This is a genomic window from Frigoribacterium sp. VKM Ac-1396, from assembly GCF_015350895.1.
Taxonomy (GTDB): Bacteria; Actinomycetota; Actinomycetes; order Actinomycetales; family Microbacteriaceae; genus Frigoribacterium.
In genome coordinates this window covers 1,129,770-1,186,718 of record NZ_JADKSD010000001.1, presented here as the reverse complement: position 1 = coordinate 1,186,718, position 56,949 = coordinate 1,129,770, and the positions used below count along the sequence as shown (strand labels likewise).

54 protein-coding genes, 4 tRNA genes and 1 pseudogene (2 of these 59 running past the window's edge) are annotated in these 56,949 nt (G+C 72.0%); 39 read left to right on the top strand and 20 right to left on the bottom strand.

The features are described from left to right. On the top strand, positions 1-65 hold the 3' end of the coding sequence (locus tag ITJ55_RS05465) for a PPK2 family polyphosphate kinase (protein ID WP_194594400.1). 787 nt of this gene lie to the left of the window's left edge; 65 of the gene's 852 nt are visible here — the last part of the coding sequence; its start codon lies off the left edge, out of view; its stop codon occupies positions 63-65. A 14-nt stretch (positions 66-79) separates the two neighbouring features. Here ITJ55_RS05465 and ITJ55_RS05460 read toward each other — a convergent pair whose 3' ends face one another. Continuing rightward, positions 80-1,483, bottom strand: a complete 1,404-nt coding sequence (locus tag ITJ55_RS05460) for an MFS transporter (RefSeq protein ID WP_194594399.1) — start codon at positions 1,481-1,483, stop codon at positions 80-82. Continuing rightward, positions 1,480-2,712 (bottom strand): chorismate-binding protein, encoded by a 1,233-nt coding sequence (locus tag ITJ55_RS05455; protein ID WP_194594398.1) that lies wholly within the window; start codon positions 2,710-2,712, stop codon positions 1,480-1,482. Before ITJ55_RS05455 ends, ITJ55_RS05460 begins: the two co-directional genes overlap by 4 nt. A 52-nt stretch (positions 2,713-2,764) precedes the next feature. Between ITJ55_RS05455 and ubiE the strand changes: the two genes are divergently transcribed. The 8 genes from ubiE to ITJ55_RS16455 all read left to right on the top strand — a co-directional run bounded on the left by ubiE (position 2,765) and on the right by ITJ55_RS16455 (position 10,714). Next, a complete protein-coding gene (gene ubiE / locus ITJ55_RS05450) occupies positions 2,765-3,505 on the top strand; it encodes a bifunctional demethylmenaquinone methyltransferase/2-methoxy-6-polyprenyl-1,4-benzoquinol methylase UbiE (protein WP_194594397.1) in 741 nt (246 codons plus the stop codon). Further along, positions 3,502-4,641, top strand: coding sequence for a polyprenyl synthetase family protein (locus tag ITJ55_RS05445; RefSeq protein ID WP_194594396.1), 1,140 nt, complete (start codon positions 3,502-3,504; stop codon positions 4,639-4,641). Before ubiE ends, ITJ55_RS05445 begins: the two co-directional genes overlap by 4 nt. A 91-nt stretch (positions 4,642-4,732) precedes the next feature. Further along, a complete protein-coding gene (locus ITJ55_RS05440) occupies positions 4,733-6,115 on the top strand; it encodes an FAD-dependent oxidoreductase (RefSeq protein WP_194594395.1) in 1,383 nt (460 codons plus the stop codon). Between the two features lie 114 nt (positions 6,116-6,229). Next, the gene (locus ITJ55_RS05435; RefSeq protein WP_194594394.1) at positions 6,230-6,718 is read left to right on the top strand and encodes a YajQ family cyclic di-GMP-binding protein; all 489 of its coding nucleotides are present in this window, start codon (positions 6,230-6,232) and stop codon (positions 6,716-6,718) included. 33 nt (positions 6,719-6,751) lie between these two features. Continuing rightward, positions 6,752-8,218 (top strand): cardiolipin synthase, encoded by a 1,467-nt coding sequence (gene cls / locus ITJ55_RS05430; protein ID WP_194594393.1) that lies wholly within the window; start codon positions 6,752-6,754, stop codon positions 8,216-8,218. 138 nt (positions 8,219-8,356) lie between these two features. After that, positions 8,357-8,438: transfer RNA gene (locus ITJ55_RS05425), tRNA-Tyr, on the top strand. 77 nt (positions 8,439-8,515) lie between these two features. Continuing rightward, positions 8,516-9,328, top strand: a complete 813-nt coding sequence (locus ITJ55_RS05420; RefSeq protein WP_194594392.1) for an inositol monophosphatase family protein — start codon at positions 8,516-8,518, stop codon at positions 9,326-9,328. Between the two features lie 279 nt (positions 9,329-9,607). Continuing rightward, a complete protein-coding gene (locus ITJ55_RS16455) occupies positions 9,608-10,714 on the top strand; it encodes a M23 family metallopeptidase (protein ID WP_194594391.1) in 1,107 nt (368 codons plus the stop codon). A gap of 107 nt (positions 10,715-10,821) precedes the next feature. On the opposite strand, the gene ITJ55_RS05410 is transcribed toward ITJ55_RS16455, so the two are convergent. Continuing rightward, entirely contained in the window at positions 10,822-12,546 is a 1,725-nt protein-coding gene (locus ITJ55_RS05410; RefSeq protein ID WP_194594390.1) for a glycoside hydrolase family 13 protein, read from the bottom strand. Positions 12,547-12,677: 131 nt separating this feature from the next. On the opposite strand from ITJ55_RS05410, the gene ITJ55_RS05405 reads away from it, so the two are divergent. Then, positions 12,678-13,622 (top strand): aldo/keto reductase, encoded by a 945-nt coding sequence (locus tag ITJ55_RS05405; protein WP_194594389.1) that lies wholly within the window; start codon positions 12,678-12,680, stop codon positions 13,620-13,622. 36 nt (positions 13,623-13,658) lie between these two features. Here ITJ55_RS05405 and ITJ55_RS05400 read toward each other — a convergent pair whose 3' ends face one another. Continuing rightward, positions 13,659-14,195, bottom strand: coding sequence for a 2'-5' RNA ligase family protein (locus ITJ55_RS05400; RefSeq protein WP_194594388.1), 537 nt, complete (start codon positions 14,193-14,195; stop codon positions 13,659-13,661). 126 nt (positions 14,196-14,321) lie between these two features. On the opposite strand from ITJ55_RS05400, the gene ITJ55_RS05395 reads away from it, so the two are divergent. From ITJ55_RS05395 to ITJ55_RS05375, 5 genes are all read left to right on the top strand, one after another. Next, positions 14,322-14,393: transfer RNA gene (locus tag ITJ55_RS05395), tRNA-Thr, on the top strand. Positions 14,394-14,445: 52 nt separating this feature from the next. Further along, positions 14,446-14,519, top strand: a tRNA-Met gene (locus ITJ55_RS05390). Between the two features lie 164 nt (positions 14,520-14,683). Further along, positions 14,684-15,898, top strand: coding sequence for a type III polyketide synthase (locus ITJ55_RS05385; RefSeq protein ID WP_194594387.1), 1,215 nt, complete (start codon positions 14,684-14,686; stop codon positions 15,896-15,898). Then, positions 15,895-16,737: a methyltransferase domain-containing protein gene (locus ITJ55_RS05380; protein WP_370544029.1), complete on the top strand. Its 843-nt coding sequence runs from the start codon at positions 15,895-15,897 to the stop codon at positions 16,735-16,737. The genes ITJ55_RS05385 and ITJ55_RS05380 overlap by 4 nt, the downstream gene beginning before the upstream one ends. Further along, the gene (locus ITJ55_RS05375) at positions 16,724-17,938 is read left to right on the top strand and encodes an NAD(P)/FAD-dependent oxidoreductase (protein ID WP_194594386.1); all 1,215 of its coding nucleotides are present in this window, start codon (positions 16,724-16,726) and stop codon (positions 17,936-17,938) included. The genes ITJ55_RS05380 and ITJ55_RS05375 overlap by 14 nt, the downstream gene beginning before the upstream one ends. Positions 17,939-17,994: 56 nt before the next feature. On the opposite strand, the gene ITJ55_RS05370 is transcribed toward ITJ55_RS05375, so the two are convergent. Beyond that, positions 17,995-18,897, bottom strand: a complete 903-nt coding sequence (locus ITJ55_RS05370; protein ID WP_194594385.1) for a UbiA family prenyltransferase — start codon at positions 18,895-18,897, stop codon at positions 17,995-17,997. 308 nt (positions 18,898-19,205) lie between these two features. Then, positions 19,206-19,421, bottom strand: a pseudogene (locus ITJ55_RS15910) (DUF3072 domain-containing protein); the annotation flags it as partial. Positions 19,422-19,636: 215 nt separating this feature from the next. Between ITJ55_RS15910 and ITJ55_RS05360 the strand changes: the two are divergent. From ITJ55_RS05360 to ITJ55_RS05350, 3 genes are read left to right on the top strand one after another with little or no spacing between them, the layout of a single operon-like run. Then, positions 19,637-20,095, top strand: coding sequence for a MaoC family dehydratase N-terminal domain-containing protein (locus tag ITJ55_RS05360; RefSeq protein WP_194594383.1), 459 nt, complete (start codon positions 19,637-19,639; stop codon positions 20,093-20,095). After that, complete coding sequence (locus ITJ55_RS05355) at positions 20,092-20,523, top strand: MaoC/PaaZ C-terminal domain-containing protein (protein ID WP_194594382.1); 432 nt, start codon at positions 20,092-20,094, stop codon at positions 20,521-20,523. The genes ITJ55_RS05360 and ITJ55_RS05355 overlap by 4 nt, the downstream gene beginning before the upstream one ends. Further along, a complete protein-coding gene (locus tag ITJ55_RS05350; RefSeq protein WP_370544028.1) occupies positions 20,520-21,611 on the top strand; it encodes a UDP-N-acetylmuramate dehydrogenase in 1,092 nt (363 codons plus the stop codon). Before ITJ55_RS05355 ends, ITJ55_RS05350 begins: the two co-directional genes overlap by 4 nt. 74 nt (positions 21,612-21,685) lie before the next feature. Here ITJ55_RS05350 and ITJ55_RS05345 read toward each other — a convergent pair whose 3' ends face one another. The 5 genes from ITJ55_RS05345 to ITJ55_RS05325 form a co-directional block, all read right to left on the bottom strand. Beyond that, positions 21,686-22,351 carry a response regulator transcription factor gene (locus ITJ55_RS05345; RefSeq protein WP_194594756.1) on the bottom strand — a complete coding sequence of 222 codons (666 nt, stop codon included), beginning with the start codon at positions 22,349-22,351 and terminating at the stop codon, positions 21,686-21,688. Between the two features lie 65 nt (positions 22,352-22,416). After that, entirely contained in the window at positions 22,417-23,661 is a 1,245-nt protein-coding gene (locus ITJ55_RS05340; RefSeq protein WP_194594381.1) for a sensor histidine kinase, read from the bottom strand. 41 nt (positions 23,662-23,702) lie between these two features. Next, the gene (locus ITJ55_RS05335) at positions 23,703-24,512 is read right to left on the bottom strand and encodes an ABC transporter permease (RefSeq protein ID WP_056257797.1); all 810 of its coding nucleotides are present in this window, start codon (positions 24,510-24,512) and stop codon (positions 23,703-23,705) included. After that, complete coding sequence (locus ITJ55_RS05330; RefSeq protein WP_194594380.1) at positions 24,509-25,429, bottom strand: ABC transporter ATP-binding protein; 921 nt, start codon at positions 25,427-25,429, stop codon at positions 24,509-24,511. Before ITJ55_RS05330 ends, ITJ55_RS05335 begins: the two co-directional genes overlap by 4 nt. A gap of 119 nt (positions 25,430-25,548) precedes the next feature. Next, a complete protein-coding gene (locus tag ITJ55_RS05325; RefSeq protein WP_370544027.1) occupies positions 25,549-26,751 on the bottom strand; it encodes a pyridoxal phosphate-dependent aminotransferase in 1,203 nt (400 codons plus the stop codon). 232 nt (positions 26,752-26,983) lie between these two features. On the opposite strand from ITJ55_RS05325, the gene ITJ55_RS05320 reads away from it, so the two are divergent. The 6 genes from ITJ55_RS05320 (at position 26,984) to ITJ55_RS05295 (ending at position 30,696) form a co-directional block, all read left to right on the top strand. Then, positions 26,984-27,056 (top strand) — tRNA-Trp (locus ITJ55_RS05320). An 84-nt stretch (positions 27,057-27,140) separates the two neighbouring features. Beyond that, complete coding sequence (gene secE, locus ITJ55_RS05315; RefSeq protein ID WP_194594379.1) at positions 27,141-27,422, top strand: preprotein translocase subunit SecE; 282 nt, start codon at positions 27,141-27,143, stop codon at positions 27,420-27,422. Positions 27,423-27,519: 97 nt separating this feature from the next. Next, positions 27,520-28,686, top strand: coding sequence for a transcription termination/antitermination protein NusG (gene nusG / locus ITJ55_RS05310; protein ID WP_194594378.1), 1,167 nt, complete (start codon positions 27,520-27,522; stop codon positions 28,684-28,686). A gap of 112 nt (positions 28,687-28,798) precedes the next feature. Then, the gene (gene rplK / locus ITJ55_RS05305; protein ID WP_123546698.1) at positions 28,799-29,230 is read left to right on the top strand and encodes a 50S ribosomal protein L11; all 432 of its coding nucleotides are present in this window, start codon (positions 28,799-28,801) and stop codon (positions 29,228-29,230) included. Between the two features lie 100 nt (positions 29,231-29,330). Further along, complete coding sequence (rplA, locus tag ITJ55_RS05300) at positions 29,331-30,020, top strand: 50S ribosomal protein L1 (RefSeq protein WP_194594377.1); 690 nt, start codon at positions 29,331-29,333, stop codon at positions 30,018-30,020. Between the two features lie 136 nt (positions 30,021-30,156). Continuing rightward, on the top strand, positions 30,157-30,696 hold the full coding sequence (locus ITJ55_RS05295) for a GNAT family N-acetyltransferase (RefSeq protein WP_194594376.1): 540 nt from the start codon (positions 30,157-30,159) through the stop codon (positions 30,694-30,696). A 66-nt stretch (positions 30,697-30,762) separates the two neighbouring features. Here ITJ55_RS05295 and ITJ55_RS05290 read toward each other — a convergent pair whose 3' ends face one another. Next, entirely contained in the window at positions 30,763-31,716 is a 954-nt protein-coding gene (locus tag ITJ55_RS05290) for an NADP-dependent oxidoreductase (protein WP_370544025.1), read from the bottom strand. A 158-nt stretch (positions 31,717-31,874) separates the two neighbouring features. Between ITJ55_RS05290 and ITJ55_RS05285 the strand changes: the two genes are divergently transcribed. Beyond that, positions 31,875-32,513, top strand: coding sequence for a Pr6Pr family membrane protein (locus ITJ55_RS05285; protein WP_194594375.1), 639 nt, complete (start codon positions 31,875-31,877; stop codon positions 32,511-32,513). A gap of 59 nt (positions 32,514-32,572) precedes the next feature. Here ITJ55_RS05285 and ITJ55_RS05280 read toward each other — a convergent pair whose 3' ends face one another. Next, on the bottom strand, positions 32,573-33,313 hold the full coding sequence (locus tag ITJ55_RS05280) for a YqaJ viral recombinase family protein (protein ID WP_370544024.1): 741 nt from the start codon (positions 33,311-33,313) through the stop codon (positions 32,573-32,575). A gap of 86 nt (positions 33,314-33,399) precedes the next feature. After that, positions 33,400-34,590 carry an ROK family transcriptional regulator gene (locus tag ITJ55_RS05275; protein WP_194594374.1) on the bottom strand — a complete coding sequence of 397 codons (1,191 nt, stop codon included), beginning with the start codon at positions 34,588-34,590 and terminating at the stop codon, positions 33,400-33,402. A gap of 217 nt (positions 34,591-34,807) precedes the next feature. Between ITJ55_RS05275 and ITJ55_RS05270 the strand changes: the two genes are divergently transcribed. The 8 genes from ITJ55_RS05270 (at position 34,808) to ITJ55_RS05235 (ending at position 43,366) form a co-directional block, all read left to right on the top strand. Next, positions 34,808-35,551 (top strand): sugar phosphate isomerase/epimerase, encoded by a 744-nt coding sequence (locus ITJ55_RS05270; protein ID WP_194594373.1) that lies wholly within the window; start codon positions 34,808-34,810, stop codon positions 35,549-35,551. Next, a complete protein-coding gene (locus tag ITJ55_RS05265) occupies positions 35,548-36,696 on the top strand; it encodes a Gfo/Idh/MocA family protein (RefSeq protein ID WP_194594372.1) in 1,149 nt (382 codons plus the stop codon). Before ITJ55_RS05270 ends, ITJ55_RS05265 begins: the two co-directional genes overlap by 4 nt. A gap of 173 nt (positions 36,697-36,869) precedes the next feature. Then, the gene (locus ITJ55_RS05260) at positions 36,870-38,195 is read left to right on the top strand and encodes an ABC transporter substrate-binding protein (RefSeq protein WP_194594371.1); all 1,326 of its coding nucleotides are present in this window, start codon (positions 36,870-36,872) and stop codon (positions 38,193-38,195) included. Between the two features lie 76 nt (positions 38,196-38,271). After that, entirely contained in the window at positions 38,272-39,267 is a 996-nt protein-coding gene (locus ITJ55_RS05255) for a carbohydrate ABC transporter permease (protein ID WP_194594370.1), read from the top strand. Further along, positions 39,260-40,099 (top strand): carbohydrate ABC transporter permease, encoded by an 840-nt coding sequence (locus ITJ55_RS05250; protein WP_056257769.1) that lies wholly within the window; start codon positions 39,260-39,262, stop codon positions 40,097-40,099. The genes ITJ55_RS05255 and ITJ55_RS05250 overlap by 8 nt, the downstream gene beginning before the upstream one ends. Then, positions 40,096-41,268 carry a Gfo/Idh/MocA family protein gene (locus tag ITJ55_RS05245; RefSeq protein ID WP_370544023.1) on the top strand — a complete coding sequence of 391 codons (1,173 nt, stop codon included), beginning with the start codon at positions 40,096-40,098 and terminating at the stop codon, positions 41,266-41,268. Before ITJ55_RS05250 ends, ITJ55_RS05245 begins: the two co-directional genes overlap by 4 nt. 104 nt (positions 41,269-41,372) lie before the next feature. Beyond that, entirely contained in the window at positions 41,373-42,386 is a 1,014-nt protein-coding gene (locus ITJ55_RS05240) for a sugar phosphate isomerase/epimerase (protein ID WP_194594369.1), read from the top strand. A 14-nt stretch (positions 42,387-42,400) separates the two neighbouring features. Then, positions 42,401-43,366: a PD40 domain-containing protein gene (locus ITJ55_RS05235; protein ID WP_194594368.1), complete on the top strand. Its 966-nt coding sequence runs from the start codon at positions 42,401-42,403 to the stop codon at positions 43,364-43,366. A 114-nt stretch (positions 43,367-43,480) separates the two neighbouring features. On the opposite strand, the gene ITJ55_RS05230 is transcribed toward ITJ55_RS05235, so the two are convergent. Both ITJ55_RS05230 and ITJ55_RS05225 read right to left on the bottom strand, forming a co-directional pair. Continuing rightward, on the bottom strand, positions 43,481-44,149 hold the full coding sequence (locus ITJ55_RS05230) for an ABC transporter ATP-binding protein (protein WP_194594751.1): 669 nt from the start codon (positions 44,147-44,149) through the stop codon (positions 43,481-43,483). Positions 44,150-44,304: 155 nt separating this feature from the next. Then, positions 44,305-45,870 (bottom strand): ABC transporter permease, encoded by a 1,566-nt coding sequence (locus ITJ55_RS05225; protein ID WP_194594367.1) that lies wholly within the window; start codon positions 45,868-45,870, stop codon positions 44,305-44,307. Positions 45,871-46,036: 166 nt separating this feature from the next. Here ITJ55_RS05225 and ITJ55_RS05220 point away from each other — a divergent pair, with 166 nt between their 5' ends. From ITJ55_RS05220 to rplL, 4 genes are all read left to right on the top strand, one after another. After that, a complete protein-coding gene (locus tag ITJ55_RS05220; RefSeq protein ID WP_056258464.1) occupies positions 46,037-46,795 on the top strand; it encodes a response regulator transcription factor in 759 nt (252 codons plus the stop codon). Continuing rightward, on the top strand, positions 46,792-48,396 hold the full coding sequence (locus ITJ55_RS05215) for a HAMP domain-containing sensor histidine kinase (protein WP_194594366.1): 1,605 nt from the start codon (positions 46,792-46,794) through the stop codon (positions 48,394-48,396). The genes ITJ55_RS05220 and ITJ55_RS05215 overlap by 4 nt, the downstream gene beginning before the upstream one ends. A gap of 246 nt (positions 48,397-48,642) precedes the next feature. Beyond that, the gene (rplJ, locus tag ITJ55_RS05210; protein WP_194594365.1) at positions 48,643-49,158 is read left to right on the top strand and encodes a 50S ribosomal protein L10; all 516 of its coding nucleotides are present in this window, start codon (positions 48,643-48,645) and stop codon (positions 49,156-49,158) included. Positions 49,159-49,206: 48 nt separating this feature from the next. Beyond that, complete coding sequence (gene rplL, locus ITJ55_RS05205; protein ID WP_123518753.1) at positions 49,207-49,590, top strand: 50S ribosomal protein L7/L12; 384 nt, start codon at positions 49,207-49,209, stop codon at positions 49,588-49,590. Positions 49,591-49,759: 169 nt separating this feature from the next. Here rplL and ITJ55_RS05200 read toward each other — a convergent pair whose 3' ends face one another. Together ITJ55_RS05200 and ITJ55_RS16450 are read right to left on the bottom strand one after the other, a co-directional pair. Beyond that, a complete protein-coding gene (locus ITJ55_RS05200; RefSeq protein ID WP_194594364.1) occupies positions 49,760-51,199 on the bottom strand; it encodes an amino acid permease in 1,440 nt (479 codons plus the stop codon). 42 nt (positions 51,200-51,241) lie between these two features. After that, positions 51,242-52,837 carry a LuxR C-terminal-related transcriptional regulator gene (locus tag ITJ55_RS16450; protein WP_194594363.1) on the bottom strand — a complete coding sequence of 532 codons (1,596 nt, stop codon included), beginning with the start codon at positions 52,835-52,837 and terminating at the stop codon, positions 51,242-51,244. Between the two features lie 267 nt (positions 52,838-53,104). Here ITJ55_RS16450 and ITJ55_RS05190 point away from each other — a divergent pair, with 267 nt between their 5' ends. Continuing rightward, complete coding sequence (locus ITJ55_RS05190; protein WP_370544022.1) at positions 53,105-54,976, top strand: ABC transporter ATP-binding protein; 1,872 nt, start codon at positions 53,105-53,107, stop codon at positions 54,974-54,976. Positions 54,977-55,052: 76 nt separating this feature from the next. Beyond that, a complete protein-coding gene (locus ITJ55_RS05185; protein ID WP_194594362.1) occupies positions 55,053-56,060 on the top strand; it encodes a mechanosensitive ion channel domain-containing protein in 1,008 nt (335 codons plus the stop codon). A 34-nt stretch (positions 56,061-56,094) separates the two neighbouring features. Here the strand turns inward: ITJ55_RS05185 and ITJ55_RS05180 are convergent, their stop codons facing one another. Continuing rightward, the gene (locus ITJ55_RS05180) at positions 56,095-56,802 is read right to left on the bottom strand and encodes a DUF305 domain-containing protein (RefSeq protein ID WP_194594749.1); all 708 of its coding nucleotides are present in this window, start codon (positions 56,800-56,802) and stop codon (positions 56,095-56,097) included. Positions 56,803-56,828: 26 nt separating this feature from the next. Further along, positions 56,829-56,949, bottom strand: the end of a protein-coding gene (locus ITJ55_RS05175) for a DUF3105 domain-containing protein (RefSeq protein ID WP_370544021.1). It continues 554 nt past the right edge of the window; 121 of the gene's 675 nt are visible here — the last part of the coding sequence; the start codon falls outside the window, past its right edge; the stop codon is at positions 56,829-56,831.

Here is a 56,949-nt window from a genome sequence, read left to right as displayed (position 1 = left end):
GCCTCGACTGGCCCGCGGCGCAGTTCGACGTCGACCTCGAGAAGACCAAGCTCGCGACCTCGTAGGGCCGCTGGCGAGCCTAGGAGGCGCGGGTCCGCAACGCGTCGCCCGTCCCCTTCGGCAGCCGGAGCCCCTCGACGACGCTGAGCAGGGCCAGCACGGCCAGCACGATCAGCGCGGCCCGGTACCCGGTCGCCGCGGCCGCCTGCCCGTCGGCCGACGCGACGACGTCGGCCACGCGGACGGCGAGGGCGGTGGCGGCCACGCCCAGCCCGACGGCCAGCTGGCTCGTGATCGACGCGATGGCGTTGGCCGGGCCGATCATCGGTGCCGGCACGTCGGCGAACTGCAACGTGTTGTAGGCCGTGAAGCCCACCGACCGGAAGACGCCGCTCAGCAACAGCACGATCGCGACGACCACCGGGGACGTGTCGGGCCGGACGAGGGCGGCCGCCACGAAGGTCGCCGCGAGGGCGACCGTCGCGACGACGATGATCGGGACGATGCGGAAGCGGTGCAGCAGGGGCGTCGTGAACGGCTTGACCGCGAGGTTGCCGACGAACACCCACATGAGCATCAGGCCGGCCTCGACGGGCGACCAGCCGAAGCCGTCCTGCAGCAGCAGCGGCACGACGAACGGGATGCCGTTGACCACGGCGCGGTAGAGCGAGCCGCTCAGGTTCGTCACGCGGAACGACCCGATGCGGAACGCCGCCAGGTCGAGCAGGGGGTGCGCCGCTCGGCGGAACCACCGCACGGCGACGAGACCGAGCACGACCGCGGCGACGGCCAGCAGCGCCCCGGGCACGAACGTCGTGGGTTCGCCGAGCAGCTCGAACGCGAGCACGAGCGACACGATCGACCCGGCCACGAGCGTCAGGCCGACCAGGTCGAGCGGCTGCCGGTCGCCGACCTCGGGCGAGGGCACGACCCGCCAGGCCGCGACGAGCAGCGCGACGCCGACCGGCACGTTCACGAGGAACACCCACTGCCACCCGAGGTGCTCGGTGAGCAGCCCGCCGAGCAGCGGGGCCACGACGGGGGCGACGAGAGCGGGCCAGGTGAGGTAGGCGATGGCCCGGATCAGCTCGGACTTCTCGGTGCTGCGCAGCACGATCAACCGACCGATCGGCACCATCATGCTGCCCGCGAACCCCTGCACGACGCGCGACGACGTCAACGTGACGAGGTCGGTGCTCGCCGCGCAGGCCACCGAGGCCAGGGTGAAGAGCACGACCGCGGCCAGGAACACCCGACGGGCACCCCACCGCTCGGCCAGCCACGCGCCCAGGGGGATGAACGCCGCGACGGCGACGAGGTACCCGGTGACGGCGAGGCCGAGCTGCGCGGGCTGCACCCCGAAGTCGTCCGCGATCGTCGCGGTGGCCGTCGACAGGATGGTCGCGTCGAGGTTCTCCATGAAGAACGCGGCCGCCACGACGAGGGCGACCGGGCGCGACCACGACGTCGCCGGGGCGGTCATCGGCTGAAGGCGTCGACCACGGGGCGGAACTTCATCGCCGTCTCGGCCACCTCGCGCTCGGGCACCGACTCGGCCACGACGCCCGCGCCGGCGAACGCCCGCACCGAGCCGTCCGGGTCGACCTGCGCGCAGCGGAGCGCGATCGCCCACTCGCCGTCGCCGTCGGCACCGACCCAGCCGACCGGACCGGCGTAACGACCACGGTCGAACGGTTCGAGTTCTCGGATCAGGGCCAGCGCCTCCGTCGTCGGGGTGCCGGCCACGGCCGCCGTCGGGTGCAGCGACGCGATGAGGTCGAGCGAACTCGAGCCGTCGGTGAGGCGCCCGCGCACGTCGCTGGCGAGGTGCCAGAGGTTGGGCAGGCGCAGGGTGAAGGGCTGTTCGCCGGTCACGACGTCGCGGGCGTGCGGCCCGAGCGACAACAACAGGCTGCGCAGGGCGAACGCGTGCTCGTCCAGGTCTTTGGGCGACGTCGCGAGGGCGAGCGCGGCCTGCTCGTCGGTCACGGCGTCGACGCCCCGGGCGGCGCTGCCGGCGAGCACGCGCGCCGTCACCACGCCGCGTTCGGACTTGACGAGCGTCTCGGGGCTGGCCCCGATCAACCCGTCGACCGCGAAGGCGTAGCAGTCGGGGTAGGCGGTCAGCAGGGTGGCCGCGACTAGGCGGAGGTCGGCCTCGGCCGGAAGCGTGCCGACGAGGTCGCGCGCGAGGACGACCTTGCTGACGCGACCGGCGCCGATGGCGCGCACCGCACCGGCCACGGCCTCCGCGTAGCCGTCGGCGCCGAGGGCCCCGTCGACCAGCGAGAGACGGACGGAGGCGCCCACCGGCTTGCCGGCGGGCAGCTCGGCCCCGTCGACCCGCGTGATCCAGGCGACGCCGTCGCGGCGCCCGATCACGATGCTCGGGACGATCAGGACGCTCTTCTCGGCCGACTCGTCGTCGAAGGCGAACGAGCCGAAGGCGACCAGCCCGGAGCCCGGGACGCCGACCTCGTCGTCGACGGTGGCCGCCGCCGCGACGGCACGCCAGGCGTCGGCTGCCTCGGTCATCCGGTCGGGGCCCGAGAACTCGAGTCGCAAGGCTTCGCCGACGCCCGCCATGCCCGCCCCGCCACGGACGAAGACCAACGGACGGGCCCGGTCGACGACGTCGAGCAGCGGGCTGATGTGGTCGATGCGGGTGGTGCGGACGGCGAGGGACGGAGCGCTGAACGCGGGGGAGTTCACCCGTCGACCCTACTCGGGACACCCCCAGTGCTTGACGGTAGGATCGACCATCGTGACCAAGGCCGACATGAACAAGCAACCCGACGAGGTCGCCTCGATGTTCGACGGCGTCGCGCGCCGTTACGACCGCACGAACGACGTGCTCTCGGCGGGCAACGCCGTGCTGTGGCGCATCGCCACCGTCAAGGCCGTCGGCGCGGGCCCGGCCGACAAGGTGCTCGACATCGCGGCGGGCACCGGCACGAGCTCGGCGGCCATCGCCCAGCGGGGTGCCGAGGTGATCGCCCTCGACTTCTCGAAGGGCATGGTCGAGGTCGGTCGCGAACGCCACCCCGAGCTCGAGTTCGTCGAGGGCAACGCCGAGTCGCTGCCGTTCGACGACGACACGTTCGACGCCGTCACGATCTCGTTCGGCCTGCGCAACGTCAACCGGCCGAAGGTCGCCCTGGCCGAGATGAACCGCGTGCTCAAGCCCGGCGGCCGGCTCGTGGTCTGCGAGTTCTCGACGCCTCCGTTCGGCCTGCTGCGGGCCGCCTACCGGGCCTACCTCCGGTACGGCATGCCCCTCATCGCCAAGCTCACCAGCAGCAACGGCCCGGCGTACTCCTACCTCGCCGAGTCGATCGAGCAGTGGCCCGAGCAGCAGGTCCTCAGCCAGTGGCTCCGCGGCGCCGGGTTCACCCGGGTCGCCCACCGCAACCTGAGCCTCGGCATCGTCGCGCTGCACCGCGGGCGCAAGCCGGCGCAGGGGGCCGCACGCGCCTCCTCGCGGTCGAAGCGGACGACCTCGTGAACGCCGGGGCGCCTCCCGCGCAGCGCAACTCGCTGGGCCGGTCGCTCGGTCTGGGTGAGAAGCTCTTCGCCACGCCGACCGAGCGTCGGTTCGTGGCGGCCGTCGACGACGGGCTCGAACTCGTCGAGGCGGGGCTCCTGCGCGAGATCGCCTTCGCCGACGACATCGCCGACGCCACGACGCGGTACCTGCTCGCCGCGGGCGGCAAGCGAGTCCGACCCACGCTGACGTTGCTCATCGCCCAGCTGGGCGAGGGTGCGACGCCGGGCATCGTGGCCTCGGCCCAGGCTACCGAGATCACCCATCTCGCCTCGCTCTACCACGACGACGTCATGGACGAGGCGCAGATGCGCCGCGGCGTCCCGAGCGCCCAGACCGTGTGGGGCAACAACGTCGCCATCCTGGCGGGCGACCTGCTGTTCGCCCGGGCCAGCACGATCGTGTCGGGCCTCGGCCAAGAGGCGATCCTGCTGCAGGCCGAGACCTTCGAACGGCTCTGCCTCGGTCAGCTGCACGAGACCGTCGGCCCCCGCGAGGGCGACGACCCGATCGCGCACTACCTCGACGTCCTCGCCGACAAGACCGGGTCGCTCATCTCGACCGCGGCCCGAGCCGGCGTGATGTTCAGCGGTGCGCCGCGCGAGTACCTCGCCCCCGTCGCCGAGTTCGGCGAGAAGATCGGCATCGCGTTCCAGTTGATCGACGACGTCATCGACCTGTCGGACCAGCCCGCCGAGACCGGCAAGAAGGCCGGCACCGACCTGCGGGCGGGCGTCGTCACGCTGCCGGTGCTCTACCTGCGCCAGCTGGCCCGGACCGACCTCGAGGCGTCGTCGCTGCTGAACGAGATCGACCGCATCGTCGACGCCACGCGGGCGGCGGCCCAGCGCTCCGACTGCGAGCCGACGGCCGACGACGCCCCGGCGGCGGACCTCGCCCACGAGACGTCCCACCTCGACGCGGACTTCGCCGACCTCGTGCGTCGCGTCCGCGAGCACGACGTCACCGAACGCACCCGCGTCGAGGCGCACCGGTGGGCCCGTGAGGCGCTCGACGCGTTGTCGCCCCTGCCCGACGGCCCGGTCAAGAAGGCGCTCACCCGCTTCGCCGACCGCGTGGTCGAGCGGTCCGCCTGACCGGCGCCGCGCCTCCTCGTCCCTCTCGACCTCGAGCACCATCGTCCAACCGGCCGGCCTCGCCGAGCCACCCCAGATCTAGGGAGCATCCGTGACCACCTTGCGACTGGCCATCGTCGGCGCCGGCCCGGCCGGCATCTACGCCGCCGACATCCTCGCGAAGGCCGAGAAGGCCTTCGACGTCTCGATCGACCTCTTCGAGCAGCTGCCTGCCCCCTACGGTCTCGTGCGGTACGGCGTGGCCCCCGACCACCCGCGCATCAAGGGCATCGTCAACGCGCTGCGCGACGTGCTCGACAGCGGCGACATCCGCGTCTTCGGCAACGTCCGCTACGGGGTCGACATCGGCCTCGACGACCTGCGCGAGCACTACAACGCGGTGATCTTCTCGACCGGCGCCATCAAGGACGCCGACCTCGACATCCCGGGCATCGAGCTCGAGGGCAGCTACGGCGCCGCCGACTTCGTCAGCTGGTTCGACGGCCACCCCGACTTCCCGCGGACCTGGCCGCTCGACGCCACCTCGGTCGCGGTCGTCGGCGTCGGCAACGTGGCCCTCGACGTCTCGCGCATCCTGGCCAAGCACGCCGACGACCTGCTGCCCACCGAGATCCCCGACAACGTCTACGAGGGGCTCAAGCAGTCCTCGATCACCGACGTCCACGTCTTCGGTCGCCGCGGTCCGGCCCAGGTGAAGTTCACCCCGCTCGAACTGCGCGAGCTCGGCGAGGTGCGCGACGTCGACATGATCGTCTACGACGAGGACTTCGACCAGGACGAGGCCTCGAAGACGGCCATCGCGACCAACAAGCAGGTCTTCGTCATCGACAAGGTGCTGAACCAGTGGCGTCAGCGCGAGGTCGGCACGGCCTCGCGCCGCCTGCACCTGCACTTCTACGCCAAGCCCGTCGAGGTCGTGGGCGACGCCGAGGGCCGTGTGGCGGCCTTCCGGTACGAGCGCACCCGTCCCGACGGTCAGGGCGGCGTCGAGGGCACGGACGAGCTGCGCGACGTGCCGATCCAGGCGATCTACCGGGCGGTCGGCTACTTCGGCTCGCCCCTCGACGGCATCCCCTTCGACGAGCGTCGCGGCGTGATCCCGAACCACGAGGGCCAGGTGATGGACGACGACAACCAGATCGTCCCCGGCGTCTACGCCACCGGGTGGATCAAGCGAGGTCCGGTCGGGCTCATCGGTCACACGAAGAGCGACGCGATGGAGACCGTGAAGCACCTCATCAACGACCAGGCCAACTGGTGGCAGCCCACCGACCCGTCCGACGAGGCCATCCCGGCGCTGCTCGAGTCGCGGGGGGTCGAGTACACCGACCTCGAGGGTTGGCACCGGCTCGACGAGCACGAGATCGCCCTCGGCGGCTCGCACGAGCACGAGCGGGCCCGGGTCAAGGTCGTCGAGCGCGACGAGATGGTCCGCGTGTCGCGTGCCGTGGAGTCGGAGTCGACGCCGGCCTGACGTCCTCGACCACCGGCGGCGCGCCTCCTCTGCTGCTCGTCGTCGCCTCGACGACCGAGCCGAGGAGGCGCGCTGCCGTCACCGACGCCGGTGGTCGTCGGTAAGCTGGTCGGCATGGCAGATAGTTCCTTCGACGTGGTGAGCAAGGTCGACAAGATGGAGGCCGACAACGCCCTCCACCAGGCCCAGAAAGAGATCGAGCAGCGCTACGACTTCAAGGGCGTCGGCGCCTCGGTCGACTGGAGCGGCGAGAAGCTGCTGCTCAAGGCCAGCACCGAAGAGCGGGTCAAGGCCGTGCTCGACGTGCTCGAGTCGAAGTTCATCAAGCGCAGCATCAGCCTGAAGCACCTCGACGTGGGCGAGCCCTTCGCCAGCGGCAAAGAGTACCGGATCGAGGCCTCGCTCAAGCAGGGCATCGAGCAGGACGCCGCGAAGAAGATCGGCAAGATCATCCGCGACGAGGCGCCCAAGAGCGTCAAGAGCCAGATCCAGGGCGACGAGCTGCGCGTCCAGTCGAAGAGCCGTGACGACCTGCAGGCGACCATGGCGTTGCTGAAGAAGGCCGACCTCGACGTCGACCTGCAGTTCGTCAACTTCCGCTAGCGGCAGACCGGCGACGGCACCGAGTTCAGAACGATGGTCGAACCAGCCTGGGTGGCGCCGACGATCGCCGTGCTCGGCATCGTCCTCGACATCGCGATCCGCGTGTTCGCGATCGTCTACGTCCCGATCAACCGGCGGCCCCAGACGGCCACCGCCTGGCTGCTGGCCATTTTCCTGCTGCCCTACGTCGGGTTCGTGCTCTTCCTGCTGATCGGCAGTTCGAAGCTGCCCGCCAGGCGACGCGAGAAGCAGAGCGAGATCAACAAGTACATCATCGAGACCACCGAGGGCATGGAGCGCGTCAAGCGCGACCACCCGTGGCCCGCCTGGCTCGACTCGGTGGTCGAGCTGAACCGCACCCTCGGGGCCATGCCGCTCGTCGGCGGCAACACCGGCCGGATGCACACCGACTACGACGAGTCGATGGCGGCCATGGTCGAGGCGATCGACGGGGCGCACCGCTACGTCCACGCCGAGTTCTACATCACGAGCCTCGACCGCACGACCGAGCCGTTCTTCGTGGCGCTCGAGAACGCGCGGCGGCGGGGCGTGACGGTGCGCGTGCTGATGGACCACATCGCCAGCCGGGGGTACCCGGGTTACCGCAAGGCCCGGCGGAGGCTGGACGCGATGGGCGTGCAGTGGCAGCTCATGCTGCCCGTGCTGCCGTTGCGGGGCAAGTACCAGCGGCCCGACCTGCGCAACCACCGCAAGCTGCTCGTGATCGACGGTCGCATCGCCTTCACGGGGTCGCAGAACATGGTCGACAAGAGCTACCAGAAGCGCAAGAACAAGCGACGCGGCCTCGAGTGGAAAGACTTCATGGTGCGCTTCGAGGGGCCGATCGTCGCCGGCATCAACGCCCTCTTCGTGACGGACTGGTACAGCGAGACCGACGAACTGCTGCTCCGCGAGACCGACCCCGTCCACACCGCCGACCGGCTCGACACGATCGACTGCCAGGTGGTGCCGAGCGGGCCGGGCTTCGACGGCGAGAACAACCTGCGGCTCTTCAACTCGTTGCTCTACAGCGCCCAAGAACGCATCATCGTCACGAGCCCCTACTTCGTGCCCGACGAGTCGATGCTCTACGCGATCACCACGGCGGCCCAGCGCGGGCTCGAGGTGCAGCTCTTCGTCAGCGAGATCGGCGACCAGCCCGTGGTCTACCACGCGCAGCGCTCGTACTACGAGGCACTGCTGCGGGCGGGCGTGCGCATCTTCCTGTACCGCTCGCCGACGGTGCTGCACGCCAAGCACTTCTCGATCGACGACGAGGTGGCCGTCATCGGGTCGAGCAACATGGACATGCGTTCGTTCAGCCTCAACCTCGAGATCTCGATCATGGTGCGCGGGCGCGAGTTCGTCGACCGGCTGCGCGAGGTCGAGCAGTCCTACCGCGAGTCAAGCCGTGAGCTCTTCCTCGACGACTGGCTCGCTCGCCCGTTCCGCTCCAAGGTGCTCGACAACGTCGCCCGCCTCACCTCGGCGGTGCAGTAGCCGCCCGTCTCCTCGTGATCTGCGTCGCGAAGGTTCGGGGCTGCAGGGTCGGCGGGTGGGTGTGGTCGAGCGGGGGCCCGAGAGGCTGTATATTTGTCTGGCGCCTCCGGTCGGTGATCACACGGGCTGGGCGTGCATGGCAAGTTACCCAAGCGGCCAAAGGGATCTGACTGTAAATCAGCCGGCGTAGCCTTCGGGGGTTCGAATCCCTCACTTGCCACGGTTTCCCCTCAAGAACGGACTCGCTCGTCGAGTCCGTTCTTGCGTTTCCGGGTACCCGACCCACCAGGAGGCCCCGTGCCCGTCACCCCGACCCCCGCCGAACTGCTCGAGATCGCGGTGTCGGTCGCCCGCGACGCCGCCGACCTCGCGGCCCGCCGCCGAGCCGAGGGCGTCGAGGTGGCCGAGACCAAGAGCAGCACGGTCGACGTCGTCACCCACACCGATCGTGAGGTCGAGTCGTTCGTCCGCGACCGCCTGGCCGTCCTGCGGCCCGGAGACGGCTTCTTCGGCGAAGAAGGGGCACCCGACGCCTCGACCACCGGGCTGACCTGGGTCGTCGACCCGATCGACGGCACCGTCAACTTCGTCTACGGCATCCCGCAGTGGGCCGTCAGCATCGCGGTCGTCGACGGCGGCCCCGACCCGCTCACCTGGCGTGCGCTCGCGGCGGTGGTCGCCAACCCGACATCGGGCGAGACCTTCACGGCGTCGCTCGGCGGAGGCGCGTGGCTCGACGGCGGGCGGCTCGCCGTGAACGCACCGGCCTCGCTCGAGCAGTCGATGCTCGCCACCGGCTTCTCGTACGACGCGGCCCGTCGCGTCCAGCACGCGGAGGCGCTCGTCAAGGTGGTCGGGCGCGTCCGTGACCTGAGGCGCCTCGGGGCGGCCTCGCTCGACATCTGTGCCGTCGCCTCCGGGCGGGTCGACGCCTACGTCGAGCGGGGGCTCAAGCCGTGGGACCACGCCGCCGGCGCGCTCGTGGCGGCCGAGGCGGGGGCGATCGTCCGGGGCGAGGTCGGCCAGGCGCCCAGCGAATCGTTGACCTTCGTCGCGGCTCCGGCCATCGCCGACGAGCTCGCCGCCCTGGTCGTCGAGGCCGGCATCTGACGTCGACGGGCGGTGCCCGATCGCGACGACGACCCGGGTGAAATCCCGTGTTCCACCTGCGGGAACGCCCGGTGGCACCCGAACGCGGGTAGCCATCCGTTCATCGACCGGCTACCCTTGTGAGGTCGTTACTGATCCGTGATCATCACGTGATGAGCCTGTCGGCGCCCGTCCTCCCGGTGACGAGCGTGGTGTGGCTGCCGCAGATCACCAGCAACGGCCGTGAAGACGACGGTGCACCCACCGCCCGATCCCGAGCACCCCGAGGACCAATCACCCGTGACGAAGTACCAACAGATCGCCGAGCCCGACGGCGACGGAACCCCGTCGCGTCGCGCCACCGACGACCTCGTGGCCACCGGTTCGACGCGTGTCGTTCCGTCCGAGCCCACGGTGGCCGACGCCCCCGTCTACCTGACCCGCCGCGAGGCCCGCGAGGCCGAGCGTCGTGCCGCGGCCCGCACTGAGACCACCGCGGCCCCTGCCGTCCCGGTCGTCGCCGAGGCCCTCGCCTCGTCGCCCGCCGCCGCCTCCGAGCCCCTCTCCCCGCGTCGTGCCGCCCGCCAGGCCGCCGAGTCAGCCGCCCGTCCGACCGCCGCCCGTCGCGTGCGTGCCGCCAGGGCACCGCGACCCGCCACGGGTCGCGAGTCGAACACCCGCACGCCCCGGACCGCCGGCGCGACCTTCCGTCGGACGACCAAGCGCGTCACCGTCGTCGGCGCCATGCTCTTCGCAGGGTCGATGCTGGTGGCCACGTCGGTGCCCGCCAACGCGTTCTTCGTCGACACCCCGACCCAGACCGCCGCCAAGAAGGCCACCGACTCGCAGAGCTACACCGCGACCGCCTCCACGGCCGACGGCACGGACGCCGGCGTCTCCCGCGACGGCTACTCGGTCACCGAGATGAAGGCCGTCACCGAGTACGCGTCGACGAGTGCCAGCACCTTCTCGAACGACGTCGACGGCACCGTCCAGTGGCCCTTCCAGACCGGCGTGCCGATCAGCAGCGGCTTCGGCGCCCGCCAGGTCGCGAACTGCGGATTCTGCTCGACCTTCCACCAGGGGCTCGACTTCGTGCCCGGGGCCGGCTCGCCGATCCAGTCGATCGCCGACGGCGTCGTCAGCAAGGTCGACGGCCCCTCGGGTGCCCTCGGCAACAACGTCTGGATCGAACACGTCGTCAACGGCCAGAAGGTCACCAGCGTTTACGCCCACATGCAGACCGGCTCGGTCGAGGTGACCGAGGGCCAGACCGTCACGGTCGGCACCATCATCGGCAAGGTCGGCAGCACGGGCAACAGCACCGGGGCACACCTGCACTTCGAGATCGTCATCGGCGGCGTCCCCGTCGACCCCTACCCCTGGCTGCAGGCCAACACGAACTGACCTCGGCGCCGGCGTCCCACGCCACCTCGCGAGAAGAGCCCCACCGGCACGACCGGTGGGGCTCTTCTCGTCTCGTCACGCCCCGGGCGGGGCCGCCGGCCGGGGCGTCACGGCGACGTCGTGAGCCAGACCGTGGCGTTGGGCGGCAGGGCCGGGCCCTCGACCACCATGGTCGCCAGCAGCACGTCGGCGACGGGCAACTCGACCGCGACGTCGCCCATGTTCGCGACGACGGTCACGCCCTGGTTGCGGAACGCCACGACGTCGGGGCCGAAGCCGTCGAGCCAGGTCACCGACCCGGCGCCGAGGTCGTGGTCGGCCCGCAGGCGCAGCGCCCGCGTGTAGAGCTCGAGCGTCGACCCGGCGACTCCGCGCTGCTCGTCGCGGGCGTAGGTCGACCAGTCGGCGGGCTGCGGCAACCAGGAGGCGCCGGTCGCGTTGAACCCGAAGGCCGGCTCGTCCGCCGACCAGGGCAGCGGCACGCGGCAGCCGTCGCGACCGTAGCGCTCGCCGCCGGTGCGGAACCAGGTCGGGTCTTGTCGGGACTCGTCGGGCAGGTCGACGGCCTCGGGCAGTCCGAGTTCTTCGCCCTGGTAGAGGTAGGCGCTGCCGGGCAGGGCCAGCATGAGCGCCGAGGCGGCGCGCGCGCGGGCCAGCCCGAGTTCGGGCACGGGCAGCCCGTCGCTCTTCGGCCCGATGCCGTGCCCCTGCGGGTTGTCGGCCGTGAGGGCGAGCCGACTGGCGTGACGCACGACGTCGTGGTTGCTCAGCACCCACGTGCTGGGCGCGCCGACGCTCGAGAACGTGGCGATCGACGCGTCGACGACCTCTCGGACCGCCGGAGGCGACCAGCCGGTCTCGAGGTAGGCGAAGTTGAAGGCCTGCTGCATCTCGTCGGGGCGGACCCAGTCGGCGAGGCGCGAGAGCGGCTCGACCCAGGCCTCGGCGACGAGCACCCGGTCGCCCGGGTACCCGGCGAGCACGGTGTTCCACTCACGGTAGATCTCGTGCACGCCCTCTTGCCCCCAGTACGGCGGCGGGGCGGTGTCGCCCTGGCCGCCGCCCATGCTGCCCGAGTCCGCGGGAGGCGTGTAGTCGGGCAGCCCCTCGGCCTTGATCATGCCGTGGGCGACGTCGACCCGGAACCCGTCGACGCCGCGGTCGAGCCAGAAGCGGAGGACGTCGACGAACTCGTCGCGGACGCGACGGTTCGTCCAGTCGAGGTCGGGCTGCGACGAGTCGAACAGGTGCAGGTACCACTGACCCGGTCGACCGTCGGCCTCGGTCACCCGCGACCAGGCCGGCCCGCCGAAGATCGACTGCCAGTTGTTCGGCGGCAGCTCGCCGTCCGGGCCGCGGCCGTCGCGGAACAGGTAGCGGGCGCGAGCGGGGGAGCCGGGTGCGGCCTCGAGGGCCTCGCGGAACCAGGCGTGGTCGCTCGAGGTGTGGTTCGGCACGACGTCGACGATGACCCGGAGCCCCAGCTCGGTGGCCCGGGCCCGCAGGGCGTCGAAGTCGGCCAGGGTGCCGAAGAGGGGGTCGACGTCGCGGTAGTCGGCCACGTCGTAGCCCGCGTCGCGCTGGGGCGACGTGTAGAAGGGCGACAGCCAGACGGCGTCGACGCCGAGGTCGGAGAGGGCGTCGAGACGCGAGGTGATGCCGGGCAGGTCGCCGACGCCGTCGCCGTCGTGGTCGGCGAACGACCGCGGGTAGACCTGGTAGATGACGGCCGTGCGCCACCACTCGGCGCCCTGGCCGGACGTCGTCGAGGTGCCCTCGAGCGGGGCGGTCGGGGTCAGCGTGTCGGTCTCGGCCGGTTCTCGTGTGGACATGCGGCCACGATACGGCAGGCCCCCGACGCGCCATCGGCTACGGTTCTGCTCAGAGCACCCTGCGCGCGAGCACCAGCCGAGCGAGCACCCGCGACACGATTGGCACGACCCTGAACCCTGCGACCGACCTCGTGACGGCCGACCTGCCCGCCGGCACCCGGCCGTTCCCGCTCGCGCTCGGGACGAACGTCTTCGGGTGGACGGTCGGGGCCCCCACCGCCCTCGAGGTGCTCGACCTTTTCGCCGACGACGGCGGGCGGGTCGTCGACACGGCCGACGTCTACTCGGCCTGGCTGCCTGGCAACTCGGGGGGCGAGTCCGAGGCGATCATCGGCCGTTGGCTCGCCCGGCCGGGCAACCGCGACCGGGTCGTGCTCAGCACCAAGTGCGGTCAGCACCCCGAGGCCCCCGGTCTCTCGCGCGCCAGCATCCGCACCGCGGTCGAGGCCTCGCTCCGGCGTCTGCGCACCGATCACGTCGACTTCTACTTCACGCACTTCGACGACGACCAGACCCCGCTCGACGAGACCGTCGGCGCGCTGAGCGAGCTCGTCGACGAGGGCAAGATCCTCTGTGCCGGGGCGTCCAACTACACCGGGGCGCGCCTCCGGCAGGCCCTCGAGATCGCGGCCCGTGACGGCCTGCACCCGTTCCGCGTCGTCCAGGTCGCCTACAACCTCGTCCGCCGCGGCGAGTACGAGGGCGACGTCGCGGCCATCGTCGACCACTACGGCCTCGCCGTGCTGCCGCACTCGTCGCTCGCCAGCGGGTTCTTGACGGGCAAATACCGTCACGAGGCGGGCCGAGGGGACTCCCCGCGGGGCAGCAGGGCCCTCAGCTACGTCACACCGCAGAACCAGGGCACCCTCGAGGTCGTCGTCGAGATCGCCGAGCGGCTCGACGTCGAGCCCGGCGCCGTGGCGGTGGCCTGGCTGGCCTCGCGCGACAACGTCGTCGGGGCGCTCGGCAGCGCTCGCACCCCGCGCCAGCTCGAGGGCCTGCTCGACGCGGCCCGGGTCGAACTGACCGAGGCCGACCTGGCGTCGCTCGAGGCCGTCTCGCGTCCGGTCGGCTGAGACCAGGACGGTGGCGACGCGGCCCGACGCGTCCGACTACCCGGTCGGCGGCCCGAGCGGCACGACGGTCTTCGTGCCGGGGTCCCACCGCCGCAGGGCCGACAGGGTCACCGCACGGGTCGCGGGAGCGCCCCCCGCGGCGAGGGCGTCGACGGCCCGCGCCACCTGGTCCGGCGTCAGGCGCGAGGCGAGCGTCACGTGGGGCGTCCACCGACCGGGGGTCGTGTGTGGGGCGTCACCCGCGCCTCCCAGGCCCTCGTGCACGTCGGCGTGCAGCGCGAGCAGCTCGCGCGTCACGACGAGCGGTCGCACCAGCACGAGCCCGCGCGGGGGAGCCCCGAACAGCAGCAGCCCGCCGAGCTCGGCCGGCAGCGGCAGGGCCGCCGAGAGGGCCAGGAGGCGCGGGTCGGCGGCAGGGTCGAGGCCGGGTCGTGCCACCAGCGTGACGTGCGGCGCGTTCGACGTGCCGGCGTGGTCGCCCTGCGACGGCAGGCCCGCCTCGGACAGGAGGCGCCACTCGGCACGGACGGCCGCGTCCGAGGCCTGGTCGAGCAGGAGTTCGATGCTGTGCACCCGTCGATCCTGGCCCGGACGGGACGCGGCGGACCGGGGCGTCACGTGGCGTCAGCACCCCGTTCGCTCTGCTACCCTTGTCTGGTGCCAATCGGCAGCGACCCCGGTCGCTCGCCCGGTGGTCACGCCCCGATAGCTCAGTGGTAGAGCACTTCCATGGTAAGGAAGGGGTCGTCAGTTCAATCCTGACTCGGGGCTCTGGCTGTCTCGGTCCCGTCCCGGTGTGATGCCGGCAGGGCCCGCAGCCTGCGGCGGGGTAGCTCAGTTGGTTAGAGCACACGGCTCATAATCGTGGTGTCGCGGGTTCAAGTCCCGCCCTCGCTACCGCAGGCCCGGATCTCTCACGAGTTCGGGCCTTCGTCGTCGGTGGACCCGGTCGCGTCGTCTTCGGCACGACCCCGGTGACGGCGTCCGGCCCGACGGCGCCCGGGCCGACGGCTTCCGTGCCGACGTCGCCATCGGTCGGGCTGTCGGGCCTACGATGAGGCATGGCCGTGAGCATCCGCAGCATCGGCACCGCCGTGCCCCCGACCACCATCCGGCAAGACGACGTCCGCGAGATCTTCGCGACGCAGCCGGGCCTCGGCCGTCTCGGGCAGCGGATCGTCGGTGCGGCGTTCGGGGCCTCGGCCATCGAGACGCGGCACACCGTCGTCGACGAGCTCGACCAGCAGCCCCGTGAGGGCGAGGCCACGTTCTACGACGCGGCGACGAACGAGATCCTGCGCCCCGGCACGGGGGCGCGCAACCAGGTCTACGTCGAGCGGTCGCCCGAGCTCTTCCTCGGCGCAGCCCGGGCCGCCCTGGCCGGTGCCCCCGACCTCGGCCCCGACGACGTCACGCACGTCGTCAGCGTCTCGTGCACGGGGTTCTTCGCGCCCGGCCCCGACTACCTCCTGGTGCGGGGCCTCGGGCTCTCGCCGTCGACCCGTCGCCACCACCTGGGTTTCATGGGCTGTTACGGAGCCTTCCCCGCCCTCGCCGCGGCCCGGGACTTCTGCCTGGCCGACCCCGACGCGGTCGTGCTCGTGGTCTGCGCCGAACTCTGCACGCTGCACCTGCGCAGCTCGGACGACCCCGACTCGATCGTCGCGTCGTCCGTGTTCGCCGACGGGGCCGCCGCCGCCGTCGTCACCGCGCGTCCCGCACCGACCGGTGCCGTCGTGCTCGACCTCGACGTCCTCGAGACGGTCCTGACCCCCGTCGGCGAGACCGACATGGCGTGGACGATCGGCGACCTCGGCTTCGACATGGTGCTGAGCAGCTACGTGCCGCAGATCATCGAGCTGCACATCGACTCCGCCCTCGCGCCCTTGTTCGCCGCCGGGGGCGTCGGCGTCTCCGACGTCGACCTCTGGGCGGTCCACCCGGGCGGGCGCAGCATCCTCGACCGCGTGCAGCAGCAGCTCGGCCTCGGCGACGACCAGCTCGCGCCCTCGCGGGCCGTGCTGCGCGACTACGGCAACATGTCGAGCGCCACCGTGCTGTTCATCCTGCGAGACCTCCTGGCGGGGCCGGACGCGACGGGGCCGGACGCGACGGGGCCGGACGCGACGGGGCCGGCGGACGCGACCCTCGAGCCCGAGGTGGGGGCCGAGGCCGTCGCCGCGTCGTCGACCACGGCACAGCGGGTCGGTGCCATGGCGTTCGGCCCCGGGCTGACCGTCGAGACCGCGCTGATGACGCGACGCATCGTCTCGTGAGCGCGACCCGCGCCTCCTCGGCTCGGCCACCCGGCCACCGGCCGCCCCGGTGGCCCGACCTGTCGCGGCGCGGCACCGACCTCGTCGAGCTGATGGACGACCCCGACTGCGACCTGGCGCTGTTGAACGCGACCTACCGGGCGTTCCCGCTCGTCAACGGCCTCGTCGCCGGGTGGCGGCGGGTCTACCGGCGCCGCCTGCGTCCGCTGTTGTCGACCCACCGGACCACCCGTCTGCTCGACCTCGGATCGGGGGGTGGCGACCTCGCGCGCGCCCTGGCCGGTTGGGCCCGTCGCGACGGTCTCGCCCTGCACGTCGTCGCCGTCGACCCCGACGCGCGGGCACACGCGTTCTCGGAGTCGCGTCCCACGCCGCCCGGCGTCGAGTTCCGGCGGGCGTCGAGCAGCGAGCTCGTCGCCGCGGGCGAGACCTTCGACGTCGTGGTGTCGAACCACGTGCTGCACCACCTGGACGACGCGGCCCGGGCCGCCGTGCTGGACGACAGCACCCGCCTGGCGACCCGGCTCGCGGTGCACGCCGACATCGAACGCGGACGCGGGGCCTACCTCGCCTACCGGGCCGCGACCCGCCCGTGGCGCTCGCGGTCGTTCGTGCACGTCGACGGGCTGCTCTCGATCCGCCGCAGCTTCACCGCCCCCGAGCTCGCCGCCGTGGCGCCCGCCGGGTGGCGGGTCGTCCGGCAGCGGCCCTACCGGCTGCTGCTGGTGCACGAGCCGGGTGCGGAGCGGGGCAGCGCCACCGCCCCCGAGCGAGCCGCCGGCGAGACCGCCCCCGGAGCCTCAGCCGGAGCCCGAGGCGGTCACCGTGCGGACTCATGACGTCCTGATCGTCGGCGGCGGCCCCGTCGGGGTCATGCTCGCGGCGGCCCTGGCGGACCGCGGCCTCGACGCCGTCGTCTGGGAGGCGCGGGTCGACGACCCTGCCCACTCTCGCGCCCTCGGCGTGCATCCGCCCTCGATCGACCTGTTCGACCGGCTCGGCCTGGCGGACGACCTGCTCGAGGGGGCCGTCCGCATCCGACGGGGGATCGCCACCAGCGGCGCCCGGACGATCGGTTCCGTGCCATTCGACCGGGCGTCGCCCCGCTGGCCGTTCGTGGCTGCGGTGCCGCAGGACGCCACCGAGACCGTGCTGCGGCAGGGGCTGGCCGATCGCCGTGCCGACGCCCTTCGACGCGGCACCCGGTTCGTCGGGCTCGAGCAGCGGGACGACGACGTGGTGGTGCACGGGGTCGACGTCGACGGCCCCGTGGTCGCCGCCGCCCGCTTCGTCGTCGGGGCGGACGGCACACGCAGTGCGGTCCGCGCGGCGCTGGGCGTCGACAGCCGGGCGCGCGACCTGCCCGATCGGTACGTCATGGGCGACGTCGCCGACGCGACCGGGCGCGGGCCCGACGCCGTGATCCACCTCGAGCGGGCCGGGGTCGTCGAGTCGTTCCCGTTGCCGGGTGGTCGTCGTCGGTTCGTCGTCCACGTCGGCACCGTGCCCGAGGCCGGCGGGCGGCGGGCGTCGACCCCGGCTGCCCCGGTGTCGGCTGCCCCGGTGTCGGCCGCCCCGACCGCCGACCAGCTCGCCGCTCTCGTGTCACGTCGCACGGGGGAGCCCGTCGACCCGACGACCACGACGATGACCAGCGCCTTCGGCGTCCGGCGGCGCCTGGCGACGCGCACGGTCGTCGGCCGGGTGGTGCTGATCGGCGACGCCGCCCACGAGATCAGCCCGATCGGCGGGCAGGGCATGAACCTCGGCTGGCTCGACGGCGCGGCCCTCGAGACCGTGCTCGCGACGGTGCTCCGACGACGCGGCGGTCGGGCGCTCGACCCGGGCTCCTTCGACCGGTTCGAGGCCGGTCGGGCGCGGGCCGCCCTCCGCGCCGCCCGTCAGGCCGAGTGGAACACCGCCCTCGGTCGTCCGGTCGGGGCCGGTGCCGCGCGGGCCCGCGACCTCGCGCTCGGCGCCGTGCTGCGCGACCCCGGCCGACACGTCCTCGCCTCGGTCTACGCGATGCGCTGGGCCTGACGCCGGTAGCCTGCCGGCGAGTCGCCTCGCCGGCGAGTCGCCTCGTCGGCGCGGCGTCAGGCGACGATCGTGCCGCCGCTCAGCGCGAGCTGCACGACCAGCAGGATCGCCGCCGCCATGATCAGCCGGAACAGGGTGCGGTCGACGCGTCCGGCGCGGACGAGGCCCACGCCGACCACCGCGATGCCGAGCGTCACGACGGTGCCGACGACCGCCGCGACGAGGCCGGGCGTCGACGAGTCGCCGCCGAGTTGCCCCCCGAGTAGCAGGACGGCGGCGACGGCGAGGGCGGCGAAGGCGACGACGCCCGAGACCGTCCGCCCCAGCCGGTGGGGGAGCCCCGCGATGCCGGTCCGGGCGTCGTCGTCGAGGTCGGGCAGCACGTTGGTGAAGTGGATGGCCACGCCGAAGACCGCACCGACCAGGACGGCCCAGGCCGCGGGTGCCGCGGGTGGAGCGGCCGCGAGGGTCGCCACGGCGGGCAGCAGCCCGAAGCTCACGACGAACGGCACCACCGAGGCGGGCGTGCGCTTGAGCCCGAGGTCGTACGCCCACCCCGAGGCCACGAGCACGAGGTGTGCCGTTCCCGCCGCGGCGCCCAGCGCGAACGAGGGCGCGAGCATCAGCAGCCCGCACGCGACGGCGGCGGCTCGCACGGCCGACACGCTCACCCGACCCTGGGCGACCGGCTTGTCGGTGCGACCGACCGCACGGTCGCGTCCGGCGTCGAGCCAGTCGTTGGCGAAGCCGATCGACGCCTGCCCGAGCAGGACGGCCAGCGCCAGCAGGGCCAGCCGCGCCATCGGCAGACCCGAGGAGGCGCCGAGCACGACGGCGAGGAGGGTCACCACGACCGTCGGCCCCGGGTGGGTCGACCCGAGCAGGGCAACGGCCGTCGAGACGGCCCCGTCGCCTCGGCCTGTGGCAGGAGGACGGCCGCGGTGCCCGTCGGTGGTCATCCGCTCACCCTAGACGGGCGTCGGCACGGGGAGGCCGAGGCGGTACGACAGAGGGGCACGCCTGGCCGGCGCGATGCGCCGGCCGACGCGAAGAGGTGCACCCGAGTCGGGGGAGGACTCGGATGCACCCCGTCGCACCCTCGGCGCTCGAGGTGCAGGTGGATCAGTACCGGCACGCGCCGGATGAGGGTGCCCACGTCGAGTTACCATCCCAGACGTGCCTGGAGTGTACGTCCGTCGTGGTCGTACGGGAAGGGCTCCCGGGTCGTTCTTCGCAGAACGGCCCGGGAGCCCCGGTGGGTGCGGCGTCAGGCGCCGCGGCCCGTCTTCTGCTGCAGGCGGTCGATGTGCTCGCTGGCCTCGGCCTTGGTCATGTCGGCGGGCAGCTCTTCGCCGGCCTCGCGAGCCAGGGTGTCGAGGTAGCTCTTCTGCGGACCGGTGATCGGCTCGTCGCCGGTCACCCAGTCGTCGGGGTCTTTCGAGGCCGTGCTGCCGGCGTCGGGGCGGGCGCCACCGAGGGTCTCGCCGTGTGCCGGGTGCGAGTTCTCTTCGCGGGCGGTGGCGGCCTGGTCGGACTCGGTCTCGGTCTGCTCGGTGGTGGTCGTCTGGTCGGACTCGGCCGCTGCCGGGTCGACGGGCGTGATGTCGGGGTCGATGTTCGCGTCGCTCATGCCGTGACCGTACGCCGTGCCCCCGACACCGGGCCGGTGGTCGTACCCCGCTGGTTAGACTCGACCGCGTGTCCGTGAACCCTGAGCTGCAAGGGCGGGTCTTCCCGCCGGTCCCGCCCTACCTGGTGGGTCGAGAGAAGGTGCGCGAGTTCGCGCGCGCGACCGGCTCGACGAGCCCGCTCTCGTTCGATGTCGAGGCGGCCCGCGCGGCCGGCCACGCCGACGTCGTGGCGCCGCCGACCTTCGCCGTCGTGGTGCAGGAGGCCACGCTCGCGCAGCTGCTCGCCGAGCCCGACGCGGGCATCGACTTCTCTCGCGTGGTGCACGGCGAACAGCGCTTCTCGCTGACCCGTCCGATCGTCGCGGGTGACGAGCTGACGGCCACCCTGACGGTCACGAGCGTCAAGACGCTCGGCGGCAACGCGATGGTGACGGCGTCCTCCGACATGCGCGACGCCGACGGGCAGCACGTGGTCACGGCCGTGTCGACGCTCGTCGTCCGCGCCGACGAGGGGGTCGCCGCGTGAGCGCCCTCGAGGTCGGCCAGGTCGTGGCCGAGAAGACCTACCCCCTGACGCGCGACTCGCTGGTGCGGTACGCGGGCGCCTCGGGTGACTTCAACCCCATCCACTACCGCGACGACGTCGCCGCCGACGTCGGCCTGCCGGGCGTGCTCGCCCACGGCATGCTGACGATGGGCACCGCCGTCCAACCGGTCGTCGAGTGGCTCGAGGGCGCCGGCGACGACGCCGGCGTGCTCGGCTGGGTGTCCGACTACCAGGTGCGGTTCACGCGTCCCGTCGTGGTCGACCCGGCCGCCGGCGCCGAGATCGTGGTCACCGCGAAGGTCGGCAAGCTCGACGACGAGGCCGGCACGGCCCGCGTCGACCTGACCGTCACGTCCGCCGGCCAGACGGTGCTCGGCAAGGCGCAGGTCGTGGTGACGCTGGCGTGACGACTTTCGCCGAGCTCACGACGATGCAGGTGGGCGGCGAACCCGCCCGCCTGGTCGAGGCGACGACGACCGACGAACTGCTGGCCGCCGTCCGCGAGGCCTCGCTCGGCGACGACCCCTGGTTCGTGCTGGGTGGCGGGTCGAACACCGTCGCCTCGGACGAACCGTTCGAGGGCACCGTCGTGCGCGTCGCCACGCGTGGCGTCGAGCGCGTCGACACCGACGACGACCGCGTGCACCTGCGGGTCGCCGCCGGTGAGCCGTGGGACGACCTCGTGGCCCACACGGTCGAGCAGGGCTGGTCGGGGCTCGAGGCACTCAGCGGCATCCCGGGGTCGACGGGGGCGTCGCCGATCCAGAACATCGGCGCCTACGGGCAAGAGGTGGCCTCGACCCTCGTCGCCGTGGACTTCCTCGACGACGACTCGGGCGAGTTCGTCCGCATCCCGGCCGCGAACCTCGACCTCGGCTACCGGACGAGCGTGTTCAAGAAGGGCCGTCGCGGCGTCGTGACCGCGGTCGAGTTCGCCCTCGTCGACGACGGAGGCGCGAGCGAGCAGGTCGCGTACCCGCAGCTCGCGAAGGCCCTCGGCGTCGAGCTCGGGGCCCGGGTCTCGGTCGCCGACGTGCGTTCGAGCGTCCTGGCGCTGCGCGCCGCCAAGGGCATGGTCCTCGACCCGGACGACCGCGACACCGCCTCCAGCGGCTCGTTCTTCACCAACCCGATCGTCTCGCGGGCCGACGCGTCGTCCCTGCCTCGCGACGCCCCGCGCTGGCCGACCGGCCCCGAGCCCGAGCGTCAGGTCGTGCCGCTCGGCGAAGAACCCGCCGCCCCGGCACCGCGGGCTCCGGCCGAGGTCAAGCTCAGCGCGGCCTGGCTGATCGAGCACGCCGGCGTCGCCAAGGGCTTCCGGCTGCCCGGGTCACGGGCCGCCGTCTCGAGCAAGCACACGTTGGCGCTGACCAACCGCGGGGGTGCGACGGGTGACGAGGTCGCCGAGCTCGCGCGCTACGTGCAGCAGCGGGTGCAGTCCGAGTTCGGCGTGCTGCTGCACCCCGAGCCGGTCCTCCTCGGCCTCTCGCTCTAGCGACGGCGGCCGGCGGCCGGCGGCCGCCCGCGAGCCCGCTCGTCCGCCACGCGCTGCGGCGGAGGGCCCGGCGCTCAGCCCCGCGGCAGGATGCCGCGCTCGAGGGCCAGCGTGACGGCGCGCGTCCGGTCGCCCACGTCGAGCTTCTCGAACACGTGCAGCAGGTGCGTCTTCACCGTCGCCTCGCCCACGAACAACCGTCGCCCGATCTCGCGGTTCGAGCAGCCCTCGGCCACCAGGGCGAGCACCTCGGTCTCGCGCGGGCTCAGCGGGCTCGAGGGAGGCGCGGGGTCGACTCCGGCCCGGGCCCGGCCGACGAGTCGGGCCGCCATCGCGGGCGCCAGGGCCACCTGCCCCGCGGCGACGGCTCGCAGGCCGGCCAGCAGCTCGTCCTCGGGTGAGGCCTTCAGCAGGTAGCCGCTGGCCCCGACCTCGATCGCCCGCAAGATGTCGTCGTCCGACTCGTAGGTGGTGAGCACCACGACCCGGGTGGACGGGTGCCGTGCCAGGACGGCTTCGGTCGCGCCCACCCCGTCGAGCCCGGGCATGCGGAGGTCCATCACGACCAGGTCGGGCCCGAGCGAGTCGGCCAGGGCGACGGCCTCGTCGCCGTCGCTCGCCTGGCCGACGACGACGAAGTCGTCGGTCGTGGCGAGCAGGGCGGCGATGCCCTGCCGCACGATCGGGTGGTCGTCGGCTACCAGGGTGCGGTGGACGGCCGGGCTCGTCGACGACGCCACGGCGAGCGGTGGTCGCACGCCCTCGACCGCCGTCTCGCCCGATCCGTCGTCCGCCGCCGGCCCGTTCACGCGGTCACCGCCCCGGTCAGCGGGAGGCGGGCGGTGACGACCGTGCCGCCGCCGCCCGACGCGATCTCGAGGTGACCGCCCGACAGGCCCAGCCGTTCGCGCAGTCCGTCGAGGCCGAACCCGGTCGACGCGACCTCGGGGTCGAACCCGGTGCCGTCGTCGGCCACCACCAGCACCGCTGTGCCGGCCGCGGTCGTGAGCGTGACCCGTGCCGTCGGGGACGCACTGTGCTTGCGGACATTGGCCAGCGCCTCCTGGGTGCAGCGCACCAGCACGACCTGCAGGTCGCGGGGCAGCTCGACCTCGGCGGCGTCGATCGTCACCGAGACGCCGCTCTCGCGTGCGAAGCGCTCGCCGAGGCGTCGGAGGGCCGCCGCGACGTCGGTGCCGGCCGGGCCCGACGACGCGGTCGCCGCGACGAGGGTGCGGGCTTCGGTGAGCGCCTCGCGTGCGGCCGTCTCGATGACGTCGAGTCGTTCGAGGGTCGACGCCACGTCACCCGCGACGAGCGTGCCCCGGGTCTGTTGGGTGAGCATCACGACGCCGGTGAGGCTCTGCGCGATCGTGTCGTGGATCTCGCGGGCCAGTCGCTCGCGTTCGGCGCTCGTGCCGGCGTCGCGGTGACGCGCCGCGAGCTCGGCCTGGGCCTCGCGCAGCTCGTCGAGCAGGCGACCCCGCTCGGCGCCGACCCGGGCGATGGTCGTGATCCAGAGCCCGAGCGCGATGCTGAAGACGAGCGAGAGGCCTTCGCTGGTGGCTGCCGTCGCGACGGCCTCGGACGACCACCCGATGCTCACGACGAAGCCGACCGAGATCGCCAGGCAGAGGGCCACGTTGGCCACGATCGCCGAGCGCGGGGTGGGCAGCAGGGTCCAGAGCAGCGGCATCAGGAACGCCTGGACGACCGCGAGCTCGGGCGTGGCACCGACGGCGACGCCCCCGACCACCACGAGGGCGACCGTGGCGGCGACGGAGCGCACCGACAGCCGGCCGTCGTTGCCCCGCACCACCGGGCGGGCGAGCCCGAACCACGCGACCAGCAACAACCCGATGGCGACGAACGACGCCGCGACCCGACCGCTCGACGACGTCGTGGCCAGCACGACCGCCACCACGACCGTCACCGCCAGGCCGGCGTCCCACCAGCGCATCGAGATCGCGGGGCCCGACAGGGCCAGCCACTCGGCCTCGGCCCGGGCCCGCGAACCGCCGCCCCCGTCCGCCTCGCCCGTGCCACCCATGTCGTTCACGCTAGCGGCCGGCGCCGGTCGTGACGGGCGGCTCACGAGTCCTTCCTGATCCAGCGGAAGGTGAGCAGCGACGCGACGGCCCCGGCGACGAGCCAGACCGCCAGCCAGAGGGCCACGCCGGGCAGGTCCCACGAGCCGCCCGCCTCGGCTGCCGAGAAGGTGTCGGGCAGGAAGACGCTCCGCATGCCCTGGGCCAGCCACTTCAGCGGGAACACCGAGGCCACGGTCTGCAGCCAGTCGGGCAGCTGCGTGAACGGCAGGTACACCCCCGAGATGAACTGCAGCACCAGCGTGATCGGCACGATCACGGCGGTGGCGCTCTTGCCGCTGCGGGGGACGCGCGACAGGGCGATGCCGACCAGGGCCGACGTCGCGATGCCGAGCAGGTACACCCAGGCGAGCGTCAGCCACGAGCCCGCCTCGGTCGGTAGCGGCACCCCGAACAGCACGCGGGCCACCAGCACGAGCAGCCCCACCTGCAGCAGGCTCGTCACGAGCACCTGCCCGAACTTGCCGACGAAGTACGACCCGACCGGCAGCGGGGTGCCCGAGAGCCGCTTGAGGGTGCCGTCGCCCCGCTCGAGGGCGATGTCGACGGCGAGGTTCTGCACGCCCGACAAGAGGATGCCCGCGGCGATCATGCCCGGCAGGTAGAACGCGGCGGCCCCCACCTCGGTGCCGTCCGGCCGGGTGCCGAACGAGCCCGACGCGCTGAACGCCGTCGAGAAGATCGCCAGCATCACCACGGGGAACAAGAACGTGAAGAAGACGGTGTCGCCGGCGCGGAAGTACCCCCGCACCTCGTAGCGCGTCCGGCTCAGCCCGAGCGCCAGCGTCCTCACGAGGTCACCCCGGACGAGGAGGCGCGGTGCGCGTCACCGGTGCCCGTCGCGTCCGGCGTCCCGTCCGCCTCCTGCTCGGCGGCGGCGACGAGCCCGAGGTACACGTCCTCGAGCGACGGCCTGATCACCTCGAGCGAGCGGGGCTCGCCGTGCTCGGCGTGCAGGCGGGCGACGACGGCGCCCGGCTCGGAGGTGCGGACGTCGTGCCGTCCGTGCTCGTCGACCCAGGTGACGCGGGGTGTGCGCGCCTCCTCGTCCCCGAGCTCGTCGGGTCGCCCCTCGGCGACGAGACGGCCCCGGGCGACGACGGCGACGCGGTCGCTCAGCTGGGCGGCCTCGTCGAGGTAGTGCGTGGTCAGGACGATGCTCGTGCCGTCGGCCGAGAGCGACCGGATGAGCTGCCAGAACTGCCGCCGGGCCTCGGGGTCGAAGCCCGTGGTCGGCTCGTCGAGGAACAGCAGCTCGGGGCCGCCCACGACGCCCAGCGCCACGTCGACGCGACGCCGCTGCCCGCCGGACAACGAGCGGATGCGCGCACCCGCCTTCGCCTCGAGGCCGACGGCCGCGATCACCTCGTCGACGTCGCGGGGGTTCGGGTAGAAGCCGGCGAAGTGGGCGACCTGCTCACGCACCGTGGCCGTGCCCTGCTCGCCCGAGGTCTGCAGCACGATGCCGAGCCGTGCCTTCCAGTCGAGGCCGCCGTGCTGCGGGTCGACGCCCAGCACCGACACCTCGCCGCCGGACCGGTCGCGGTAGCCCTCGAGGATTTCGATCGTGGTCGACTTGCCGGCGCCGTTCGGCCCGAGCAGGCCGAGGGTCTCACCCGCGGCGACGTCGAACGAGAGGCCGTGCAGGGCCCTGGCGGTGCCGTAGGACTTGGTGAGGTCGCGCACTCGCACGACGGGCTCGGGTGTCATGGGACCAGCGTGCGCCGTCGGGGCTGCGCGCACCAGGCCCGACCGGTCGAGGGAGGGTCCACCGATCGGTGGACCCCGCCGTCAGGAGGCGCGGGTGCGGACCCGCGGACGGGTCGCGGTCACGAGAACAGGCGCTGCAGGCGCTGCACGCCCTCGAGCAGTTCGTCGTCGCCCAGCGCGTACGACAGGCGGAGGTACCCGCTCGGGCCGAACGCCTCGCCGGGCACGGTCGCCACGTCGGCCTGCTCGAGGATGAGGTCGGCGAGCTCGAGCGAGGTGGTGGGCGTGACGCCACCCCACTCGCGCCCGAGCAGGCCCTGCACGTCGGGGTAGACGTAGAAGGCGCCCTCGGGGGTGGGCGTGACGACGCCCTCGATGCGGTTGAGCTCGCGGACGATCGTGCTGCGACGGGCGTCGAAGGCGACGCGCATGGCCTCGACCTCGTCCTGCGGGCCGGTGAGGGCGGCGAGGGCCGCGCGCTGCGACACGTTCGAGACGTTCGACGTGAGGTGCGACTGGAGGTTCGCGGCGCCCTTGATCACGTCGGTCGGACCGACCATCCACCCGACGCGCCAGCCGGTCATCGCGTAGGTCTTGGCGACGCCGTTGACGAGGATCGCCTGGTCGGCCAGCTCGGGCACGGCCTGGGTGATCGACGTCGCCGTGACGCCGTCGTAGGTGAGGTTCTGGTAGATCTCGTCGGTGATCACCCAGACGCCGGCCTCGAAGGCCCAGCGTCCGATCGCCTCGACCTCGTCGGGCGAGTACACCGCGCCGGTGGGGTTCGACGGCGAGCAGAACAGCAGCACCTTGGTGCGCTCGGTGCGTGCGGCCTCGAGCTGCTCGACGGTGACCTTGTAGCCCTGGTCGGCACCGGCGAAGACCTCGACCGTCACACCGCCGGCGAGGGCGATGGCCTCGGGGTAGGTCGTCCAGTACGGCGCGGGCAGCAGGGCCTCGTCGCCGTCGTCGAGCAGGGCCTGGAACGCCTGGTAGACGGCCTGCTTGCCACCGTTCGTGACGATGACCTGCGAGGTCGACGCCTGCGTGCCGCTGTCGCGCAGGGTCTTCTCGACGATCGCCTCGCGCAGCTCGAGCAGGCCGGCCGCCGCCGAGTAGCGGTGGTTGCGCGGGTCGCGCGCGGCGACGACGGCCGCCTCGACGATGTGGTCGGGGGTGGGGAAGTTCGGCTCGCCGGGGCCGTAGCTGATGATCGGGCGGCCCTCGGCCACCAGCGACTTGGCCTTCGCGTCGACGGCCAGCGTGGCCGATTCGGCGATCGACGAGATACGGGACGAGAGACGGCGCACGGTCGGGGTCACGCGGTCGAGCCTAGCGGTGCGGTCCCCTCGTCGGACGGGTGGCGACCGACCGCGTCCGACCACCCGGCACCGCGTGGCTTTGCACCGGCCCGCCGCTTCGCCTACACTTGACGAGGCGATCGAATGCGCCAAGCTTCAGCGCGCCTCTGCAGTCCGGTTCACCAACGACCGGCGGTGAGAGGCAGGCCCCCCGGGGCCGACCGAGAGGTCATCTGGACGGCGTCGATCCCATAGGGCGGTGGCTCAATTGGTAGAGCAGCGGTCTCCAAAACCGCAGGTTGCAGGTTCGAGTCCTGTCCGCCCTGCAGCCCGGCTGTGTTCCTCATGACACGGTGATCACACACAGATACGGACACAGGCCCACGGGCCGAGCTCGGAAGGTCGGAACAGTGGCGAGAAAAGACGTTGACGTCCCCAGTGAAGACGTCGTCGACAAGGCGAAGAGCGACAGCGCGACGCGCCGTAGCCCCTTCGCCCGCATCGCGTTGTTCATCCGTCAGGTGATCGCCGAGCTCAAGAAGGTCGTCACCCCGACCCGCAAAGAGCTGTTCAGCTACACCGGCGTCGTGCTGGTCTTCGTGGTCATCATGATGGCCCTCGTCTCGCTGCTCGACCTGGTGTTCGGCACCGGCGTCGGGTACGTCTTCGGCAACGGTCCGACCGGCAGCTGACGTCGAGCCGCCGGCGCGACATCCCGAGCACCACGTGCGACCGGGGCCCGTGCCACCGAGCACGAGCACCCGACAACCCCGATCGAAAGAAGAACCATTGCCTGACAACGAGCGCGACGACATCGACCTCGCCACCGCTGCCGAGCAGTCCTCCGAGGTCGAAGAGGCCCAAGAGGGCGGCACGTTGGCCGCCGACGAGGACGCCGTCGAGCCCGCCGAGACCGAGGCCCTCTCGATCGTCGACGAGGGCGACGCCGGCTCGACCGACACGAGCGACCTCGACGGCCTGCTCGACACGCTCGCCGAGGCGCGCGACCCCGAGGCCGACGCGATCGTCGACGACGCGCTCGACGTCGACGACGAGTTCGAGGCCGAGGCCGCCGTCGAGGCGACCGACGACGAGGCCGACTCCGAGGCCGAGCAGGCCGCCGACGAGGGCGACGCCACCGCGGCGAACGCCGTCATCGCCGAGGCCGAGCAGTCCGTCCAGGCCACCGACGAGGGCGAGGCCACCACAGCCGACGCCGTCGTGGTGGTCCCCGAGGCCGAGCAGTCCGTCCAGGACGCCGACGCCGAGATCGCGCACGACGACGTCGACGTCGACGTGTCGGCCACCGAGGTCGAGGACGACGAGCCGGCCGAGGTCGACCCGTACGAGGCCTTCCGCTACGAGCTGCGCGGCAAGCCCGGCAAGTGGTACGTCATCCACTCGTACGCCGGCTTCGAGCGTCGCGTGAAGCAGAACATCGAGAACCGCATGGTCTCCATGACCATGGAGGACTACATCTACCAGGTCGAGGTCCCGATGGAGGACGTCGTCGAGATCAAGAACGGTCAGCGCAAGCTCGTCACCCGCGTGCGCATCCCCGGCTACGTGCTCGTCCGTCTCGACCTCAACGAGGACAGCTGGTCCGTCGTCCGTCACACCCCCGGTGTCACGGGCTTCGTGGGCAACGCGCACAACCCGACGCCGCTGCGCTTCGAAGAGGCCTTCAACATGCTGAAGAGCCTCGTCCAGGTCGACACCACCCCGGCTCCGGCCAAGGGCGGCGCCAAGGGCGGCAAGCAGGCCCAGCGCGTCATCCCCGCCGAGGTCGACTTCGAGATCGGCGAGACGATCACGATCAAAGAGGGGTCGTTCGCCGGACTTCCCGGTACGATCAACGAGATCAAGCCCGAGAGCGGCAAGCTCACCGTGCTGGTCTCGCTGTTCGAGCGCGAGACGCCGGTCGAGCTCAGCTTCGACCAGGTCACGAAGCTCTAGCAGGCAGACACGCCTCCACAGGTTTTCAGATCACCGGAGTCCGCGCCGCGGACCACCGGGAGAGCAGGTCGCGACCGCGACCGGTTCGAACCCCAGAAGAAGGAAAAGAACAATGGCACCGAAAAAGAAGGTCACGGGTCTGATCAAGCTTCAGATCAACGCCGGCGCCGCGAACCCCGCACCGCCCATCGGCCCGGCCCTGGGTCAGCACGGCGTGAACATCATGGAGTTCTGCAAGGCGTACAACGCGGCCACCGAGTCGCAGCGCGGCAACGTCGTGCCCGTCGAGATCACCGTGTACGAAGACCGTTCGTTCACGTTCGTCCTCAAGACCCCGCCCGCCGCCGAGCTCATCAAGAAGGCCGCCGGCGTCGCCAAGGGCTCGTCGACCCCGCACACCGACAAGGTCGGCAAGCTCACCATGGACCAGGTCCGCGAGATCGCCACGACCAAGCAGGCCGACCTCAACGCCAACGACATCGACGCCGCGGCGAAGATCATCGCCGGCACCGCCCGCTCCATGGGCATCACGGTCGACGCCTAAGCAGCACCCCTCCGTGCAGGCGACCCGCCTGCACGACCCAGACACCAGTGGGAGAGCCGGCCAGGCTCGCTACCACGTCCCCAGTACGAAGAGGTCCAACATGGCTCAGAAGTCCAAGGCGTACCGCGCCGCTGCCGAGAAGATCGAGGCAGGCAAGTTCTACAGCACCAGCGAGGCCGTCGCCGTCGCTCGTGAGACCGGTTCGAAGAAGTTCGACTCGACCGTCGAGGTCGCGCTGAAGCTCGGCGTCGACCCCCGCAAGGCCGACCAGATGGTGCGCGGCACCGTCATCCTGCCGCACGGCACGGGCAAGACCGCCCGCGTCATCGTCTTCGCGACGGGTGCGGCCGCCGAGGCCGCCATCGCGGCCGGTGCCGACGAGGTCGGTGGCGACGAGCTCATCGAGAAGGTCGCCGGCGGTTACACGTCGTTCGACTCGGCCGTCTCGACCCCCGAGCTCATGGGCAAGGTCGGTCGTCTCGGCAAGGTGCTCGGCCCCCGTGGCCTCATGCCCAACCCGAAGACCGGCACCGTGACCCCCAACGTCGCGCAGGCCGTCAACGACATCAAGGGCGGAAAGATCGAGTTCCGTGTCGACAAGCACGCGAACGTCCACTTCGTCATCGGCAAGGCCGGCTTCACCGAAGAGCAGCTGAACACCAACCTCGACGCCGCCCTCGACGAGGTCGTCCGCCTCAAGCCGTCCTCGTCCAAGGGCCGCTACATCACCAAGGGCACGCTGTCGACGACCTTCGGTCCCGGCATCCCCCTCGACATCAACGTCTTCTAGGTCGCACCGACCCGCAGGCGTCCCGTCGCACGAAGGCCGTCCCACTCTCGAGTGGGGCGGCCTTCGTCGTGCCACCGGGCGACCACGTCAGACCACCCGGTCGGGTGAGGAGGCGCGGGTGGGGCACCATGGGCAGATGACCGTCACCGTGCGCCCCGCCACCCCGTCCGACGCCGCCCTGCTCGCCGAGGTCGCGGCGGTGACCTTCCCCCTCGCCTGCCCGCCCGGCTCCGACCTCGCCGACATCGCCCACGTCGTCACGACCGTGCTCTCGGAAGAGGCCTTCGCGCGGTACCTCGCGGACGACTCGCGCATCGTCCTGCTGGCCGTCGACCCGACGACCGTGGGCGCCGCCCTGGGGTACAGCATGATGGTCACGGGCGACCCTGACGACGCCGACGTCTCGGCCGTCGTGGCCTCGCGGCCCACCGTCGAGCTGAGCAAGTTCTACGTCATGCCGCAGGGTCACGGCACGGGCACGGCGTCGACGCTGATGGCCGCGACCATCGAGGCAGCCCGCGCGACCGGCGCCTCCTCGGTGTGGCTGGGCGTCAACCAGCAGAACGAGCGGGCGCTGCGCTTCTACGCCAAGCACGGCCTCGAGCGCGTGGGCACGAAGACCTTCGCCCTCGGCGACGACCTTCAGCAGGACTTCGTCCTCGAGCTGCGGCTCTAGGCGTCGCCGGGTCGGTGCGCCGGCTCGGTCGGCGCGCCGGCCGCGCCGGCCGGGGCGGCCGACGCGTCAGGCGGCCTCGGTGTCGTCGGCGACGCGCAGGACGAGCTTGCCGCGGGTGTGCGACCGCTCGAGACGCGTGTGGGCCTCGCACGCGTCGGCCAGGTCGTAGACCTCGTCGACGTAGACGCGCACGTCGCCCGAGTCGAGCAGCCGCGAGATGATCGCCAGGGTCGCCCCGTCCGGTGAGACCGCGAAGCCCGTCGAGCGGGTGCCGGCCCTGGCCGCCTTCTCGGCGAACGCGGCGCCCGAGGCCATCGGGGCGTGGACGGCCAGACCGCCGGGCCGCAGCAGCCGCAGCGCGCGGTCGGCCTCGGCGTCGTCGTCGAGCAGGTTGATGACGACGTCGACCTGGCGGACGCTGCGGTCGACGTCGGCGGCACCGTAGTCGACGACCTCGGCGGCCCCGAGCTCCCGCAACCAGGCCGAGTTCGCGTGCGAGCCGGTGGCGACGACGTGCGCGCCGAAGTACGAGGCGAACTGCACGGCGAAGTGACCCACGCCGCCGGCCCCGGCGTTGATCAGCAGGCGCTGCCCCTCGTGGGCCTTGGCGACGTCGACGACCATGCCCCAGGCGGTGAGTGCCGCGAGGGGCACGGCGGCTGCCTCGACGTGCGACAGCGCGGCGGGCTTCCGGGCCACCGACAGCGACGGGACGCTGATGTACTCGGCGTAGCTGCCGCCCGAACGCGGGCACGGGGCCATGCCGTAGACGGCGTCGCCGGGGCGCAGCGGGTGGGCCGCGTACGGCGTCTCGACGACGACGCCGCTGAAGTCGTGACCGAGCACGGCCGGGAACGACGGGATGGCCTCGCTGTCGCCACGCCCGGCACGGGTCTCGAGGTCGAACCGGTTGACACCGGCGGCGACGACGCGCACGAGCACCTCGGCGTTCACCCGCTGCGGGTAGGGCACGTCGGCGGCGACGAGCTGCTCGGGCCCCCCGGTCCTCTCGATCACCATGGCACGCATCGTCGTGTGCGTCGTCGTGTGCATCGTCGGCCCCTGTCGGCTCGGTGCGCCGTGGCTCCGGCGCGGTGGTGACGCCAGTCAACGGGACGCATGAGTCACCCGTGTTTCGCGGGTGTCACCGACCGGGAAACGATGGGTACGGTGTGCTCATGAGAGCATCGGTCGCCGTCCTGCGCGTCGCCGCGGCCGTGGCGGTCCTCGTGGCGGTCGTCAGCCAGTGGGAGAACAGCCTGCGTGACCCCGGGTACCGCTTCGTCGACTTCTTCGGCTACTTCACGATCCAGAGCAACCTGATCGTGCTGCTCGCCCTGCTGGTCGGGGCCTTCACGGTCCTGCGCCGGACGCCTCCGCCCCGGTGGACCGTCGCGCTGCGCGCCGGGGCGACCACCTACATCGCCCTGACCGGGCTGGTCTTCAACCTGGTCCTCGCCGGCATGCCCTCGACCGACCCGTACACGCTCGGCTGGGCGAGCGACGTGTTCCACCGGGTGATCCCGCTGTACGTCGTGCTCGACTGGATCGTGTTCGCCGACCGCGACCGCCAGCCGTGGCGGCGGGTGTGGCAGTTCTTGGCGTTCCCGCTGGTCTGGGTGGTCGTCGTCCTGGCCCGGGGCGCGGATTTCGTGCCGTACCCCTTCTTGGACGTGGCGACGCTCGGTGGCGGCACCGTCGCCCTCTGGTGCGTCGGCATCACCGTCGCGGTCAGCGTGATCGGAGCCCTCGTCGTGGCGGCCTCACGCCTGAGGCTGCTCGACCCCGACCGCCCGGCGACCCCGCACGGCACCTGACGGGGCGGCGGGCCTCAGCGCAACGGGTCTGAGCACAACGGGCCTCAGCGCAGCGGATCTCAGCGCAGCGGGTCGTACGGAGGCGGTTCGTACGCCTCGTAGGCGTCGAACGGCGGCGGTGCCGACGTCGACGCCCGGCCGCCGGGGGCGAACGGGTCGACGGGGGCCTGCCGGGCGAGCGTGTCGAGCACCTGGTCGGCGAGGGACACCAGGCGGTGGATCTCGTCTTCGTCGCGTTCGACCCAGCGGCACTGCGGGTCGCCGTGGACGGGCACGAAGTCCGCGTGCTGCTCCCACACCACGAGCGTGCGTTCGGCCCCGAGCACGTACTGCTGCCAGGCGACCTGGCGCAGGTACGAGCGGGGGATCGACGACCAGGCCTTCTTCGTCGTCTTGATCTCGCAGAGCTCGACGGTGCCGTCGGCGCGGACGGTCACCCCGTCGGGCGTGGCCAGGTGCCGCGGCTGGCCGGACGCGTGGAAGAGCTTCTGGCTGGCCTCGATGCCGTGGCGCTGCAGCACCCACCGCGCGATCTCGGGCTCGCGCGCCCGGCCGTGGTCGGTGTAGGCGTTGCCGCCGAAGCCGTTGCCGTAGAGCTTGTCGAGCACGACGGCCTGCACGGCGCGGGGGCTCGAGAGCCGGGCGACGTCGGTGGCCGTGATGCCCTGGCTGCGGGCCCGCAGCCAGGCGATGCGGTCGGAGGAGTCGGCCAGCACGCGGGACAGGTGCGCAGGAGGCGCGGTGGGGGTCGTCGGCTCGTCGTCGTCCCACAGGGCGAGCATGGGCTGGACGACGGTCATGGTGACCATTGTCCCTCGTGACGGGCGCGAGGACGACACCCGCGCCTCCCCGTGTCGCGGTCGAGGTGCGCGACGGGCGCCGTCGGTCAGACCGCGGCCGCGAGCTCGTCGATGGCGGCGGGGGAGAGCGCGTGGTGGATGGCCAGCATGCTGGCGCCCATCAGGCCGGCCCGGTCGCCCGCCCGCGACGGGACGATGCTCAGGTGCTCGGTCGCGAGCGGCATCGAGCGCTGGTAGACGACCTCGCGGACGCCCGCCAGCAGGTGCTCGCCGGCCTGGGCCATCGAACCGCCGATCGCGATGACCGACGGGTTGATCATGTTGACGCAGGCAGTGAGCACCTCGCCGAGGTCGCGCCCCGCCTGCCGGACGGCCTGCACCGCGTCGAGGTTGCCCGCGCGGACCAGCTCGACGACCTGGCGGCCCCCCTCGCAGTCGTGACCCAGGGCCCGCAGCGAGGCGGCGAGGGCCGGGCCCGAGGCGACGGCCTCGAGGCACCCGACGTTGCCGCAGTGGCACACGACCCCGGCCCCGCGCGGGATCTGCACGTGGCCGATGTCGCCGGCGATGCCCTGGGCCCCCCGCTGCAGGCGCCCGCCCGAGATGATGCCCGAGCCGATGCCAGTGGCCACCTTGACGAACAGGAAGTGGTCGGTGCTCGGCCACGCGTGGCTGCGCTCGCCGAGGGCCATGATGTTGACGTCGTTGTCGACGAGGACGGGCACGTCGAGGTGGCGGCGCACCCAGCCCGGCACGTCGAAGCCGTCCCAGCCGGGCATGATCGGCGGGTTGACCGGTCGGCCCGTGCCGAACTGGACGGGGCCGGGCAGGCCGATGCCGACGCCGATGAGGTCGTCGCGCGTGCGTCCCAGCCGGTCGAGCAGTGCGTCGGCTCCGGTCACCATGCCGCCCAGGGTGGTCTCGGGACCGTCGGCGATGTCGATCAGGCTGCGGTCGCTGATCAGCTCGACGCCCATCAGGTCGGTGAGGGCGAGGTTGACGTGGCCGGCCCCGAAGTCGGCGGCGAGGACCACGCGGGCCGAGGGGATGAGGGCGACCCGCGAGGGCGGCCGGCCGCCGGTCGAGACGGCGTCGGCGAAGGGGCCCACGAGGCCGAGTTCGGCGAGGACGTCGAGGCGCAGGCCGATGGTCGACCGGGCGAGGCCGGTCATCGCCGCCAGCTCGGCCCGGGTGCGCGGTGCGCCGTCGCGGAGCAGCTGGAAGATCTCGCTGGCTCCGGTGCTGCCGAGGGCAGACGACCGCGTCGTGTCGGACATGGCAGCAGTAAACCACAGGCCTCGACGACGGCCGAGAGAACCCCGCCGAGAAAACGGCGACTTTTGCTTGCGGGTCGACAGAAGCGGTCCTATGGTGAGTCTCGGTCGACGCCGACCGCCACTCTTCCGGGGGTGACCGGTCGACGGCTCGACCGCAGAGAGTCCCCGACGGTGCCCGTCACCGCCGCACATCCACTCGGAAGAGGAGACACCCCTGGTGACCACCGCAAGCCCGATCTCGGTCCAGCTCTACACGGTCAGAGACGCCATCGCCGCCGACCTGCCCGGCACCCTGAAGCGCATCGCCGACCTCGGCTACACCCAGGTCGAGCCCTACGCCTTCGTCGACCGCGTCGACGAGTACGCCGAGGCCCTGCCGGCCGCCGGGCTCACCGCGCCCAGCGCGCACGTCGGCCTGATCGGCAAGGACCTCGAACCGATCTTCGCCGCCGCCACCCGTCTCGGCGTCGGCACGATCATCGACCCGCACATCGACGAGACCCGCTGGGTGACCCGCGAGGACGTCGAGGCGATCGCCGCGGAACTCGGCGAGATCGCCGACGCGGCCGCCGCCCACGACCTGAGGATCGGCTACCACAACCACGCCTTCGAGCTCGAGAACCTGATCGACGGCACCCCCGCCCTCGAGGTGTTCGCCGCGGCCCTGCCCGCGAACGTCGTGCTCGAGATCGACACCTACTGGGTCGAGGTCGGCGGCGTCGACGCGGCCGAGCTGCTGGCTCGCCTGGGCGACAAGGTGCAGTTCCTGCACGTCAAGGACGGCCCGAAGAACAAGAACGACGTCGAGCAGGTCGCCGTGGGGCGTGGCTCGATGCCCGTCCGCGACATCCTGCAGGCGGCCCGCCAGGCCACGCCCGTCGTCGAGCTCGACGACCACGCCGGTGACGTGTTCACCGCGCTCGCCGACAGCCTCGAGTTCCTCCAGGGGGTGCGCGCGTGAGCGACGTGACCACCGCCTCCCGACCCGCCGTCGCCTCCGACGGCAGGACCGGCCCGGTCGGCGTCGGCGTCATCGGCGCCGGCGTGATCAGCGACCAGTACCTCGGCAACCTGACGCAGTTCCCCGACCTGAAGGTGCTGTTCGTCGCCGACATCGACCAGGACCGTGCGGCGGCCCAGGCCGAGAAGTGGGGCGTGCCCGGCAGCGGCACGGTCGACGAGCTGCTCGCCCTCGACGACGTCGAGATCGTCGTCAACCTGACGATCCCCGCGGCCCACGTCGAGGTCGCCCTGAAGGCCGTGGCCGCGGGCAAGCACGTCTGGGGGGAGAAGCCCTACGCGCTCGACCGCGAGAGCGGCGCCCGGCTGCTGGCTGCTGCGAAGGAGGCCGGCGTCCGCGTGGCCGTCGCGCCCGACACCTTCCTCGGCGCCGGGCTGCAGACGGGCCTCCGCGTCGTCGCACGCGGCGACATCGGAACCCCGCTGACCGGACTGGCGCTCTTCCAGGTGCCCGGGCCCGAGTCGTGGCACCCGAGCCCCGAGTTCTTGTTCGCCCACGGCGCCGGCCCCATGTTCGACGTCGGCCCGTACTACCTGACCACCCTCGTGCAGGTCTTCGGCCCCGTCGCCAAGGTCACGGCCACGGCCTCGAAGGCGCGCGACAGCCGCGTGATCGGCTCGGGCCCGAAGGCCGGCACGGTGTTCCCCGTCGAGGTGCCGACGCACGTCAGCGCCCTGTTGCAGTTCGAGAGCGGGGCGAGCGCCCAAGCCGTGTTCAGCTTCGACTCGAAGCTGGCCCGGGCCGGCTTCGTCGAGATCGCCGGCACCGAGGGCACGGCGGTGTTCCCCGACCCGAACGAGTTCGAGGGCGACACGACGGTCCACACCGGCACCGACGAACCGGCCGTCGTCGCCGCGACGGGGTCGACCTTCACGCGCGGCACCGGCGTCGCCGAGCTGGCCCAGGCGATCCGCGAGGGCCGCCGCGAACGCGTGCCCGGCGAACTCGCCTTCCACGTCCTCGACGTCATGGTGTCGCTCGCCGAGTCCGCCGAGCGCGACGAGAGCGTCCGCGTCGAGTCGACCCTCGAACCGACGCCCGAACTGCCCGAGAGCTGGGACCCTTCCGTCCCGACCCTCGGCTGACCCGGTGCGGTGCCGGCGCCTCCTCGACGCCGGCACCGCGCCTCCTCACCCACCCCCGAGCGCACCACCCGCACGACCCGCACCATCGGCACGACACCGCACCACGAACCCCGCACCACCCCTTCCCTCACTCGATGAAGAGAAATCTCGAAGAAGAGACACCAGGAGAAGTCATGAACACGAAGTTCCGTTGGCTCGCCGCCCTCGCGGTCGGAGCCCTCTCGGTCGGATCGATGACCGCCTGCAGCGCCTCGGGCGGCAGCGGCGACTCCGACACGATCACCTACTGGGCCAGCAACCAGGCCCCGACGGTCGAGAAGGACGCCGAGATCCTGCAGGAGAGCATCGACCGCTACACCGAGGAGACCGGGGTCAAGGTCGACCTCGAGGTCATCCCGTGGTCCGACCTCTACAACCGCATCCTCACCGCCGTCTCGAGCGGTGAGGGCCCCGACGTCCTGAACATCGGCAACACCTGGGCGGTGTCGCTGCAGTCGAGCGGCGCGTTCGTGCCGTGGGAGGGCGACGCCCTCGACGCGGTCGGCGGTCAGGACCGCTTCGTGCAGTCCAGCTTCGCCACCGGCGGCGCCGAGGGCCAGGCGCCGACGTCGATCCCGCTGTACGGGCTCTCGTACTCGCTGTACTACAACACGAAGATGTTCGAGGCGGCCGGCATCACGACCCCGCCCGCCACCTGGGACGAGTTCGTCGAGGACGCCAAGAAGCTGACGGTGGACACCGACGGTGACGGCACCATCGACCAGTGGGGCGTCACGATGGCCGGGTCGAGCATCTCGAACAACTCGCACCAGGCGTTCGTCCGCGGCCTGCAGAACGACGGAGCGCTCTACGACTCCGACGGCAACCCGGACTTCGGCAACGACGGCGTCGTCACCGGCGTCAAGGAGTGGGTCGACCTGATGGCCGTCGACAAGGTGGTCTCGCCCTCGGACGCCGAGAGCGTGAACGGCTCCGACATGGCCGCGACCTTCGCCGACGGCAAGGCCGCGATGTTCTTCGACCAGGCACCCGACGCGAACCTCGCCGCCCGTGACTTCACGGACTACGCCGCCGCGCCCGTGCCGATGGAGTCCGCCGACGCCACCGGGCTGCTGGGCACCCAGAGCCACGTGGCCGGCATCAACATCAGCGTGTTCGAGAACAGCGACAACAAGGACGCCGCGATCGACTTCGTCAAGCACCTGACGAGCGACTCCGAGCAGGTCTACCTCAACGAGTCGTTCAGTTCGCTGCCCGTGGTCACGAGCGCCTACGACGACCCGGCGTTCCAGTCGGACACCATCAAGCTGAAGCAGGTCACGCTCGCCGACCACGCCCAGCCCATGCCCCTCTACCCCTCCGAGGGGCAGATGGAGACCTTGGTCGGCACCGCGATCAAGAACCTCCTCGCCACCGCAGCCCAGGGCGGTTCCGTCAGCGAGTCCGACGTGAAGTCGGCCCTCGAGGACGCGAACAGCCAGATGAGCTCGGGTCAGTAGCCCGTCCCACCGCCACCGGTGGGGGCGGTCGGTCCAGGTGACCGGCCGCCCCCGTCGAGGCCCCGAGAGGACCCTCATGACCGTCAACGTCCTGCCCCCCGCCACCGCCGAGAAAGAACTCCCGCCCGACCCGCACCAGCAGGCCCCGCTCGAGCCCGCGAAACGCAAGAAGCACCGCTCGCCGCTCGCCTACCTGCTCGTGGCCCCGGCCGCCCTCGCCGAACTGCTCGTCCACATCGTCCCGATGGTGCTCGGCGTGTGGATCGCCTTCATCACCCTGAACCAGCTCAGCATCGCCAACTGGGTCAACGCGCCCTTCGTCGGCCTGCGGAACTTCGTCACCGCGCTCGACCCCAGCTCACCCATCGCGGCGCAGCTGTACGGAGCGCTCGGTCGCACGGTGCTCTTCACGGTCATCGTCGTCGCCATCGCCTGGAGCATGGGCATGCTGGGTGCCGTCCTGCTCACCAGCTCGTTCAAGGGCCGCGGCATCCTGCGCACGCTCTTCCTCGTGCCCTACGCCCTGCCGTCGTACGTCGGCACCATCGCCTGGGCCTTCATGTTCAACCAGCGCGACGGGGCGATCAACCGCTTCTTGGTGGACGACCTCGGCATCTTGCAGGACCGCCCCTTCTGGTTGCTCGGCGGCAACTCGTTCTGGGCCATCGTGATCGTGACGGCGTGGCAGTTCTGGCCGTTCGCCTTCTTGATGCTGCTCGCCGCGCTGCAGAACATCCCCGGCGACGTCTACGAGGCCGCCAGCCTCGACGGCGCGAGCCTCTGGAAGCAGTTCACGCAGATCACCCTGCCCATGATCAAGCCGGCCAACGCCGTGCTGCTGCTGATCATGAGCCTGTGGATCTTCAACCAGTTCAACGTGCCCTACGTGCTCTTCGGCCCGGCCTCGCCCGAGCAGGCGACGCTCATCTCGCCGTTGATCTACCAGCAGTCGTTCAACAACTGGAACTTCGGCCTCGGCGGTGCCATGAGCGTGATGCTCCTGGTCGTGCTGCTGATCGCGTCGGCGTTCTACATCCGCATGGTTCTGCCGAAGGGACAACACGATGATTGAGACCCGCGGGTTCAAGGTCTTCCGCTTCTTCGGGCTGGCCTTCCTGTCGCTCGTGGTGGTGGTGCCGCTCTACGTGGTGCTGACCACCTCGATCAAGCCGCTCGCCGACGTCCAGGGGCTCTTCACCTGGATCCCCAGCCGGGTGACGCTCGAACCGTACGTGCAGATCTGGCAGACGGTGCCGCTGGCGTCGTACTTCAAGAACAGCCTGATCGTCACGATCTCGGCGACGGTGCTGTCGGTCGCGATGGCCGTGCTGGCCGCCTACTCGCTGGCCCGCCTGCGGTTCAAGGGCCAGCGCAGCTTCAGCCTCGTCGTGCTGTCGACGCAGATGTTCCCGGGCATCCTGTTCCTGCTGCCGCTGTTCCTGATCTTCGTGCAGATCCAGCGGACGGTCGGCGTGCAGCTGACCGGCAGCTACCTCGGCCTGATCATCACGTACATGACGTTCTCGCTGCCGTTCTCGATCTGGATGCTGACGGGCTACTTCGCGTCGATCCCGAAAGAACTCGAAGAGGCCTCGATGATCGACGGCACGGGTCGCCTCGGCGCGTTGTTCCGCGTCGTGATCCCGGTGGCGAAGCCCGGCATCATCGCCGTCGCGGTCTACGCCTTCATCACGGCCTGGGGCGAGGTGCTCTTCGCCTCGGTGCTCACGAGCAAGGACACCAGGACGCTCTCGATCGGCCTCCGCGCCTACGCGTCGCAGCAGGACGTCTACTGGAACCAGCTGATGGCGGCCTCGGTCGTCGTGTCGCTGCCCGTGCTCATAGGCTTCATGCTCGTGCAGAAACACTTGATCACCGGGCTGTCGTCGGGGGCCGTGAAGTGACCGAGCCGGCCGTGGCCACGGCGGTGGGGCCGGCGGGCGTCACCGCCCGCCCGGCCGGCCGGGCCGCGCCGAGCCGAGGAGGCGCGGTGCCGGTCGAGCCGCTCCGCGTCGGCATCGTGGGCGGCGGCTTCATGGCACGCGTGCACGCCGGGGCCGCGCGGTCCGCCGGTGCCCGGGTGGTCGCCCTGGCGTCGTCGAGTGCGTCGAGCGCGGCCAGGGCGGCGGGGCTGCTCGGCGTCGACACCGCGCACGAGAGCGTCGACGACCTGGTCACCGACCCCGGCGTCGACGTCGTGCACGTCTGCTCGCCGAACGCCACGCACGCCCCGGTCGCGCTGGCCGCGCTCGCCGCCGGCAAGCACGTCGTCTGCGAGAAGCCGCTGGCGACCTCGTCCGCCGAGGCCGAGGCCCTGGTCGAGGCCGCCCGCGACGGGCGACTGGTCGGCGCCGTGCCGTTCGTCTACCGGTACCACCCGATGGTCCGCGAGGCCCGGGCCCGGGTCGCCTCGGGCGAGGTGGGCCGGGTGCTGAGCGTCCGGGGCTCGTACCTGCAGGACTGGCTGCTCGACAGCGACGACGTCGACTGGCGCGTCGACTCGGCGGCGGGCGGCCCGTCACGCGCCTTCGCCGACATCGGCAGCCACCTGGTCGACCTCCTCGAGTTCGTCCTGGGCGACCGGCTGGCCCGCCTGACCTCGACCACCCGCACGGTCCACGGGCACCGCGGGGGTTCGCCGGTCGACACCGAGGACGAGGCGGCCGTCGTGTTCGAGACGGCCCGCGGGGCGATCGGCACCCTCTTCGTGTCGCAGGTCGCGCCGGGTCGCAAGAACCGCCTCCTGCTCGACCTGTCGGGCACGACCGAGAGCCTCGAGTTCTCGCAGGAGGAGCCCGAGACCCTCTGGGTCGGCCGTCGATCGGGCACCCAGCTCGTCGCCCGCGACGCCGCGGTGCTCGCCCCGGACGCCGCCCGGCTGTCGACCGTGCCGGCCGGCCACCCCATGGGCTACGTCGACGCGTTCGCGGGGTTCGTCCGCGACGCCCACGACGCCGTCCGTGGGGGCAGGCCCGAGGGGCTACCCACGTTCGCGGACGGCCTCCGCGCCGTGCAGGTCACCGAGGCCGTGCTCGCCTCCGCGGCCGCCCGCATCTGGGTCGACCTGCCCTGACCCCGCCTGCCCTGACCCCGCCTGCCCTGACCCCGCCCGCCCGCCCGTCGCCGTCCCCCGCGCCGCCGCCGCCGACCCCCACCGCCGCCTCCGAGAAGGACCCCATGACCGAGAGCTCGCGCCCCGTCACCCTGTTCACCGGCCAGTGGGCCGACCTGCCCTTCGACGAGGTCGCGGCGCTCGCCGCCGGCTGGGGGTACGACGGCCTCGAGATCGCCGCCTCGGGCGACCACCTCGACCTCGAGCGCGCCGACCAGGACGACGCCTACCTGAGGTCCCGGCTCGACGTGCTCGACCGGCACGGCCTGCGCGTCTGGGCGATCTCGAACCACCTGACCGGCCAGGCGGTCTGCGACGACCCGATCGACTTCCGGCACCAGGCGATCGTCCGGCCGTCGACCTGGGGCGACGGCGACCCCGAGGGCGTGCGGCAGCGGGCCGCCGAAGACATGAAGCGCGCCGCCCGCGTCGCCCGCAAGATGGGCGTCGACACCGTCGTCGGCTTCACGGGCTCGAAGATCTGGCCCTACGTGGCGATGTTCCCGCCGGTGCCGGCGAGCGTGATCGACGCCGGCTACCAGGACTTCGCCGACCGCTGGAACCCCATCCTCGACGTGTTCGACGCCGAGGGCGTGCGGTTCGCGCACGAGGTGCACCCGAGCGAGATCGCGTACGACCACTGGACGAGCGTCCGGGCACTCGAGGCCATCGAGCACCGGTCGGCGTTCGGCTTCAACTGGGACCCGTCGCACATGCTCTGGCAGGGCGTCGACACCGTGTCGTTCATCACCGATTTCGCCGACCGGATCTTCCACGTCGACTGCAAGGACACCCGCATCAAGCCGCCCACCGGGCGCTCGGGCGTGCTCGGGTCGCACCTGCCCTGGGGCGACCCCCGCCGCGGCTGGGACTTCGTCTCGACCGGGCACGGCGACATGGACTGGGAGGACGCCTTCCGCGCCCTCGACGCCATCGGCTACGACGGCCCGATCTCGATCGAGTGGGAGGACGCCGGCATGGACCGCCTGCACGGCGCCCCCGAGGCGCTGGCGTACGTCCGGTCGCTGCTCTGGCCACGGCCGAGCGCCTCCTTCGACGCCGCGTTCTCGAACCAGTGACGGCAGACTGACGCATGCCCCGAACCCTGTTGCCCGGCCAACGCAGCCGCCTGCTCGTCGTCGACCCCGTGAGCGGCGACGTCGAGGTCGTCCTCGAGAGCACCCGGGTGCTGGTCGAGGCCCCGAACTGGAGCCCCGACGGCCGCTGGCTCGTGGTCAACGGCGACGGCCTGCTCTGGCGGCTGCCCGCCGACGCGCGCGGGGTCGACGAGGGAGCGCTCGAGCCGGTGCCGATGGGCGACGTGCCCGAGATCAACAACGACCACGTGATCGCCCCCGACCAGGGCGCCGTGATCGTCAGCGCCCGCGACGGCCACCTGTACGAGGTGCCGTGGGAGGGCGTGACCCCGGGCGGCACGGCGCGCCGCGTGACGCGTGACCACCCCGAGGGGCGCAACCACAAGAACTACCTGCACGGCGTCTCGCCCGACGGCGCGACGCTCAGCGTGATCGTCGGGGCCCTGCCGGCCCCCGTCGACGACCCGGACGACGAGGAGGCGCGGGCCGGGTGGCGGACGAACGTCGCCCTGGTCTCGCTGGCCGACGGCGCGACCACGCCGGTGACCGACGACGAGCACCCGGACGACGGGGCCGAGTTCTCGCCGGACGGCGCCTGGTTGTGGGCGAACTCCGAACGCGCCTCCGCGGGGGTGGCCGGCCACGCCCAGGTCTTCCGCAGCCGCCTCGACGGCGGGGACGTCGTCCAGGTGACCGACGACGACCGGGTCAACTGGTTCCCGCACGTGTCGCCCGACGGCAGCACGCTGCTCTGGGTGTCGTTCGAGCCCGGCACGCTCGGCCACCCCGAGAACCGCGACGTGGTGCTGCGCACCCTGCCGCTCGGCCCCGACGGCCTGCCCGTGCCGGGCCGGGCCCCGCGCGACGTGCTCGCCCTGTTCGGCGGTCAGGGCACGATCAACGTGCCCTGCTGGGCCCCCGACTCGCGCCGCTTCGCCTGCGCCGACTACCCCCTGGGCTGACGCAGCCGCACACCCTCTCGATCGGCCCGGAACCCCTGCCTCGGCACAGGGTCGAGAGCCGGATCGAGGGGTGGGGCGAAGCCGAACCGGGCCTGACCCGACACCCCGCCGCGGTCAGATCTCGGTGACCTGGCCGCCCTTCAGGTGCAGCCGGCGTTCGGCCCGCCTCGCCACGGCCGAGTCGTGCGTGACGATCACGAGGGTCAGGCCTCGCTCGCGCCAGACGCCCTCGAGCAGGTCCATGATCTCGTCGCGCGTCGCCTCGTCGAGCGACCCGGTGGGCTCGTCGGCGAGCAGCACGGTGGGCTCCTTCACCAGGGCGCGCGCGACGGCGACTCGCTGCTGCTGACCACCCGAGAGCTCGACGGGCAGGTGGTCGGCGCGTTCGGCGAGACCGACGGACTCGAGGGCGGCGGCCGACCGCCGACGTCGTTCGTCGCGGGGCACCGAGCCGTCGGCGAACGCCGTCTCGACGTTCTCGGCGGCCGTCAGCGTCGGGATCAGGTTGAACCCCTGGAACACGAAGCCGATCTCGCGACCCCTGGCCGCGGCGAGGGCGTGGTCGCCCGCCTTCGAGAGGTCCTGCTCGCCGAGCATCACGGTGCCGCTCGTCGGTCGGTCGAGGGCGCCGAGCATCTGCAGCAGCGTCGACTTGCCGCCCCCGGTCGGCCCCTGGATCGCGACCATCTGGCCGGCGGGGATCTCGAGCGTGACGCCGGCCAGCGCGGTCACGGTCTTCTTCTTCTGCGAGTACGTCTTGACGACGTCGGTGAGGCTGTACATCGGTCGGGGCCCTTCGGGTGCGTGCGGTGCGGTGGGGGAGTGCCGGCCGGCCGGGATGTGCCGGTCGGCGGGGGTGTGCCGGTCGGCGCGGGAGTCCTGGTCGGCGGGGGACGAGGAGGCGCGGGTCGCGCCGGTCGCCCCGCCCTCGACCCGGCTCACGCGACGCTCCGCAGCGCCTCGGCCGGACGCAGCCGCGAGGCCCGCCAGCCGCCGATCGCCCCGGCGAGGAGGCCGCCGAGGACGGCGAGTCCGACGGCGATCAGGACGATCGAGAGCGTGACGGGGGCGTGCAGCGCGATGTCGGTCGTGGCCTGGGCCATCTGCTGACCGAAGCCGCCGCCGCCGCCCGTGGCCGCGCCTCCTTCGACCGCCGTGCCGGCCGCCGCGGTGGCGGCACTGCCGGGCACGCCGCCGGGGCCACCCGCCCCGGGCCCCGACGCGCTCGAGGCCGAGGCCGAGAGGGTCGGCGCGATCGCGTTGACGACGACGATGCCGAGCAGGCCGACGGCCACGCCGACGACGCCGCCGATCAGGCCCTGGACGAGCGACTCGCCCGCGACCTGGCGGGTGATGCGGGCGTTGCTCCACCCGACGGCCTTCAGCGTGCCGAACTCGCGGGTGCGACGGCCGACGCCCGAGACGGTGAACAGGATGGCGATGGCGAACGCCGCGGCCAGCACGATGACCGAGAGCCAGGTGCCGAGGTTCGAGACGAGGCCGGAGGCGGTCGAGAGCGAGCCGGAGACGCTCGACGCGAGGTCGGACTGCGTGCTGACGGTCGCGTCGGGCAGGGCGGCCTCGAGGTCGGTCTTCAGCGAGTCGACGTCGCTCGCGCTCGCCGCCGTGACGTAGACGGTGCTGATCTGGCCGGTCAGGCCGCTGACGGTCTGAGCCGTGTCGAGCGGGACGTACGTGTCGCTCGCGGTCGCCGCGTCGGACGAGGTGGACGCGACGACACCGATCACGGTGAAGTCGGTGCCGCCGACGGCCAGGGTGTCGCCCGTGGCGAGGTCGGCGCTCGTGGCGTAGGTCTGGTCGAGCACGACGACGTCCTTGCCGGCGTCGTCGGCGGTGAAGGTGCGGCCGTCGACGAGGCTGACGCTGGTCAGCGGGCCGACCGCGTCCGCGGTGACGTCGATGCCCTCGACGGCGAACTGGTCGACGTCGAACGAGCTGCCGCCCGCGCCGTCGGCTCCGCCGGTGGGCGGGGCCTGCGGGGCGGTGCCCGCGTCGGTGCCGGTGCCGGTGCCCGAGTCGGTGCCGGTGCCCGCGCCTCCCGAGCTGCCCTGGGAGAAGTCGGGCAGGGTGCCCGAGAAGCTCGAGGACTGCAGGCTGAGGGTCGCCGTCGCGGCGGCGACGCCGTCGACCCCCTCGACCGTGGCGAGCGTCGAGGCGTCGACGGTGGCCGTGCCGCGGGCGGCCGAGAGCGTGCTCTGCGCGACCTCGGTGCTGCCGCCTTCCGTGCTGCCGTCGCCCGAGCCGAACGCGAACTGCTGCCCGGGGCCACCGCCGTCGGCGCCGGGCTCGGCGGCCTGCGTGATGGTGACGTCGGTGCCGACGCCGTAGACGGACTCGAGCACCGACGACTGGGCGTTGCGCACGCCGGCGGCGACGCCGTTAACGATGATGACGAGGGCGATGGCCAGCGCCATGCCGATGGCGATGACGACGGTCTGCTTGCGCCTGTTGCCGAGCTCTCGGCGCAGGTAGGTGAAGAACATGGTGGGGGTCTCCTTGACTGGGGCGGTGCCGGGCCCGGGAGGCCTGCCGCCGCAGCGAACCTAGGAGGGGCCTCGATGAGGCCCCGATCAGCCGGCCATGAAGTGCCTATGAGAGATGTGCAGCCTGCTCATCGATCGATCACAGTCCGTTCATAGGAATCGCTCGATACTTGGAGAGGTGACCACAACGACCCCCGCCACCGCTTCGGCCCCCCGCCTCACCCGTGCCGACGGAACGCCCCTCCGAGTCCTCGTCGTCGACGACGAGAACAGCCTCACCGACCTGCTCTCGATGGCCCTGCGCTACGAGGGCTGGGACGTCAAGGCCGCCTCCGACGGTCAGGCGGCGCTCGCCACGGCCCGCGAGTTCAAGCCCGACGCGATCGTGCTCGACTGGATGCTGCCCGACATCGACGGCATCCAGGTGCTCGGCCGGCTGCGGTCGAGCGGCGACGACACCCCGATCCTGTTCCTCACCGCGAAGGACAGCGTCGAAGACAGGGTGTCGGGACTCACGGCCGGTGGCGACGACTACGTCACCAAGCCGTTCTCGCTCGAAGAGGTCGTGGCCCGCCTGCGCGGCCTGATCCGACGGTCGGCCTCGGCCATCAGCGAGGCGGGCGACTCGCGCATCGTCGTCGGCGACCTCGTGCTCGACGAGGAGAGCTACGAGGTGACCCGGTCCGGTCGCGAGATCGAGCTGACCGCGACCGAGTTCGAGCTGCTGCGGTTCTTGATGCGCAACCCGCGCCGGGTGCTGAGCAAGGCGCAGATCCTCGACCGGGTCTGGAGCTACGACTTCGGCGGCAAGTCGAGCGTCGTCGAGATCTACATCTCGTACCTGCGCAAGAAGATCGACGTCGGCGAAGAGCCCATGATCCACACCGTCCGCGGCGTGGGTTACGTGATCAAGCCCACGTCGTGACCGATGCCCTGCCCGCCCGGGTGGGCTCGCGCCTCCGGGGCCTCGTGCGCCGGGCGCCCGGGCTCGCCGGGCCGCTCACGCTGCGCAACCGCCTGATCCTCAGCATCGTCGCCCTCGTGGTGCTGCTCACGATCGTGATCGGAGCGGTGAGCGTCGTCGCCCTCCGCAGCTCGCTCGTCGACCAGCTCGACGACGAACTGCGCCAGGCGACGAACCGGGCCCTCAGCGGGCCGGCGACCGGCGGGTCCGACTCCGGCAGGCCGAGCGTCTCGCCCGACGAGGCCGACCTGCTCGGTCCCCGTCAGGCCCCGGGCACCTTCACGGCCCTCGTGGTCGGTCAACGGGTCACCGCGGCCTACAGCATCGACTCGTTCGGAGACGTCGACGACCCGGTGACGTCGGCGAACGCGTCGGCCGTGCTCTCGGTCGTCGGGACGACCGACCCCACGACCGTCGACCTCGGGGGCAGCCTCGGCTCGTACCGGGTCGAGGCGGAACCCGTGCAGCTCATCCCGACCTCGGGGGTCAGCAGCACGGCGACCTACGGCTACATCGTCGTCGGCCTGCCGATGGACAGCGTGTCGACGACCGTGACCCGCATGGTCGCCGTCATCGTCGCGATCACCGTCGTCGGCCTCGCGATCGCCATCGCCATCGCCTACGCCGTCGTCCGCAGCGCCCTGCGCCCGCTCGAGCGCATGTCCGACACGGCCCTGCGGGTGGCCGAACTGCCGCTCGACCGGGGCGAGGTGGCGCTCGCCGAACGCGTCGACGACGCCGACGCCGACACCCGCACCGAGGTCGGTCGCGTCGGCGCCTCGCTCAACCGCATGCTGGGCCACGTGGCCGGGGCGCTCGAGGCCCGGCAGCAGAGCGAGAACAAGGTGCGCCAGTTCGTCGCCGACGCCTCGCACGAGCTGCGGACGCCGCTCGCCTCGGTGCGGGGCTACGCCGAGCTGACCCGGCGCATGAACGCCGGCCTGCCCGACGACGTGGTCTACGCCATGGGGCGCATCGAGTCGGAGTCGCTGCGCATGACCTCGCTCGTCGAAGACCTGTTGTTGCTCGCCCGACTCGACGAGGGGCGCGACCTCGTCACCGGCGACGTCGACCTCACCCGCGTCGTGCTCGACGCGGTGAACGACGCCCACGTGGCCGGCCCCACGCACGACGTCGACGTCTACGTGCCCGACGAGCCCGTGACCGTCTCGGGCGACGCGATGCGCCTGCACCAGATCGTCGCGAACCTGCTGACCAACGCGCGCACCCACACGCCCGACGGCACCCACGTGCACGTCTCGCTCACGGTCGACGACGCGTCGGGGCAGGCCGTCGTCTCGGTGGCCGACGACGGGCCCGGCATCGACGAGGCGGTGCTGCCCGTGCTGTTCGAGCGGTTCGCCCGCGCCGACAGCTCGCGCTCGCGCAAGGCCGGCTCGACCGGTCTCGGGCTCGCGATCGTCGAGGCCGTCGTCCACTCGCACGGCGGCACGGTCGACGTCGACAGCTCGGCCGAGGGGGCGACGTTCACCGTGCGCCTGCCCCTCGCGACGCCCGCCGTCGTGGCCGCTGGACGAGGCGAGGAGGCGCGACTTGCGTGAGCGCGCCTCCTGCGTCTACTCTGTACGAAGCCCAAGACCGCCGGTTGTACTCGTCTGCTCGCAGACGGGTGCCGAAGGTTCTCGAGAGAGAGCGACCAGCGCAGGTGTGTGAAGTCGTTCCTCTTCTCGAAGAGATCCAGCTCCGTGCGCTTGCGCCGGAGCTTTTTTCATCGGTGCGGCACCGGTCTCGGTGCGGCCGAGTCGAGCACCGGGGGGCTGCCGGCACACCCACGTTTTAGGAGAGCCATGGCGAACAAGGAAGCATCGGTCGCCGAGCTCACGGACAACTTCCGTGACTCGACCGCCGTCCTGCTCACCGAGTACCGCGGTCTCACTGTTGCCGAGCTGAAAGAGCTCCGCAAGTCCATCAGTGCAGACGCGACGTACGCCGTGGTGAAGAACACGCTCAGCAAGATCGCGGCGAACAACGCCGGAATCAGCTCGTTCGACGACGACCTCGTCGGGCCGTCTGCGATCGCCTTCGTCCACGGTGACCCTGTCGCCGTCGCCAAGGGACTGCGTGACTTCGCCAAGGCACACCCCGCTCTGATCGTGAAGAACGGTTACTTCGACGGTAACCCTCTCTCGGCAGACGAGGTCAACAAGCTCGCCGACCTCGAGTCCCGAGAGGTGCTGCTGGGCAAACTGGCCGGCGCCTTCAAGGCCTCGCTGTTCGGTGCGGCGTACCTGTTCCAGGCTCCGCTCTCGCAGGCCGTCCGCACGGTCGAGGCGCTGCGCGCGAAGCAGGAAGCCGACAGCTAAGAGCTGTCGCACCAACCCCCACTTCAGCTACACAACAAGGAGAAAATCATGGCGAAGCTCACGCAGGACGAACTGATCGAGGCTTTCAAGGAGCTCACGCTCATCGAGCTCAGCGAGTTCGTGAAGAAGTTCGAAGAGGTCTTCGAGGTCACCGCTGCTGCCCCCGTGGCCGCCGCCGGTGCCGCCGGCCCCGCCGCCCCCGCCGAAGAGGTCGAGGAGAAGGACTCCTTCGACGTCGTCCTCGAGGCTGCCGGCGACAAGAAGATCCAGGTCATCAAAGAGGTCCGTGCGCTCACCAGCCTCGGCCTCGGCGAGGCCAAGGCCGTCGTCGACGGTGCCCCCAGCACCGTCCTCGAGGGCGCGAACAAGGAAGCCGCCGAGAAGGCCAAGGCTCAGCTCGAGGCCGCCGGCGCGACGATCACCCTCAAGTAGTCGGCGGGCCCTCGCGGCCCCTCGCGCTTGAGCGGCACGTCTGCTCAGCACCAGACAGAAGGCGCCACCCCTCGGGGTGGCGCCTTCTGGCGTTCTCGCGGGGCGCTGCCGAGGCGCGTCGTCCGCGCCCGGTGACCCGCGCCTCCTCGGGGGGACGCCGGCAGCCGGGTCAGGAGGCGCGGGCCAGCACCGAGTGGCGGCGCCCGTACCCGAGGTACACCGCCGTGCCCACGACCATCCACACGGCGAAGGCGAGCCAGGTGACCCACCCGAGCGTGACCATCAGCAGGACGCAGAAAGCGCAGCCGAGGATCGGCGTGAGCGGGTAGAGCGGCACCCGGTAGGTGCGCTCGAGCTCGGGCCGGTTGCGGCGCAGCCAGATCACCGACACGTTGACCAGGGCGAAGGCGAAGAGCGTGCCGATGCTCGTCGCGTCGGCCAGGGCGCCGAGGGGGATCACCGCGGCGGCCACGGCCACCGCCCCGCCGACGATCAGCGTGCCGGCGACCGGGGTCTGCGTCCGCGGAGAGATGCGGCCGAGCACGCGCGGCACGAGGCCGTCGCGGGCCATCGAGACGAAGATGCGCGTCTGGCCGTAGAGCACGGTCAGCACGACGCTGGCGATGGCGGCGACGGCCGTGACGGCGAAGAGGAACGCGACCCACGGCTGGCCTGTGATGTCGGCGACGATCGTCACGAGGGTCGCCTCGCCGTCGGTGAACGCCGTCCACGGGCGTGCGCCGATGGCGGCGACGGCCACCAGGATGTACAGCACCGTGATGATCACGATCGAGGCGATGATGGCCCGCGGCAGGTCGCGCTTGGCGTCGCGGGCCTCCTCGCCGGCCGTCGACGCCGCGTCGAACCCGATGTACGAGAAGAACAGCCGGGACGCGGCGGCCGAGACCCCGGCGGCGCCCATCGGGGCCAGCGGTTCGAAGTTGCCGACGCTGAACGCGGTGAAGGCCACGGCGACGAAGAACACGAGCAGCCCCACCTTCACCACGACGAGCAGGGTGTTGACCCAGGCGCTCTCGCGGGCACCCGGCACGAGGACGACCGTGGCGAGGACGACGAGCACGGCCGCCGGCAGGTTCAGCACGCCACCCGCCCCCGGCGGCTCCGCGACGGCGGCGGGCAGGGCCAGGCCGAAGACGTCGAGCGCCTCGTTGACGTACTGGCCCGCGCCGACGGCGACGGCCGCGACCGAGACGGCGTACTCGAGCACGAGGCACCAGCCGCAGACCCAGGCGATGCCCTCGCCGAGGGTCGCGTAGGCGTACGAGTAGCTCGAGCCCGAGACGGGCACGCTGCCCGCCATCTCGGCGTACGACAGGGCGGAGAGCAACGCCGCGACGCCCGCCAGGACGAACGAGATCCACACCGCCGGCCCGGCCAACGGCACGGCCGTGCCCAGCACGACGAGGATGCCCGTGCCGAGCGTCGCCCCGATGCTGATCGCGGTCAGGTGCCAGACCCCCAGGGTGCGCCGCAGGCGGGGGCCGCCCTCGGCCGTCTCGTCGTCGGCGGTGGGGGCGTCGAGGGGTTTGCGCGCCCTCAGCTGGGCGACGAGGGACGGACGGGACGGGACGCGGAGCTCTGCAGGCACCGCGAGAGGTTACCGTACGACGCGCGCCGAGCCCCGTCGTGGTCAGTCCTCGAGGTCGAGGCCCAACTGCTTGACGCGGGTCATGGCCTCACGCCTCGACGACGCCTGCAGCTTGCGGTAGATGCTGCGCACGTGGCTCTTGACCGTGTTGACCGAGATGAACAACTGGCTGCCGATCTGACCGAGGGTCTGGCCCGTGGCCAGGTGTCGGACGATGACGAGCTCGCGGTCGCTGAGCGGTTCGGCGAGCTGGGGCACGACGTCGGCCGAGGTGCCGCGGAGCCGGTCGAGCACCCCGACGATGGCCGGCGGCTGGCGGCGGCCGACGGCACGTTGCACCAGGTGGTCGAGGACGTCCTCGGACAGCGTCGCGAACAGCCAGACGGACCCGTTGTGGCCGGCGCTCAGCAGGGCCTGGTCGAACGCGATGTCGCTGCGGGGACCGTCGCCGAGCGCGAGGTGGGCGGCGGCCTGCAGGGCGTGCACCTGGCCCATGGTGCGTTCGCTGTGGAGGTCGCCGATGGCCAGGCAGGGCTCGAGCGCCTCGAGGGCGGAGTCCGGCTCGCCGGCGGCGAGGTGCACGAGGGCGAGCACGCGACCGGGGCACCGGATGTGGTGGTGAGACGGGGTCACCGACGACGCCAGTCGCCGGGCCTCGTGGGGCTGGCCGAGCAGGCGCATGGTCTCGGCGCGCATGACGGTGGCCGAGTCGGTCAGGGCGCTGTGGCCGGTGAAGCCGTCGATGGTGCGGGTGATGCGGGCGAGCAGGTCGAGCACCTCGATGTGTCGCCCCTCGGACAACAGCACGTGGGCCTCGGCGAAGAGGCCGAGGGCCTCCCAGTCACTGCCGCGGGACGCCTGGCGGACGTCGGCGAGCAGGCCCTCGTGGCCGCTGACGGCCGCGCCGCGTTCGAGCGCGAGGTGCACGCGCGTGATCTGCGTCAGGGCTCCGAACGAGCTGGCCAACAGGTCGGTGCCGTCGGCGAGCTCGCGGGCGAGGTCGACGTGCCGGTCGGCGAGGTCGAAGTCGCCGATCAGCATGGCGACGAAGGCGAGGGCCGATAGGCACTCGACGCGCTCGGCCGTGCTGAGGTGGTCCTCGCCGAGCCCGTTCGCGAGGCTGAGGGCGAACCGGGCCTGGTCGATCTCGCCGTAGTGCAGGCGGATCAGGCCGAGCTGCAGCGAGAACGAGGCGCTGAGCGAGATGCGGACGCTGATCGACTCGACGAGGTCGTTCTCGATCAGGGTGCGTGCGACCTCGAGGTGCTCGTGGGCCACGACGAAGTTGCCGAGGGTGCGGAGGGACGCGCCGAGGTGGACGTGGTACCCCGCCCTGATGTCGAGCGGCAGGTCGGGGTCGGCGTCGAGGGCCTTGGCCACGCCGCGGAACCACGGCAGCGCGGCACTGCGCGAGCGCGAGCCGACCGAGCGGTGGCTCGCCGCCAACGCCAGCAGGATGCGCGGCCTCCCGCGCCACTCCTCTTCGGGAGTCGACCGGATCGCCTCGCGGAGGCGCGCCCCTTGCACGGGGGCGATCTGGGTCCAGCCCTGCTCGATGGCATCGAGAGCGGCCCGGTGGTCGGCGGGCTGAAGTTCGGCACTCGGTGGTTCGACGGCCGTGGGGTTCGACGTGTTCACGTTGGTCCTAGCTCTGCCGCTTCGGGAGGCCCACTCGTCGGGTACGGGGGCGCGGCCGCCGGTGCCTGGTCAGGTGCACCGACACCGCCATACTAAACTGAGTGGTCTTCGCACCGGGGGGTGTGTCGGGCATTGCGCCCACAACTGGGGGACGAACGGTCGTTCTACGGCGTGTCGCGCTGGCGCCGACGTCGCATCGGTGCACGGACTGCACCGATCTGCGGCTGCACGGCGACGATCGGGGGGCGTCCGGCCTACGCTGACCGGATGAGCTCGATGCATCCGCCCGCGGGCGGTCCCCGTGGCGGCGCTCGGCCGGGTGGGTCCCGGGTGTCGAGCGGTGACGCCGACGCCCAGCGGGCGGCCAACGCCACGGCGCCCCGCATTCCCGACCTCGTCGGTCGCATCCGGGGCCTCTTCTCTCCGCACAAGCGGGCCCTCGTCGTCACGGTCGTGCTCGTCCTGATCGGGGCGGCCATCAGCGTGGCTCCGCCGCTGCTCACCAAGCAGGCGTTCGACCGGGGGCTGTTCCCGCCGGGCGGCCCCGACGTGCCCGTCCTGCTCGAGCTGGTGGGCGCCATGGTGGGGCTCTGGGTGCTGTCGGCCGGCATCGGCGTCTGGCAGACGTACCTCACGGCGACGGTCGGCAACAAGGTCATGGGTGCCCTGCGCATCCGCCTGTTCGGTCACCTCCAGCGCATGGAGCTCGCCTTCTTCACCCGCACGAAGACCGGCGTCATCCAGTCCCGGCTGCAGAACGACGTCGGCGGCGTCGCGAGCGTGCTGAGCAACACGATCTCGAGCGTCCTCGGCAACACGGTCACGGTCATCGCCGCGTTCGTGTCGATGCTCGTGCTCAGCTGGCAGATGACGGTCGTCACGGTGATCCTGCTGCCGTTGCTCGTCGTCGCCCAGCGCCGGGTCGGTCAGGTGCGGGCGCGCATCGCCACCAAGACGCAGGAGTCCCTCAGCGACATGACGTCGATCACGCAGGAGGCCTTGAGCGTCAGCGGCATCCTGTTGGCGAAGAGCTTCAACCAGCAGCGTGCCGAGGTCGAACGGTACTCGGCCGAGAACCGCACCCAGATCGGGTTGCAGGTGCGCCAGCAGATGAGCGGCCAGTGGTTCTTCGCCGTCGTCCAGATCTTCCTGTCGGTCATCCCCGCCCTCATCTACCTGGTCGCGGCCTGGCTCATCCTTCGCGACGTCCCGGTGACGGCCGGCACGATCGTCGCGTTCACGACGGTGCAGGCCCGACTGACGTTCCCGCTCATGGGCCTCTTGCGGGTGGCCCTCGACCTGCAGACCTCCGGAGCGCTCTTCGCCCGCATCTTCGAGTACCTCGACCTGCACCCGGCGATCACGAACGACGCGTCGGCCGAGACCGTCGACGAGACGCAGCTCGGCCGGGTCGAGTTCGACGACGTCTCGTTCTCGTACCCCGACGCCGAACCGGGGCAGAAGACCCTCGACGGCGTCTCGTTCGACATCGCGCCCGGTCAGTTCGCGGCCTTCGTCGGCCCGAGCGGCGCCGGCAAGACGACCGTGTCGTACCTGATCCCACGGTTCTACGAGGCGTCCGGAGGCGCGGTGCGCTTCGCCGGAACCGACGTCCGGCGGCTCGACCAGGAGAGCCTGGTCGGCCACATCGGCATCGTCAGCCAAGAGACGTACCTCTTCCACGCCAGCATCGGCGACAACCTGCGGTACGCGCGGCCCGACGCGACCGACGAGCAACTGGTCGACGCGGCCCGGCAGGCCAACATCCACGAGACCATCGCGTCGTTCCCCGACGGGTACGACACGATCGTCGGGGAGCGGGGCTACCGCCTCTCGGGTGGCGAGAAGCAACGCATCGCCATCGCCCGCGTCCTCTTGAAGGACCCGGCGGTGATGGTCCTCGACGAGGCGACGAGCGCCCTCGACACGGTCTCCGAGCGGGTGGTGCAAGAGGCTCTCGACACGGCGACCCGGGGCCGGACGACGATCGCGATCGCCCACCGCCTCTCGACCGTGCGCGAGGCGGACGTCGTCTTCGTCGTCGTCGCGGGCCGCGTCGTCGAGCGCGGCACGCACGACGAACTGCTCGCGCTGGGCGGCGTGTACGCCGAGCTCTACGGGCAACAGGTGTCGGCTTAGTCACAGCTGGCGCGACCGGCTGCCGTCGATCTTCGTCGACATCGGCCGGATCATCCTCATCGCGATCGGCCTGGCCGTGCTCTTCAGCGTCGTCTGGGGAACGGACGTGGCGGGCCTGTTCACGGCGCTCGGCGTCACGTCGATCGTCCTCGGCCTGGCGCTGCAGGGGGCCATCGGCAGCATCGTGTCGGGGCTGCTGCTGCTGTTCGAACAGCCGTTCCGGTTGGGCGACTGGCTCGACGCCGGGGGAGTCCGCGGCCGGGTCGTCCAGGTCAACTGGCGGGCCGTCCACATCGACACGGGCAACGGCATCCAGATCATGCCGAACGCCACCCTGGCCGGTGCGTCGTTCACCAACCTCAGTCGGGGCGGCGGCAGCTTCACCGTGACGACGACGGTCTCGTTCACGACCGACGACCCGCCCGCCGAGGTCGTCGCCCTGCTGCAGCGCGTCGCGTCGGCCCTGCCCCAGCTGGCCGAGGGCAGCTCACCGGTCGCCGTGCCGCTCGGCGGCACGGACTACGAGCTGTCGTTCGACACCCGCGGGCCCGCGCTCGAGGGGGCCGCCCTCGCGACCTTCCGAGGCTGGCTCTGGTACGCCGCCCGGCGGGCCGGCCTCGCGCTCGACGGCGACGCCACCGACGACTTCGTCACGCCCGAGCGCACGGAACAGGCCGTGCTCGCGATCGCGCCCACCCTGAACCTGTCGGCCGAGGACACCCCCGCCCTCGTGCCGCTCGTCCGGCTCGAGCGCTACGCCGCCGGTGAGGTCGTGCTGCCGGCCGGCGTCGTGCCCGAGGCCGTCCGCTTCGTGCTGCACGGTGCCGTGTCGCTCGGCGCGACGCTGCCCGACGGCGCGGTCGTGCCGGTCACCCGGGTCGAGGCCGGCGACTACGTGGGGCAGACCGCCCTGACGCGCGAGGTGACGTCGACGAACGCCGTCGCGCTGACCGAGGTGGCCGTCGCGGTGGTGCCGACGTCGACGCTCGACGACCTGGTCCGCGTGCGGCCGCGGCTGGCACGCGAGTTCGGCGACGTCATCGAACGTCGCCGCGACCAGGCGCGCGCGGCCCTGGCCGGCTGAGAGGGGCTCAGCCGCGCTCGGCCGCCCGGCGCCCTCAGCCGCGCTCGGCGAGCATCGCCTGCATGGCGTCGACCTCGCTCTGCTGCGTCTGCACCATGCCCGAGGCGAAGGCCCGCACCTGCGGCACCTCGCTGCGGGCGAGGATCGCGTCGGCCATCTCGATGCCGCCCTCGTGGTGGGCGATCATCAGCGTCAAGAAGATCCGTTCGGCCTCGACGCCGCGCGCCGAGTCGAGCGAGGCGAGCTGCTCGTCGGTGGCCAGCCCCGGCATGCGGCCGCCGGGCTCGTGGGTGGCGACCGGCGTCGCCGAGCCGCTCGCGCCTCCTTCGCCCGACATGTGGTGGCTGCCGTAGTCGCCGTCGAGCGTCGGCCGGGTCATCCACGTCATGGTCGGCTCGGACGGCGCCTGGGGCACGCGCCACAGCTCGAGCCAGGCGTACATCTGCCCGGCCTGCTGCGACTGCGTCAGGGCCAGGTCGTACGCCAGCGAGCGGACGTCGGGGTCGTCGGTGCGGTCGCGGACCATCATGGCCATCTGCACGGCCTGCTCGTGGTGCACCTGCATGTCGCGTGAGAAGCCGGCCTCGACGCTGTCGGTGCCGGGCGTGACCGGGTTCGGCGAGCTGAGCCGACCGAGCGCGACGCCCACCAGCAGCACGATCGCGACCGTCAGGACGCCCGCGACGACCAGCCGCAGCCGACGAGCCGAGGAGGCGCGGGTCGGCGCCGCCTCGTCGGTCACGTCGCCGTCGTCACGGCCGGGCCCGCTCACGCGATCTTGCCGGTGCCGTCCACGCCGCCGGTGCAGGGGGCGCCGGGCTCGGGGGCGTTCGTGGACTTCCAGTACTTGGTGACGAAGTCCGAGACGGTGGCCTCGTCGTCGGTGACG

Bases quoted from the DNA above. Each gene is read 5' to 3' on its own strand.
- ITJ55_RS05460 (WP_194594399.1), bottom strand. From the start codon at position 1,483: ATGACCGCCCCGGCGACGTCGTGGTCGCGCCCGGTCGCCCTCGTCGTG.
- ITJ55_RS05435 (WP_194594394.1), top strand. From the start codon at position 6,230: ATGGCAGATAGTTCCTTCGACGTGGTGAGCAAGGTCGACAAGATGGAG.
- cls (WP_194594393.1), top strand. From the start codon at position 6,752: ATGGTCGAACCAGCCTGGGTGGCGCCGACGATCGCCGTGCTCGGCATC.
- ITJ55_RS05410 (WP_194594390.1), bottom strand. From the start codon at position 12,546: ATGTCCACACGAGAACCGGCCGAGACCGACACGCTGACCCCGACCGCC.
- ITJ55_RS05385 (WP_194594387.1), top strand. From the start codon at position 14,684: ATGGCCGTGAGCATCCGCAGCATCGGCACCGCCGTGCCCCCGACCACC.
- ITJ55_RS05370 (WP_194594385.1), bottom strand. From the start codon at position 18,897: ATGACCACCGACGGGCACCGCGGCCGTCCTCCTGCCACAGGCCGAGGC.
- ITJ55_RS05340 (WP_194594381.1), bottom strand. From the start codon at position 23,661: ATGGGTGGCACGGGCGAGGCGGACGGGGGCGGCGGTTCGCGGGCCCGG.
- ITJ55_RS05330 (WP_194594380.1), bottom strand. From the start codon at position 25,429: ATGACACCCGAGCCCGTCGTGCGAGTGCGCGACCTCACCAAGTCCTAC.
- rplK (WP_123546698.1), top strand. From the start codon at position 28,799: ATGGCACCGAAAAAGAAGGTCACGGGTCTGATCAAGCTTCAGATCAAC.
- rplA (WP_194594377.1), top strand. From the start codon at position 29,331: ATGGCTCAGAAGTCCAAGGCGTACCGCGCCGCTGCCGAGAAGATCGAG.
- ITJ55_RS05295 (WP_194594376.1), top strand. From the start codon at position 30,157: ATGACCGTCACCGTGCGCCCCGCCACCCCGTCCGACGCCGCCCTGCTC.
- ITJ55_RS05290 (WP_370544025.1), bottom strand. From the start codon at position 31,716: ATGGTGATCGAGAGGACCGGGGGGCCCGAGCAGCTCGTCGCCGCCGAC.
- ITJ55_RS05285 (WP_194594375.1), top strand. From the start codon at position 31,875: ATGAGAGCATCGGTCGCCGTCCTGCGCGTCGCCGCGGCCGTGGCGGTC.
- ITJ55_RS05280 (WP_370544024.1), bottom strand. From the start codon at position 33,313: ATGACCGTCGTCCAGCCCATGCTCGCCCTGTGGGACGACGACGAGCCG.
- ITJ55_RS05275 (WP_194594374.1), bottom strand. From the start codon at position 34,590: ATGTCCGACACGACGCGGTCGTCTGCCCTCGGCAGCACCGGAGCCAGC.
- ITJ55_RS05260 (WP_194594371.1), top strand. From the start codon at position 36,870: ATGAACACGAAGTTCCGTTGGCTCGCCGCCCTCGCGGTCGGAGCCCTC.
- ITJ55_RS05255 (WP_194594370.1), top strand. From the start codon at position 38,272: ATGACCGTCAACGTCCTGCCCCCCGCCACCGCCGAGAAAGAACTCCCG.
- ITJ55_RS05250 (WP_056257769.1), top strand. From the start codon at position 39,260: ATGATTGAGACCCGCGGGTTCAAGGTCTTCCGCTTCTTCGGGCTGGCC.
- ITJ55_RS05240 (WP_194594369.1), top strand. From the start codon at position 41,373: ATGACCGAGAGCTCGCGCCCCGTCACCCTGTTCACCGGCCAGTGGGCC.
- ITJ55_RS05235 (WP_194594368.1), top strand. From the start codon at position 42,401: ATGCCCCGAACCCTGTTGCCCGGCCAACGCAGCCGCCTGCTCGTCGTC.
- ITJ55_RS05230 (WP_194594751.1), bottom strand. From the start codon at position 44,149: ATGTACAGCCTCACCGACGTCGTCAAGACGTACTCGCAGAAGAAGAAG.
- ITJ55_RS05225 (WP_194594367.1), bottom strand. From the start codon at position 45,870: ATGTTCTTCACCTACCTGCGCCGAGAGCTCGGCAACAGGCGCAAGCAG.
- rplJ (WP_194594365.1), top strand. From the start codon at position 48,643: ATGGCGAACAAGGAAGCATCGGTCGCCGAGCTCACGGACAACTTCCGT.
- rplL (WP_123518753.1), top strand. From the start codon at position 49,207: ATGGCGAAGCTCACGCAGGACGAACTGATCGAGGCTTTCAAGGAGCTC.
- ITJ55_RS05190 (WP_370544022.1), top strand. From the start codon at position 53,105: ATGAGCTCGATGCATCCGCCCGCGGGCGGTCCCCGTGGCGGCGCTCGG.